Raw genomic sequence first — 55,629 nt, 5'->3', positions numbered from 1 at the left:
GTGGTATCGAATCGAGCACTGCAGGAAGGGATTCGGCTTCGTTCATGCAGGGGATGACGACCGTCACCGATATCTGCTCAGGCACGGGGCGGGCCCGTTCCCTCGGCGTCGCGCAAAGGTGCGTCGGCGAACGCGGTCAGACCCTCGCGGGGCATGATCTGCGCGCTGAATCCGAGGGTCTGTTCGGCCAGCCGTGCGCTGGCGACGATGTGCCGTACGTCGCCCGCTCGGTACTGTCCGGTGATCTCGGGGGCCGGCCCGCCGCGCGCCTCGGCGAGAACGGTGGCGACCTCGCCGATGGTGATCGGTTGGCCCGAGCACACGTTGAGTGCGGTGAAGCCGTCCAACTCGGCCGAGATGGAGGCGATGTTCGCTGCTGCGACGTCGTGCACGTGCACGAAATCGCGGGCCTGTTTGCCGTCCTCGTAGACCGTGGGGGCTCGCCCGAGTTCGAGAGACGACCGAAACATCGCTGCCACACCGGAATACGGGGTGTTGCGCGGCATGTTGGGGCCGTACACGTTGTGATAGCGCAGCGCGACCACCGAGCCGCCGGTGGCGATCGCCCAGGCAGAGGCGTAGTTTTCCTGCGCAAGTTTGCTTGCCGCGTAGGTGCTCCGAGGGTCGAGTCTCGAATCCTCCTCGACCAACTGCCAATCGAGCGGTTCTCCGGTATCGGGATCGACATTGTCGAACACCCCGGCGTCGAGGTCGGCGCGGGCGCGGGGGCCCGGAATCACGGTGTTGCCGGAGGAATCGACGTAACGCCCTTCGCCGTATACCACCATCGACGAGGCGAGCACCAGTCGCGAGCAGCCCGCCTCGTACATCGCTGCGAGCAGCACCGCGGTCCCGTAATCGTTGTGGCTGGCGTAGGCGGGTGCATCTGCCGCGTCGACGCCTGCTCCGACGACCGCTGCCTGATGGCAGACGACATCGACTCCGCGCATCGCCTCGACGAGTGCGGCTTTGTTTCGCACATCGAGATCGATGATGCCGTCCGCGTGGGCACCGGAGCCGTGGGCCGACTCGAGCATCGCGTCGACGGCGACCACGTCGAGGTCGGCACCGCGTGCGGCGTCGAGTACATGGCCCCCGATGAATCCGGCTGCGCCGGTGAGCAGCATCCGTGTCATGGCAGCTCGATCGGCAATGTCGTTCCGGCGTGCACGCGGCACGTGGGGCAGTCGCCGTCGGGTGCATCGCGGACGGCCGATCGGACGAGGCTCTTGAGCGGTTCGATGTTCTTCTGGAACTCCGCGAACACGTCGACGGCTTTGACGCCCTGACCGGATTCGATGCCTGCGTCGAGGTCGGTCACCAGCGCTATCGGTGTGTAACAGAGTTCGAGTTCGCGAGCGAGAACGGCTTCGGGGTGACCGGTCATGTTCACCAGTGTCCAGCCCTGGCGGGCGAACCACTGGCTTTCTGCGCGGGTGGAGAATCTCGGACCTTCGACGACCACCATGACGCCACCGTCCATCGCAGTGTCCTGGAGGGCGGCCGCGCGTAGGTGCGCGCAGTACGGGTCGGCGAATTCGACGTGTACTCCGCCCTTGTCGAAGTACGTCTGTGCCCGACCGGACGTGCGGTCGACGAGCTGATCGGGAATGACGACTGTGCCTGGGCCGTACTCAGGCACCAGTGACCCGACAGCGCACGGGGCGAACACTCGGCTCACACCGAGCATCCGTAGTGCCCACATGTTCGCCCGGTACGGCAACGTGTGCGGGGAGTACTCGTGGGCTCGGCCGTGTCTGGGAAGAAACGCGACCTGCCTGCCCTCCACCTCGCCCAACGTGATCGGGGCGCTCGGGGCACCGTAGGGGGTGTCGAGCTCGATCTCCTCGGCGTCGTCGGCGAAGAACGAGTAGAAGCCGCTACCGCCGATGACGGCAATTTCTGCCCGTCCGTGCACGTCCTTGTTCATCTGTTCATCCTCTATCACCGTCGGTCGATATGCTTGTTCTCAGTCGCGTCCGTCAGAATTGCGCAGGGAGAAAACACTATCCGTTACTGGAGAGAAGCCGTCGCCGGTACGCTGGCCGTCGCGCTCGTCGTCGTCGCGTTCATCGTGCCCTATGTGGGAAACGATCTGGTTACCCCCATCATCAACAGGACTCCGCAGCAGGTACGCGATTTCGCCGACGCGGCACCACTGTTCGGTTTCCGCGAGATCCACTTCGGGTGGGGAACCCCGTTCGCCGTCCTGCTTGCCGTCGCCACCGTGCTGTGGGGTCCCACGGTGGCTCGACGCCTGTCGTGGACGCGGTTGCTGTTCGTCGTCTGGGGTGCGTCCGCTGCCTGGGCGATGTCGTTGGCGATGGTCGACGGGTGGAAACGGGGTTTCGTCGATCGGTTGGCTTCGACCGACGAGTACCTGCACGAGGTGCCGGGCATCACCGACATTCCCGCGACATTGCGTGGATTCTCCGAGCGCATCTTGGATTTTCAGGCCGATTCGTGGACCACGCACGTCTCGGGGCATCCGCCGGGGGCGCTGCTGACATTCGTCTGGCTCGACCGGCTTGGTCTGAGCGGTGGAGCGTGGGCTGCGACCCTTTGTGTGCTGGTCGGTACCAGTGCTGCGGTTGCGGTCGTCCTGACGTTGCGCGTGTTGGGCGACGAGGACATGGCAAGGCGTGCAGCGCCGTTCGTCGCCATTGCCCCGGCGGCGATCTGGATTGCGGTGTCGGCCGATGCGTTCTACGCCGGTGTCTCGGCGTGGGGTATCGCGCTGCTGGCCATGTCCACCAAGCGATACCTGTGGCCGGCGTCGATCGCGGCAGGCGTGCTCCTCGGGTTCGGAATCTATCTCAACTACGGGTTGGTGTTGATGGGCCTGCCTGCAGTCGCGGTCCTGGTGGCCGGCCGCAGGATCATGCCGTTCGTGGGCGCGGTGATCGGTGCGGCGATCGTGACCGCGATCTTCACTGCGTACGGATTCTGGTGGTTCGACGGCTACGAGTTGGTGCAAGAGCGCTACTACCAGGGCATCGCGAAGGATCGCCCGTTCGAGTACTGGGGTTGGGCGAACTTCGCAGCCTTGTTCTGTGCCGTTGGTGTCGCGGTGCCTGCGGCGTTTCCTCGGATCTTCACCCGCATCGAGCCGATCAACCTGCTGGTGATCGGCGGCCTCGCGGCAGTGGTGATGGCGGATCTGAGTCAGTTGAGCAAAGCGGAGACCGAGCGAATCTGGTTGCCGTTCGCGATGTGGATGCTCATCGCGCCTGCGGTGCTTCCGTTGCGGACGCACCGTTTCTGGTTGGCGTTGCAGGTGATCGCCGCATTGGCGATCAATCATCTGCTCTTCACGAATTGGTGAGTGGCGCGGGCGTCATCTGGGCGAACCAGCGGCCGTCGATCGGTGCCACGTCGACCATTCGAAGGCCTGCGGCGCGGGCGAGATCGGCGGTGGCGTCGGCGCTGACGCTGGACCAGGCGAACCAGTCCCCGACCTTGGTGTCGGTCTCCCAACGCACGGTGCGGTTGCGAATTCCGTAGTGGCTCGGGGCATCCACCTCGGCGATGACGGCACCGTGTGGTGCCAGCAGGTCGGCCGCTCGGCGCAGGAGACGTACGGGGTCTCCGCCGATGCCGATGTTTCCGTCGGCGAGGAGCACGCAGGACCAGTTACCGGTGTCGGGCAGGGTATCGAAAAGGTCTCTCAGGACGGCGTTTCCACCGCGACCGATGGTCAGATCGACCGCAGCTTTGGAGGTGTCGACTCCGAGGGCCGATACACCGCGGCGAGCGAGCGCTTCGGTCAGCCGGCCAGGTCCGCAGCCGAGATCGATGGTGGGGCCGGTGCATCGATTGATCATCGCTTGGTCGGCTCGCCTGTCCTCCGGAGTCGAGGCGGTGCCGCCCATCCAACGCGCGGTCGGCAGTTGCTGCCTGCTGCCGTCGGAATCGCCGATCCAGCAGGGCAATCCAGCTGCTGCGCGGTGAAAGAGTGTATCGGCGGTTACGCTCATGCTCGGCTCCGTACGAGGATCAATCGAATGAAGTAAGCGGCTGCGCTCACCGTGAACAGCGCGGTAGTCAACATCAGCCATCGGCCGAGGAAGGGCTCTTGCGTCGAACCGGTTGCGGCCCGGTACGACTCCGCGCCCTGCGAGAGTATCCCGGGAAAGAACATCAGAAACGTCAGTGCGGTTCCGAGTGCGGGAACGCGAACGAAGTTCACCGGTGAGACGGCCCACTGACGGCGCGGGATACCGGATATCACGCGGTCGGCAAGTGAATACAGGGGATAGAGCACGGCGTCGTGCAGAAGTACCGATCCGAGGAACCACACGATGATCGATTGCCACCACACGTCGCTGTTCCACAGCGTGCGTGGGCCAGCGATCGCCACGACGTACCCGACCAACGCGAACGACAACAGCAGCCCGACCGCGTGTAGCGGGTGTCCGCCATAGATCTTGGTGAACGCTCTCATCCGAGGCTCCTGACCGTGCTCTGGAAACACCTGTGCGCGAGAGCCACCGCTTTCACGGTGACTCTCGCGCAGAGGGCTCAGGTAACTGTTACGCGGAGGTCTTGATCGTGATGGTCGCAACTCCGACGAGCAGTCCCGGTGTCACAGCATCGGTGTTGAACGTCTCGTTGAGCAGTCCGGCAGCGGTCTCCGAGATCTTGACCTCGGTGCCCTGCAGGATCGCGGTGTTGTCGGGTCCGGTACGCAACGGCTGGAGGGTGCGTCCGTCGAGATCGAACAGCACTGCGCCGGTCGCGGCGGATTCGCCGTTGACCGAGACGTCACCGGTCAGAACCGAAGTGCCGGGGTCGATATCGAAGTTGGTCAGTTCGACAACGGTGTCACCCGCGGTGAGCGAAAGTCCGCTTCCCTCGTGCATGATCTCGCCCTGTACGTAGGGGTCGACGGTGCCGGGCTCCCAGTACTTGACGTTGCCGCCGGTGATCGGGAAGCTGATGGATCCGTCTGCAAGAGTTGCGGTTCCGACTACACCGGGGGTGAGGCCGAGAGTGGTCAGAGCCTCGAGGAATCCGGGATCGAGGGCAACCGAGGTGTCGATGCCGTTGCTGAGGTCGGATACCTCTGCTGCGGGCTCGGGGGTGCTCTCGGTGGTCTCCATCGCCGACGCGGCCGAGGAGGTGGCGTTGTCGACTGCCGTGGAGGCGTCGTCGCTGGAGCATGCAGCGAGCGGGACGATCGTCATTGCACCAATTGCGGTGGCGGCCAAAGCTTTACGAACTGTGAACATGTCGGTCAACCTTCCGTGCTCGTCTCTCGAGCGTTGTGGGTCATTCGGCGCTGCTTGCCGAGCGGATTGGTTCCGTCTCGAACCGCTCAAGGGAGCGTGCAGACCTGTTACCCGGCAAATCGGACTGTCAAACCGAATGGCCCACGGCGGTCACCGAAGAATCAGATCGGCTGCCCTCTCTCCGATGAGTACCGAGGGTGCGTGAGTATGGCCGCGGATGATGCTCGGCATGACCGACGCGTCGGCGACACGCAGGCGTTCGACGCCTCGCACTCGCAGTTCGGGGTCGACGACGCTGTTGGCGTCGCTGCCCATGCGTGCGGTGCCCACCGGGTGGTAGAGCGTGTGGGCGTTCTGTTCCAGTGCCTCGGTGAGCAGGTCTGCCGGGGAGATGTTCGACGGCACCCTGGGTCGGACGATGTCACCGAGCATTCCCTTCAGCGAGGGTGTCTCGGAGATCGCGACGCACGCCCGTAGTCCTTCGAGCATGGCTCGGCGGTCGGCACCGTCGGGGTCGCTGAGGTAGCGCGGCTGCACGACGGGTTTGGCCATGGGGTCGGCGGAGCGGAGGGTGATCTCGCCGCGGCTCTCGGGCTTGAGCAGTACCGCACCGATGACGGCTGCGTGAGCGTCTGCGGCGATGAGTCCCTCGTCGAAGAATGGGGCCGGGCCGAAGATGAGTTCGACGTCGGGTAGGGCAAGGTCTTCGCGGCTCTTGATGAATCCGTAGGCCTCGGCGACGTTGGAGGTGAGCATGCCGCGTCGCCGGGCGAGGTAGTTCAGCAGCTCGGGAATCTTCTCGGCGTGGAAGAGGGAGTCCGATTCGGTCTTCCAGCCGATGAGTGCAGCGAGATGATCGAGGAGGTTCTGCCCGACGCCGGGCGCGTGGTGCTGGACGGTGATGCCGTGGGATCGGAGGTGTTCCTGGTCGCCTATGCCCGAGAGCATCATCAGTTGCGGGGTGTTGACCGCTCCTCCGGAGAGGATTACTTCCTTGTGTGCCCGCACGGTGTGGGTGGTTCCGCCGGAGGTGTATTCGACTCCCACGGCGGCCTTGCCCTCGAAGATCACCTTCGTCGCCTGTGCTTCGGTGAGGATGGTCAGGTTCTTCCGCTTCTTCGCCGGCCGCAGGTATGCGTCCGCGGTGCTCCATCGCGCTCCGCGCTTCTGATTGACCACGGTGCGGCTGAAGCCCTTCGGCTCGGGAAGGTTGGCCGTTTCCACCGGGTAGCCGGCCTCTTCGACTCCGGAGAGGAACGACGATGTCAGAGCTCGGGGGCTGCGCTGGTGGGAGACGACGAGCGGGCCGTCGGTTCCTGCATCGAGTTCGGTTGTGCCCTCGATGTTCTCGATCTTGCGGAAGTATCCGACCACGTTCTCGAACGCCCACGAGTCGTCGGTCTGTGCGGCCCACTCGTCGTAGTCGGCGGCGAAACCTCGCACCCACATCATGGCGTTCATCGATGAGGATCCGCCGAGCATCTTGCCGCGCGGCCAGTAGATGCTGCGATCGCGCAGTTCGGGTTGCGGCTCCGAGAGGTAGTCCCAATCCACCTCGCTACGAAAGAGTTTGGAGAATGCCGCCGGTATGTGGGCGAACTTGTTCTTGTCCTCAGGTCCCGCTTCGAGCAGGACCACCTCGTTTCGTGGATCGGCACTGAGGCGGTTGGCCACCACGGCTCCTGAGGAACCTGCACCGACCACGATGTAGTCGACGGTCTTGTTCGCTGTGCTCATCATGTCCCTTCGATCGCTCTCGAGTGGTGGTCAGCCGCGAATGGCAGAGGCGAAGATTGCGGGCAGTTTGGTCCAGGATGGTGCCCCTGCGAAGGCGGTGAGCAGCTTGCCGGTTGAAGCCGCGGTTTTGTTCGTCACGAACCACGGGGGCTTGGGGGAGATGGACATCTCGCCGTTGATCAGGGAGCGCGAGAGGGGTCGGAACGGTCCGCGCACCACCGTCCGTTCGGCTCCGTCGATGAGCAATGCGTTGTGCACGATGCCGATACCGCTCTGCACATCGTCGATCGTGTGGCCAGGGTAGGCACCCCAGGTGGCGGCCGCGGTGAGGAAACCGAGTGCGGTCCAGGCGTTGACGGCGATGGTGCCGTAACGCAGCTCGGCGAGCATGGTGTCGAACTTGCCTCCGAGCTCCTTGATGGTGCTCGGGGTGCCGATGATGTTGATGCCGAGCGTTCCCGCGAAGTCCTCGTTGGCGGTCTCAGTGGCCTTGGCGGCGAATTCGGCTCCGCTGTAGGGCAATTCGATAACTCCCATGACCGGCGCGAAGTACTCGGTTCGAAGCAGGGGTGCGTATTCGCCCGGGTTCAGATCAGTGATGAGCACGCGGCCACCACCGTCGCCGAGTCGTTCGGCGGCCGGATAGCAGGCGGTGGCGTCGGACACGCGTTGGTCGCTGCCGGGATAGTAGGGAGTGCGTCCGGGTGCGCGGTCGAGTGCGGCGCGCAACGCGGCGATGAACTCGTCGCGCTGTTTCCACTCGGAGGACAGGACCACCACCTGTGAAGCGACACAGTTGTATCCGCTGTTGTGCAAGCGCTGGGTGGCGACGTGTTCGGCCTGGAACAGAATATCGGCGCGGCTCCACTGCCCGGGCAGCACGATCGTAGGCGAGACGCCACCGAGTTCGCTCGAGATCTCTTTGGTGAGAATCGGGTCGTTGGCAGCCTTGCGGGCGAGGCCGTCGGCCCCCCGACCGAAGACGATGGCGTCGTGCGTGATGGAGCTACCGGTCATATGGACGTGGTCGACGCGATCGTGATTGACCAGGTACGTTCCCACGTCGGCTCCACCGCTCAGTAGCCGCAGTGCACCGATCTCGACGAGCGGTGCGAGCACTTTCTCGAAGACCGGCATCAGCGGGTCCATGATCGGATTGAGCTTGAGTGCGACGACGCGGTTGAAGGCGATCAGTTCGTACAACGCGTCCAGTGGTGCGATCGAGGTGATGTTTCCCGCTCCGAGCACTACCCCGATGCCCGCGGTTCGAGTGGGGTCGAGTTGGGCGAGGCCTGCGGTGCGCTGTGCAGTTGCACCGTCGATGCCGGGCTCGAGCCACACCTCGGCGCTGAAGCCGCTCAGGAGCAGCCGCTCGAAGTTGTTGAGCGGCAATACCGACACGGTGGTGCGTCCACCGGGGGCGGTGCCGAACTTCGCGTCGGCGAGTGGGCTCTTGCCGGCTTCGAGGGCAGCGAGCGAGTGCGCGACGGTGGCGAGTCCGCCCAGGAAGGAGTACGGACCGGACAACCACTCTTCACCGACGAGGCTGGAGGAGGGATCGAGTCCCTTGATCGAGATGGCCGCGTCGACCCATTCTTGCGCGTGCGTCGAGGTCAGTGCGTGCATGCGTTCGAGCAGGGCCCGGCGCTCGGCCAAGGAGAGCCGCCCCCAGGTCGTCTCGCCCTGAGCCAGGTCGGCCAGGGCGGCGTCTACCGACGCCGGGTCGAACTCGGTGTTCGTTGCGGGCTGTAGGCGTGGGGTGGCTTCGCTGGTCAACTTCTCGGCTCCACTCGTCGTTCGGGTACACGGCTAGAAGTGTGATTGTCGTCGCATTCGAGGGCCCGGGGCTATGGGCGGCTGCTCTCAATCGGGCGGGGTGATTTGTGCCGGTGCACAGTTTCGATGTGGCGTGGCTAACATCGGAGCGGTTAGAGTTCGGGCATGACTGCTACCGAGTTCGAGCTGCATCCCTCACCGACCGATCTGGCGGCGGCGATGCTCGACGAGGTCGACGACCTGGCAACCGAGCTGGTGCGACGGATACTCGGGGCCGAGCACGCGTATCTCGAATCCACTCTGCTCACCCCCGAGCAACTGCACGAGGCGTCGCGGAGCAATCTGGCGTCGATGTTGGGCAAGTTGTCCGGTCGCGCGCCCATCCGGCTCGAGTCTGCACAGGCAGCCGGCCGGCTCAAGGCCGAGCAGGGAGTGCCGCTGGCGGCCCTGCTTCATGCGTTTCGACTCGGTGGCAGGTTGGTGTGGGACGAGCTGATGGTGCGCTCGGACGGCCGTGCGAGCCACGCATTGCTCGATATGGCTGCCCAGGTGTGGGCTTTGGTCGACGTGTATTCGGACGAGGCCGCCGAGGCCTATCGCGAAAGTGCCGACGTGCGTGCCCGCGAAAGCGCCGAAGCCCGCGGACGGCTGATCCGCGTGCTCTTCGCCGATCACGCGGCGAACCCGACAGCGGCAGCGGACGCGCTACGGGCATTTCGTATTCCAGACCACGGATACTTCGCGGTGGTCTCGCAGGAGCCGCTGGCCACGGCAGCGTCGATCGACGGGCTGATTGCCCGGCTTCGCGCGGACGGCACCGAATCGGTGTGGGATGCAGAAGTGGACGGCAGTGTCGGGTTGATCTGCGCCGCAACCGAATCGGAGCTCGACTCCGCGCTGGATACTTTGAGTGAGTTGTGTCCGGGGCGAGTAGGGGTGAGCTCGATCTTTCGGTCGCCGTCGGGTATCGGCGATGCGGTGGGTCAGGCGCGGTTGGCGCGTCAGTGCAGTTCGCTCGATTCATCCCCCTCGATGCCGGTGCGATACGACTCTGTACCGGTGCCACTGTTGTTGGTGCGCGACCCACAGTCCGGCCGCATCGCCTCTCGCCAGATACTCGGCGATCTGTTGACCCTGCCGCGGCCTGAGCGCCAGAGCCTCCTGGCCACGCTGGACGCGTGGTTTTCCTGCGGCGGTTCTACCAAGGCGGCTGCCGAATCGTTGCACTACCACCGGAATACGGTGTTGTATCGGCTTCGCCGAATCGCGGAGTTGACCGGACGCGATTTTCGCGATCCCGCGCAGGTGGCAGAGCTGTACGTGGGGCTCCGGGCGCACCAACTGCTGACCTGAGGGTCAATTGCTGGCGAGGACGACGTCGAGGATCCCGGCCCCGAGCGGCACCGGCACACAGTTCGGAGGACGCGCATTCGCAGGGTCGAGGGCGTTGAGGGCCAGGCGCAGCGCAGTGGGATCGTAGGTGAAGGTGAAGTGCGCGACCTCTGTACGCGGACACACGTCCTGCACCACGATGTTGTGTGCGCCCGGGTCGCGAAGCAGCGCGTTGGTGTACGGCTGAATGACTTCGTCCACCTTGGTCGCGATGGATGTGTACTCGACGCCCGGCACGGTGTCGCCGCCCGCGTTGAGCCGCTCGAGAAAGTCGGATCCGGCCATCAGCTGTGCCAAACCGGTTCCGAATTCGCCTGCCACCAAGCCGGTTCCGCCGGGTACGGCCTGCACGAGCGGGGCCACTCCGTACATGGTGCCACCGTAGGTCGGCGACGCGATGCCCACCCAGCGATCCACCATGCGGTTTCCGCCGAGCCGGTTGACGAAGTATCGAGCGACGGCAGCGCCCTGTGAATATCCGACGACGTCGACGGCCGCGGCACCGGTCTCGTCGAGGATGGATCGGGTGATCGATTTCAGTTGTGCTGCACTGTCTTCGATTGCCCCGTAACCGTTGCTCGTCCCGTCCGGAGACGTTCCGTAGTTGATGGCGAACACGCAGAACCCGGCTGCTCGGAGTATCGGTGAGAATCCGGCCCAGTCGGAGTATGCGGTGGAGTCGGTGCCGTGCACCAGGACAACGGGGTTGGGGTGTGCGGCAGTGGGAGTGCAGCTCATGTCGTTGGATCCGGGAGGAGCGGCGTCACGGTTGGTTGCTGCGTAGCGGATGGCGTCCGCGTGATCGGGTTGTGTGGGGGCCGCGGCGATGGGCATCAGTGGTGAGGCGTGTGCCACCGGTGCGAACAGGGCAGGAGTAGCTGCGACAAGAAGGGCTATCAGACTCCACCGTGGTCTGCGCATGCGTCGACCATATTCCTGAAACTGTGAAATATCCCTGCATGACATCGGTTCTATTGATAAAAGTCACAATAGTGGTTTTCGGGCTCAAACCGTGCCGAACGTAATGGCGGCGGCCGCACATGCCGAGGGGCTCAGCCGGCGCGGCTGAGCCCCTCGTTCGAGTGCGGGCCGACGTGCAGGTCAGAGCCGGCTCACACGCAACCAGTCGACACTCATCGTCTGTGGATACGGCGTGCTGTTCAGGGTCTTGCCGACCCAGTTGTTGCCTACGGCGACATTGAGCAGGATGTAATGCGGCCAGGCGCCCGAGAATGCCTTCCAATTCCCGCCTTTTGCCTCGTACTGCGCCTGAGTCAGGGAGTAACGCGCAATTCCGTCGACGAACCAGGTGATGCTCGTGGGCAACCAGTCGATTCGGTAGGTGTGGAACCCATTGCCGACCGGGCCCATTCCACCGCCGGTCTTGACATCTTGATTCGGATTCCACTTCGACGGACCGTGCAAATTGAATGACGGACCGTTCGTGCCCGGAATTTCGACTGCGTCGATCTCGCCTTGGCTCGGCCACGAATATTCGCCGCCGGGTTGGAGGCCGAGGGTCCAGAATGCGGGTAACAGGCCCTGGGCGCTCGGCATTTTGATCGAGGCCTCGATGCGAACGGGTGGGCTCACCGACTGCTTGCCCATACTGACCACGCGGGCGCTGGTGAAGTTGTACGGTGCCCTTTTGCGATCCGGTGGAGTTTCGCGGCGTGCGGTGATGTTCAGAGTTCCGTTGAACTGATTGGCATTGTTCCAAGAATTCGTATAGTACTGCTGCTCACCAGAAGTCGCGCCCCAGCGTCCGGTCTGGAACCCCCACTTCGAGGGGTCTGGGCCTCCGTAGCCGTTGAACTGGTCTTCCCACAGGAGTGTCCCGGCTTGGGTTCTCGGGGGTGCTGCGAGTGCGGGCGCTGCGGTAGCTGACGAAACGGCAACGGCCATCGTTGTCAGCGTGACCGCAATAATTGTCATCAAAGATCGCATGAGGGGGTTCCTGTCAGGTCATATGTCGTGTGAACAAATGTCGACAAATGTTTTGTAGCACGACAAAGAAGGCGACAGAAGTTTCTTCTCAAATGCAGGAATTCTTGCGAATACAATGAATGAATTTGTCTGCACTACTGGTCGGTAGCAAGGGTATCGACCGAAATTCGTCGGTGGTCGGTTTGTTTCAGGAGTGACCACAGTGACGGCAGGGTGTTCGTGATCCGGGCGTGGCGGACGCGGCGGCGCCGCAGAAGGGTGCCGGCGGAAGGATGCCGGTAGGGGATGCCAGGAGGGGCGGCCCGCGTGGGCGGGGCGGTGGAGCCGGTGACGGGAATCGAACCCGCCTCTCAACCTTGGGAAGGTCGCGTTCTACCAATGAACTACACCGGCGTGTGAAGCGGTGTTCAGATTAGCAGGGCGCTCAGATGTCGATGCGCACGCCGTGCAGTATCGCCAGGGCGGCGTCGGTTGATACTGGTTTGGAGAACAGGAATCCCTGTGCGCGGGTGCAGCCCAGTTCGATGAGGGTCTGTCTGGCGCTCTGAGTTTCGACGCCTTCGGCGATGATGTTCAGTCCGAAGGCGTCGGCGAGGCCGATGATGGACTGGACGATGGCGAGGTCGCCGGTGGCTCCGTTGCCGAGTTCGGCGACGAAGGCGCGGTCGATCTTGAGTGCGTCGACGGGTAGTTCTTTCAGATGCGACAGTGAGCTGTATCCGGTGCCGAAGTCGTCGATGGCTACTTGCACGCCGAGTTCGCGAAGTTCGCGAAGCGTCACCCTGGTTCGCGAAAGATCTTGCACCACTGCTACTTCGGTGATCTCCAGGCACAGTCGTCGACCGGTTATCGAGAACTCTGTCAGTGCTCGAGCGACGGTGGCGACGAAGCCGTTGGTCACCAGTTGCACGGGCGAGATGTTGACGCGCATCGAGATGTCGAGTTCGGGTATTTCTCGTTGCCAGTCGGCGAGCGTGCGGCAGGCGCGGTCGAGGACCCAGCGGCCGAGCTCGCCTGCGAGGTTCGTCTCCTCGGCCACCGGGATGAATGCGGACGGGGGTAGGAGGCCGCGGGTGGGGTGCTGCCACCGAACCAGCGCTTCGACCGCGGTGACACGTCCGGAGACGAGGTCCACCTCGGGCTGGAAGTACAGCGTCAGCGAGTTGCCTGCGATGGCGTCGCGTAGGTGGATTTCGACGTCGTTGCGAAGTCTGGAATCGGCGTGCATCTCGTCGGTGAACAGGGCGATATCGTGGCCACCTGCGCGCTTGGCCACCAATGCCGCTTGATCGGCCTGCCGCAGAAGCAATTCCGCAGTGTGTCTGCCAGGTTCGCCGAAGGCGAGGCCGATGCTTGCGCTGCGGCTGATCCGTTCTACTCCGAGGGTGACGGGGGCGGTGATGGCGTCGGCGATCACTTCGGCGTGGTGTGTCGCGACGCGGGCCGAGCACGGCCCGGCGAGTACGACGACGAATTCGTCGCCGCTCAGTCGGGCGACGATGCCTGCCGTAGTGCCGACGAAGGTCCGTAACCGATCGGCGATGGTCTTCAGGAAACGGTCCCCGGCAGCGTGTCCGAGAAAGTCGTTGAGGGCTTTGAGGCGGTCGAGGTCGATATGCATCACGGCGACAGGGCCGGGCATGGACACGTCGAGTCGGTTGTGGATGTGTTGGGTGAGGGCAGTGCGGTTCGGTAGCTGGGTCAAATCGTCGTGCAGGGCAGCGAACCGCAGTTGTTCCTCGGCGATCACCCGTGACTGCAACTGTGAGAGCAGCGCCGCAATTGCTTTGAGGGCGTTGAGTTCTTCCTCGGACCAACTTCGGTCGCCCACTTTGATCAAACCCAGGATTCCGGTGGTTCGGCCCGAGTGCAGTAGCGGCACCACCGACATCGACGTCGCGGACAGTCCCGAGCCCTGCTCGACGCGAAGGCGGTAACCTTCCTGTTCCGGGTTCGGCCGAAACACTGCCGGTTCGGTCAGTGTTTCGGCCAGTTTGAACACCGAGTCGGCGTCTTCGAACTTGACCACGGCCAACGGGTCCGGATCCGGCACGCTCAATCGAGGTGGCCATTCTGCGGTCAGCAGAGTGGCCCTGGCTTCGAAGTCGTTGTGTCGGAGGAAGCTGAAGTCGATGCCGAGGTGGTCCACGAGTTGACGCAGCACGGATTCGTAGGCCTCGCGCACCGTCGCCGCATCGACTCCCATGAGTTCGGTTGCGACGCCGGTGACGAGGACCTCGAGCGTCCGTGTGTTCTGCAGTGCCTCACTCCCGCCTCTTCGCAGACACAAGGCAGGACTGTTCCCCCTGGTCTTTGCCGGACTCTACCCCGATCCGGGTGCCGAAACAGGCAGTCTGCGACTGTATATCCCGGTTTTCGGGGCGCAACTGAGCCGCAACACCAGCGCGACCGATTCCGATTCGCTCAGGTCGAAGAGCGTACGAAACCTCGATGTCAACTGCTGCAACGCTTCTGCGTGATGAACGGACAGTTGTCGGTGTTCCTCAGGAGTGCGGGCGTAGATGAACGCCGGCGAAACCGGCTGCACGGCCACACCGTGCAAATGTGCAGTTACCCATACGTTCTCCGTTGCATATCCGCCCCGAATGTAATGTTCTGCAGTCGATCCGGGAACGACGACCACGGCCAGTGCCGAACTCGACAGCACCCGATCACGCATGTCGCTGCCCAATGCCGCACCGACGTTCCAGGCATCGACCAGTGCCATGACCTCCGGCCGTTTGACGATCTCGAGCTTGGACAGATCCGCGTCGTCGATCCCCAAGCTGGACACCTCGATCCCCTGATCGGGATCGCGGTCGCCTGGCCAGCGCAACTCGGAGAACATTTCCCGGTGCAGTTGCGGGGTGAGATACCGGATGCGGTCGGCCTCGCCGAGGATCTCGGCCGCCTCTGCCAACGCCTCGCGCGCGCTCAGCAACACCAGCCGCCCGCCTTCGGCCGCAGCCGCAGCGACGAGGTCGGCGACGACGTCTGTACCGAGCGGCTCGCCGGTGCCCAGTTCCCGGTTGGTGCAGCGGCCGAGGACGCCGTCGAGCAGACCTCGGTCGGTGATCGGGCCTGGTTGCCCGTCACCCAGCGAGATGTCGACTCCGCGCTCGGTGATCTCGGCGCTGTCGAATCTGCCCTGAGCGGTCGCTGCCACCCGCGCATTGAAGGCTGCAGCGCCCACCGCGACGTAACTACCTCGGTAGGCGATGTCGAGCGTCGAGGTGCGGGATGTGTCGACGCCGATCCTGACGGTGCGTCCAACGATCTCGATCGTCCACGGTTGACTGTTCCCGCCGGACGGCGCGCGCTGGGCGGCGTGGAGAACGAGTGCGTCGGGATCGACGAAGCTCGGCCGAACAGCGGCCGAGGGCTCGGGCGGAGCCGGTTCCGTCCGCCGTGTCGGTGCAGGCGTCGCGAGCGCATCGAGGTGGGTGTCGAGATCGATGCGAATCCGCCCGGACGGCAGGTGCGCTCCCGTGCCGAGGCGTCGAACGGCAGCAGCGATGGTGGCACCACCGAGTTGAACGTCGCCGCCGAGCTGGGGCCACGTTTCGATCGTCTCGCCCACCTCCACCATCGAGGCGGCCATGCGGGCCGAGAGCAGTGCGGCGTCGAGCTGGTCGAGCACGATCGGGATCTTCTCGCGTGTGCCGAGTCCGCGCAGGCTCGAGAAGTCGATCTCTCCGAGTATGCCGTGGAACACCGGTCGGTCGGGCTCGAGGTCGAAGCGTTCGACGTCCAGTAGCCCGCGGTCGGAGGTCTCCATCAGCACCGGGATTCGACGCGACCTGGCTTCTTCGCGGGCAAGGACCTTGACGTCGAGTGAGTCGCACTCCTCCACCAGCAGGTCGAGGCCGTCGAAGAATTCGGCGACGGTGTTCTCGGTGAGCCCTTCCTCGACGACCTCCACCCGTAGATAGGGATCGATTTCGGCAATGCGTCTGGCGGCGACGATCGCTTTGTTGACGCCGAGATCGAGGATCGAGGCCGGAATTCTATTGAGGTTGGACAGTTCTATCTCGTCGAAATCTGCCAGTCGGAGCGTCCCGCAGATTCCTTCGAGTGCCAACGTGTGGGCAATGGCATGCCCGACGCTCAGGCCGATGATTCCTATCGTGAGATCTCCCAAATTATTCTGTTCGTCCAGCGTTATCTTGTTTCTGTTTCTGTCGAGTCTCAGGTGTCTGAACGAGCGAGGCCCGAGCACGGCGACGACTGTTTTTCGCCAGGGAAAATAGATCCAACGGTCCGTTTCGTCGAGGAGGCTCTGCTCTGGGCTGGGCAGGAGATCCCGGAGTCCATTTCTTTGTGTCTCACGCTCGTCGAGGAATGTCAGGCTCGTGTCGCGCCTGAGTTCCTCGAGTGCGCATCGCTGTGTGGTGTCCGTCTCGTCGAAGATCACAGGCTGCCACTGGTGATCGATCGTGGTTTTCTCGCTCATGAGGCCACCGCCTGCGGGAGCACGATTGCCGATCGATGGTGGGCGAGCAGTGAGGCGGTGTTGCGCCGCATCCGACGCCAGGTGGCGAGTTCGGCCTCGAAGGCGAGAGTTTTCCTGTCCCACCAGAACACCTCTGTTCGGTACCGCTCGTCGGGGTAGGGGATCGGTTCGATCTGTGTGGCGATGACTGCGCCGGTCTCCAGCCAGGCAGCGCGAACGTGGGAGGCCGCCGTGGCCAGTGCATACCGCGCGCCGAGCAGAGCCGTGCTGTATGCGGGAGATTCGGCGATCATCGCGGTGATCGCGCGACCGCGGGGTGCGTTGGGAGCGACCCACGCCGATTTGAGTTCGACGACTCCGTGGTCGATGCGCTCGTCGAGCATGGCGTGGACGTGGCGTCGACCGTGGGGATGTTCGTCGAATTCGACGAGCGCGTGTGCCTGATCGACTGAGGAATACGGGCCTTGCACGCGCACCCCGCCGAGTATCGTCCCGGAGTGATCGAGTGCCGCGAAGAACAGTCGGGTGGTGTGTCCGTCCCGGATTGCCGATATTTCCAGTGCCGCGGTGACACCGTGTCGCGTATAACTTTCTTGCGCGCCGTCGAGAAATTGGTTCCACAGCACCGGATTTTCTTCTGGTGTGGTCGCAACAATGCGGCACTGGGATCGATGATCCAGGTACGACGGAACGTCGAACGGAATTCTCATTTCACTCTTCCTTTTAGGAGTTGCCCGAATGTGAAAGGTGGTACCGCTCGATTGTCCGGCTTTTCTTTTGTCGAGCGCTCCCTCGACTCAGGGGCTCGGGTGTGTCGCGGGAGGCGGTGGCGGACCAGTAGCCTGCAGTGGTGCTGCTCTCCGACCGTGATATCCGTGCCGAAGTGACCCAGGGCAACCTGGGGATCGAACCTTTCGACCCGTCGATGGTTCAGCCGTCGAGTGTCGATGTGCGGCTCGACAAGCTCTTCCGTGTGTTCAACAACACTCGGTACACGCACATCGATCCGGCGTTGCAGCAGGACGAGTTGACGTCGCTGGTCGAGCCCGCGGCCGGTGAGCCGTTCGTTCTGCACCCGGGTGAGTTCGTGCTCGGCTCCACGCTGGAGTTGACGACATTGCCGGATTACCTGGCCGGTCGACTGGAAGGAAAGAGTTCGCTCGGACGGCTGGGCTTGCTCACTCACTCGACGGCGGGCTTCATCGATCCCGGCTTCAGTGGCCACATCACATTGGAGTTGTCCAACGTCGCCAATCTCCCGATCACGCTGTGGCCGGGAATGAAGATCGGCCAACTGTGTCTGTTCCGGCTTTCGTCACCAGCCGAGAATCCCTACGGCAGCTCTGCCGTCGGCTCGAAGTACCAGGGGCAGCGCGGCCCGACGCCGTCGAAGGCATACCTGAACTTCATACGGTCCAGCGTCGATTAACTGGTCTCATGGTTTGTTTTTGTCGAGAAAACATGATTGATAGACGGTTGTAGCGGTACTCTGGGACGTCCAGCGTGGGTTGGGGTCGACCAGAGCGAGGATTTCTCATGTCCGCGGTTACCGGTGCATCCGTACTCGGTGCGTCGTTGGGATCGAGCGGTGTTCGTAGCGTGATCAGCGACGACGCTCACTCCGGCGCGGTCCTGGAAGTGCACGAACCAGTGTCGTTGCAGCCTGCACCCAACGGTCTTGCGCCCGATCCCTGGGACTCCGTCATCACCTCGGTGCACAACCTGGCGAACGAGTATGCCTCTGCACACTTCTATCCGGTACTCGCGCTGCGCGAAAGCGAGCCGAGGACGGCATACGACCAGGATTTTTCGGACGGCGTCGTGCTCGTTTCGGAGCTCGGTGCCCAATTGGTCGCGCTCGAGCAGACGGGCGTGCTGGCCGGTGAGTTCTGCGTGGCACTGTTCGACGTGGGCGCGTCCGGTACCTCGGTATCCGTGGTGGAGGTGGGCAGCGGTCGGGTTCTCGCCTCGCGACGCACCGGTGAACTCAGCGGTGACGAATGCGATCGGCTGCTGCGAGATCACCTGATCGGCATGTTCGGTGCGGCCGAGGCGCTGACGGTGGACGCGCGCCGTCGGCTCGTGTCGGACGTTCGAGTCGGCAAACACGAACTTTCTCTGCTCCGCAGTGTCTCTGTGCGGGGGCCGTTCGTCGGCGGACGCGCCTCTTTGTGGCGTGGCAATCTCGACGAGCTCATCGGCGACGCCGTACACCGGGCCGTCTCGATGGCCGTCGATGTGCTCGACGAGGTCCGAGCACGCGGCGCACATGTCGACGCCATCGTTGCCGTGGGTGGTGGTGCCAACATGCAGATCGTCCGGAAAGTACTGTTCGACGCGGTCTCGATACCGGTCTACGTGCCCGAACAGCCGGAATTGTTGGCGGCGCGTGGTGCTGCTGGGATCGCTCGGATGCTGGGCGTCCGGCCTGCGCCGTCGACCGACGACGCGCGCACCGAGCAGATCGCGGCCGTCGGGCATGATGCCGATGTGTCCGCGGTTGTCACCGCGAGTGCGGTGGCCTCCAAGCGCCCGCGGCACAGCGGAACCTCGGCCACGCGCATGGCACGGGCACACAAGTCGCGGCATCTCGGTCGTGCTCTGGCCGCATTGGTTGTTCTCTGCGCAGCCGGAACTGTCGCTGCTGCCGCGGCGCGGAGCACCGGCGAGGACGCGTCACCCGTGGTGAGCAGCCCGACCCCGTCCACACAGGCCACTCGCTCCCAGTCGGTGGTGCCTGCTGCGGACGGTTCGCCAGCCGGTCCAGAGGAGTCCTCGTTGCCGGCCCCGACCGTGACGGCTGCCCCCACGTCGGACGATCGCCCCGCGCCCTCTCCGGTGGCCACCACGGTGACCGATATGGCCACCACTACCTCGCCGCTGCCTCTCACGCCGTCCGGCTCACCCTCGGGGAGAGACGATTCGACGGTTCGCGAGAGGTCCGCCCCAGGGCCGGCCACAACAGTGCCGACGACGGAGTCGTCGCCTACCACCACGCGCGCTCCGTCCACCACGACCTCGGTCCAGACCACGACGGCTCCGTCCACCACGCCCGAGCCGACAACGACAACGACGACACGATCGACGACCACCACACGACCCACTCGGACGTTCGACTTCCCGTTCCCGAAACTGGGTCTGCCTGGGGGCTGAGCGGTCTGCGGGTTTCCGACACCATCGGCACCGGTGCTCGAGGCAGGATAGTCGGTATGGAGTCGATTCAGACCGAGCGCGAAGACAAATTCGACGTCGACGAAGATTTCCAGTTGCCCTCGCTCACGTCGCTGGTGCCCGCCGACGGCGCAGTGGTGACGAGCGAAACCCACCTCGTCAGCGAGTACTTCGATACGACCGGGCAGGATCTGTTGCGCCGAGGAATCACCGTGCGACGACGCACCGGGGATGCCGACAACGGCTGGCACGCAAAGGTTCCGGCCGACAAGGCGCGAACGGAGATTCGACTTCCTCTCGGCAGCGGTCTGCACACTGCAGTGCCGGACGAGCTGATCGAGGTGCTTCGCGGCGCGGTGATCGGCGGTGCGTTGTCCGCGGTCGCGACCCTGACGACGCGTCGCATGGTGCATACCGTGTCGGATGCCGATGGCGGCGTGGTCGCGGAGATCGCCGATGACGAGGTGTCGGTGGTACTGATCGGTGGTGCGACGGGGCCGCGGTGGCGGGAGGTCGAAGTCGAACTCGGCCTGGCCGGCTCGGAGTCGTTTCTGAAGAAGGCGGGCAAAGTATTGCGTGCCGCCGGGGCTCGCCCATCGGCGCATCCCTCGAAATTGCACCGCGCGCTCTCGGTAGTGCGTGAGATTCCGGCCGCTGCCGGTGTGCGGTTGCTGACGGATTACCTCGACGAGCAGGTGCAGGCGATCGTCGCGGGCGATGTGTATCTGCGCCGAGGGCTGGATCCGATCCATTCGACGAGGGTGGCCATCCGGCGGTACCGCAGCACTCTTCGGGTCTTCGGAAGCCTGTTCGAGGACGAGTCAGCAGCTCATCTGGAGAGCGAACTATCTTGGTACGCAAATATTCTCGGCGAGGTTCGAGACCGCCAGGTGCAGCGCGCTCGGTTCGCGGCCGCGCTGCGCGAACTTCCACCCGAATGGGTGCTGGGGCCGGTGGCCGCACGTATCGAGAACGATCTGTTGGCCGAACAGATTCGCTATCGCGAATCGGCGATGGCCGAACTCGACGGAGACCGCTATCTCGCGTTGCTGACGATGTTGTCGGCATGGTCGCGTGGGCTACCGATCGACGGTGAGGTCAGTGAGAAGGTGTTGGTCAACCTCGCGCGGAAGGCAGGCAAGAAGGCGATCGATCGCACTCGACGCGCGGTGCGCGGCACCGACGACGAGGCGTTGCATCGTGCCAGGAAGGCATCCAAGCGGGCCAGATATGCCGCCGAATTGGTCGACCCGGCCGTGGACAAGAAGGTCTCGAAGGCGAACATCAAGCGTTACAGAACAATTCAGGAAGTTCTCGGCGAGCATCAGGATGCGGTGATCGCAGCGGACATCGTGCGCAGGCTCGGCGCGCGGGCCGGTTCGACGGCTGGTGAGAACGGATTCACCTTCGGTCTGCTCTTCGAGCGCGAGCGCCGCGCCGCCGAGTCTGCCCGAGAGCAGGCCGGCAACCTCGAGTTCTGACGCCGAAAACAGTTCGATCGCCCGATTCGGCGCTCGAAGTGTACTCTCGGTCCGAATCGGATTCGGGGGAGTCGACGCATATGTCCATTGCACTCGGCGTACACGTGGGTGTCGACGAGATTTCGGCTGTTCTCATCGAGGCCGACCTGCCCGAACTCGGACCGGTTGCAGCCCGCACCGCGGCTGTTGCGTCGGTGCCCGGCGGTGTCGGTGACGCCGCGACCACGATGCTCGGCATCATGCGTGTGCAGGCCGCGCAGCAGGACCTACTCATTGCTCGCTCGGCGATCGTCTGCGACAGCTTGCTGGTGTGCGGCATCGTGCGCGCTGCATTGACGGCCCATCAGATCAGCGACGTGCTCGTCGTGGATGCCGGAGATCCGCGGTTGGACGGCGAGCTTCCGCTGGGAACCGCCGCGGCTCTGATCGGTATCGCGGTAGCGCCGTCCGAGTGGACCGACGACGGGGACTCGACCGATTCCGTTCCGGCTGAACCTGCACGCGGAGCGCGGCTGGCGGTGATCGGATTGGGCGTCGCGGTTCTCGCTGCGCTCAGCGGTGCGACGGTCTGGGCGCTGACGTCGATCGGTCCGGCGGAGAACTCTGTGGTCGGCACCGCGGACACCAACGATGTCGGCGCGATTCCGCGGAGCGGTAGCACTGCGATAACGCCGTCGTCGACGCAGGCGGTAGCAGGTGTTGTGCATTCGCCTGGAGACCCGTCGACTATCCCGCCTGTCGAGACGGAGCTGTTCGAGTCACCTGTGTTCGGGCCGGTTCCGGTGGCCTCGTGGAGCGAGGCCCCACCTGCGGCTCCGGTCCCGACGCCGGCCGAGGAGGTTTCGGCCGGTGGCGGCGGATCGGACGGTGGTCAGTCCGGTGGTGGTCGGAAACCCGGTGGTGGTGTCGGCGGCGGCAACTCGAACAACGGCAACTCCGGTGAGGACAGTGGCGGTTCGGGCGGTGGGAACTCCGATGGTCACAACTCGGGCGGTGGCGATGCGGGTGGTGGCGATGCGGGTGGTGGCGATTCGGGTAGTGGTTCGGAGGAGACCGAAACGCCGACGGTCGATCCGGAACCCGAGACCGAGGAGCCGACCACCGATCCACCGTCGACGACCACCGATGTTCCGGCCACCACCGAGGCCACCTCTACGGTCTCGGAACCGTCGGAGGGCCCGGTCGAGTGACTCGGATTCGTCTATTTCATTGCGAGCAAGCGATTTTGATACTCGGACAAGTCGGCCATATGACAGGTGTGTGAATTCAGCTCCGGCATCTGAACTTCTGCTCGAGCGTCGCTACCATCGAGGCATCGACCAGTAGACGGTGAGTATTCGATGACCGACAATCCCGCAGCAGAATTGGCGACCCGCACGACCATCGACAGGGCGGTGGGTGTCCTCATCGCGCTGCGTGGCTGTAGCCCCGAGGATGCGTTCGCCGAGTTGGCGGCGCACAGCTTCCGTTTCGACGTTTCGCTGGTGCAGTCGGCCCGTTCCATCGTCGCTGCCGCTCGCGGTCTGGACTCGGCCAGTGGTGTGGCAGGTGCGGCCATGACATCGGCCCAGCAGGATTGGGGATCGTTACTGGCCGTCCGCCGTGATCCCTTCGATCACGTCGCGTGACTTCGACCGAATTTCGGCCTGCCGCTTGTGGGATCTCATAAAACAAACCGTTAGTTCATAAAAATCGACGGATTGCTGTCTTGTGGGTGGTTAGAAGGTTACTATCGGCTGGTCGGAGTAGCCAATCGAGTCGAGGAATCATGAAAACAGTCCTTGGTGTCTCGGTGGGTTCTGCCACTGCCCGAGGTGTCGCGGTCGATGCGATCGACGAATCCGTGCGGTCTGCCCACATCGTCCATTCGTTCGATCCGGGGGATCACCTCCAGGTGGCCCTCGATCTGGTGGATTCGATGTCACGCGATCAGTCGGTCGAGCGAGCCGACATCGTGTTGGCTGTACCCGACGATCCTGGTGCCCGCGGCCGAACGTCCGCATTTTCCATGTACGAGGCCGATCGTCTGCTGGTCGCGTCGGAACTCGGTGCCCAGCTGCGGTATCTCCGAGGCACGGGCCAGCTGGAGGGTGCTCGTACCGTCGCCATCTGTGACATCGGTGCGTCCGGCACGACGATGTCCATCGCAGATCCGGCCAACGGCAGGGTATTCAGCTCGGTGCGCACCACATTGTTCGGAGGCATCGGGTGCGATGAGCAGATCTCGCGCTACCTGCTCTCGACGTACGGAGCGGACGAGTTGGAATCCGAGCGTGCCCGAGCTGACTTGATGGTCGCCGTTCGGACGGCGCGTGAGCAGCTGTCCAGGCTGCGGGTGACCGAGGTGGCAGGGCCCTTCGTCGGCGGACCAGTCCGGTTGTGGCGCAATACATTCGACGATATTCTCGAGCGCAGCATCCGCTCGTTGGAGGATTGGGTAGCCAGCGTCATAGTCGACGCGCCCTGCGCTGTGAACGCGTTGGTGATGGTCGGTGGCTGTGCCAATCTCCCGTCGCTTCGTCGGTTCTTTCGTCGCGATCTGCTGTTGCCGGTCTTCGCACCTGCCAACCCGGAGTCGCTCACTGCGCACGGTGCTGCCCTGATGGCCGTCGATGCGGTCGCTGCGCGACAACATCACCCGCGGGGCGCAATGAGTCGGGCCGGTGGCCCGTCACAGCACGGCGCGATGGTGGGCATGGTGGGCTATCGTGACGCCCCGCGACACCGTTCAGCCTGACACCCAACCTACCCAACCAGCGCCGTTGTTGGGTAGGTTGCTCGGGTAATGATCAACATCAGGGGACGAGATGGTGGGACGACAGTGGCAGAGCAGGTAACGGAGTCCGGCGCGGCAGCAGCAGACGAAGAAGCATTCGACCCGGCAGAGCACGCGCGGAGCATGGTCGGTTATCACTACCGCACCGAGGACTACTACGAGGTGGGACGCGAGAAAATTCGCGAGTACGCCCGTGCCGTCCAGGACTTCCACCCCGCCCATTGGGACGGCGACGCTGCGGCTGCGCTGGGGCACAGCGCTCTCGTCGCACCTCTGACGTTCATGTCTCTGGTCGGCACCCTCGCGCAGAAGAAGCTGCTCGAGTCCATTGCCGAAGGTTACGACCTCAGCCAGATTCTGCAGACCGATCAGGTGCTGGTGTTTCAGAAGCCGATCCTGGCCGGCGACCAGCTCACGTGTGACGTCTCGCTCGATTCGTTCAAGACCGTCATGGGTCGCGACATGATGGTGACCAAGAACGTCGTGTCGAATCAGAAGAACGAACTGGTGCAGACCACCTACACCACCCTGCTCGTCGGGCGATCCGGTGAAGTCGATCCGGCCATCGCCGATGCAGCACGCAACCTGGTGATGTTCGGTGCGTCGATGGACGCCGCTGTCGCCAATGCCAGCGAGCACGACAAACTCTCCACTCCGCAGGAACACGAGCCGTTGATCGTGGAGGAATACCGTGGTCAGCCGACGCCCAAGTTCGACGAGGTGAATGTCGGGGACGAACTACCCACCCGTACGGTACGTCTGACCCGTGGCGATCTCGTCAACTACGCGGGCGTCGCCGGTGACGCGAACCCGATTCACTGGAACGAAGGTTTCGCCAAGCTGATCGACCTCGAGGATGTGCTGGCCCACGGCATGCTCACGATGGGCGTCGGCGGCGGCTTCATCAGCGAGTGGCTCGGCGACCCAGGTGCAGTGAAGGACTACACGGTTCGCTTCACCACCCCCATTCCGGTCGGCAGTCACAAGCCCGCCGAGATCGTCTTCAGCGGCAAGATCAAGTCGAAGGACGAGGAGTCCCGTACGGCCGTGGTCTCGATCGGCGCAACGTTCGAGGGCAAGCGAATCTTCGGTCACCGCGCAACGGCCACAGTTCAATTGGCCTGAGTTCAACTCCTCGGCCGATGCGCAGGTGAGTCGGGATTTCACGCCCCGGTCGGTCGGTGCGGATTGCGACGAGGGGCGTGGATGTGGCGCGTTCACGCCCCCACGAAGATGCAGAACGGGTGGCCCGCAGGATCAGCGTAGATTCGGATCGGTTCTTCGGGGTCGTCGTGTAGATCGCGCAACAGTCGCGCGCAACTCCACTGCGCGCGAGTGTTCTTCGTCCAGCAGTCGAGGCCCACCTGCCGTATCGAAATGTTCATGATCCGCGCTTCTCCTTCGCATGGTGTCGTGCGCGCACGCGCGCGATTCCCGGCACGCACTGCGACGCCATTGCTGATCAGGCCGATCCTGCAGAAACAGTTGACCGCATCGCGGAGCGTCGCACAACGCCAACCGTGCACGATCAGACCCGTTGAGTAGATCGATGACGGCAGACGCCGCACGCGCGCACAGTGATTCGATCGGATCTTCGGTTCCCACAACATCTCCGACACCACCGCCGTCGCCGAGATCGAGCCGTCGGGTCACCGGGTGGCGTCGGGCGATGCTGTCGATGTGTTCGACGCTTTCTCGCGGAACATCCATGTTCGACGCCACCGCCCGCAGTAGCGACGTACTCGTTGGCGAGGAGTCCGTACAGGTACCGTCAGGAGGTGGGTAATCGGTATTCGAGGCGGCGTTGCTATGTCCTGGCGGTTTTGGCCGTCGCCGTCGCCGTCGCGGGCGCCTTGGCCTTCTACAGAAGCGCTGGAGAGCCTGCGTTCCGTGGAGCGTCGTGGACTTACGGCCCAGACGGCAGCATCGCTGATGTCGTTTCCTCGGACGATGCTCAGCCGTTCATCCCCGAGCCGGTGGACACCTCGACGACACGGGCGGTGGTTCGCGAATTCAACGGTGACGAAGGCTGGGGTGTTCTCGATGCTCCCGAGCTTCCTGGTGGCTGTTGGGTGTTCTACTCCAGCATCGAGGGATCGGGGTTGCGCACGCTGTCCCCCGGTCAGTACGTGACGGTCGAGTACGTGGATTTGGTTGCAGAGTTCGGGCCCGGTGCCGACCAGGATGGGTACCGATACCAAGCGGAACGGGTGAGACCGCTCTCTTCATGATCGCTTGTGGCCGTCTGCGACGCGCAGGCCAACTGCGAAGACGGCACCGATCACGATCGAGACGGTCAGACATTCGATCAGGAAGACTGTGCTCGAATCGCGGAACACTGGAGACCGAGACAGCTGGGCAGCGATGGAGTCGGGATGAACCATGTCGATGCCGCCGCTCGCTGGCGGGTTGATGGTGGCAACGGTCCACACAGCGATCGCAAGCACCACCGAGGTCGGCAGGGGCCACCACGTGCATTGTTTGTTTGACGCGTCGGTGTTGTTGCAGTCGAACCGGTTTCGCGCCTCGGCAGCTACAAGTGCGGAGCACAGTGTGACGGCAGAGATGATCATCGAGGAATCACGCCAGTGTGGGCCTCTCTCGGCGAATGCATACGAATAGCCGAGGATGGACAGACTCGACGTTTCGCCGTCGGAGACCGACGTCGCTATCGGGCCGAGAGGTGCCGCGAAGTGCCACAACAACGAGAAGGCGACGGCCAGAGTCAGTCCGAGAGCTGCACCGATCCACCGCGTCGTTGCCACGGACTCAGCGTATCCGAACCCGGAGCTCGTTCATCGGCACTTCGGAACCGCTGTCGTCGGTGACAGCCACATGGATGGCGTCCCCCTGCGGATCGACTACCTCGAGTGGTCCGTGGTCGTCCTGTAGGTATTTGTCGCCCCACTGCATCAGGCCCAGTACGACGGGCAGTAGATCCTCGCCCATCGTGGTCAGAACGTATTCGTGGCGCGTTCTGCCTTTGTCGGGTCGGTAGGGCTGTTTGACGAAAATTCCCACATCCACCAGTTCTTTGAGTCTGGCTGCACTGCTGGCGTCGGTGATGCCGACGCGTCGGCTGAACTCGTCGAAGCGGGTTGTGCCGTAGAAGGCCTCGCGCAGGATGAGCATCGTCGACCGGTTTCCGACAACCGACAGCGCGCGGGCAATGGAGCATCGGTCGCCCGTTGTCCAGGTGGTCAGGTCCGACAGTGGGCCGTCCATGGTGAGTGGCATGCCACGATGATACTGGCTTTACAAAACTAAAGCCAGCTCCTACGCTGGAGTCAGCGATCCGACAGGAACGGATCGATCGGCCACAAGGAGCCGTCATGAGAGACGCAGTCATCGTCGAGGCAGTCAGAACCCCGGTCGGACGAGGGAAAGTGAACGGCACTCTGCATCCCGAGCATCCTGTGGACCTGATGGCGCACAGCTTGCGGGAAGTCGTGCAGCGCAGCGGAATAGATCCGATCCAGATCGACGACGTCATCGGCGGAGTCGTCACCGCGGTAGGGGATCAGGCGTCGAACATGACTCGGCGCGCAGCCCTCGCGGCGGGATATCCGGAATCGGTACCCGCAACCACGGTGGAGCGTCAGTGTGGAAGCAGTCAGCAGGCGATTCACTTTGCGGCGCAGGGTGTGATCTCCGGTGCCTACGATCTGGCGATCGCGGCCGGTTCGGAGTCGATGAGTCGAATCCCGATGGGTTCCAATATGATCGGAACCGAAGATCCTGCAGGTGCGGGATTTGCCGAAAGGTATCCCGAGGGACTGGTGCCGCAGGGAATCAGTGCCGAATTGATCGCCGCGAAGTGGGGCATCAGCCGCGCGGAAATGGACGAGTTCGCTCTGTCCAGTCACGCGAAGGCCGCGGCAGCCACCGAAGAGGGACGCTTCAAGCGCGAAATCAGCGCCATCCACGGACTCGACCGAGACGAGGGCATCCGTACCGGATCCACGCTGGACGCGTTGGCCGGTTTGCGCCCGGCTTACTACGACGACGCGATGGCGACGCGATTCCCGCAGATCGGCTGGAACATCACCGCGGGCAATGCAAGTCAGATCAACGACGGTAGCGCGGCAGTCATGATCACCACCAGCGACAAGGCGCGACAACTGGGCCTCACCCCGATGGCCAGGCTGCACAGCTTCGCCGTAGCAGGTGACGATCCGCTCATGATGCTCACCGCAGTCATCCCGGCTACGAAGAAGGTGCTCGCCAAAGCCGGATTGACCATGGCCGACATCGATCTGTTCGAGGTCAACGAGGCGTTCGCGTCGGTGGTGATCGCGTGGGCAATCGAGACCGGTGCAGACCTGACGAAGGTGAACGTCAACGGCGGTGCGATCGCCATCGGTCATCCCCTGGGTGCTAGCGGGGCACGCATCATGACGACGATGGTTCACGCCCTCGCGGAGCGCGAGCAGCGATTCGGATTGCAGGTGATGTGCGAGGCCGGCGGTCTCTCGAACGCCACCATCGTCGAGCGGCTGTAGTTCCTCAGCCACTCACCGTGTTGTGGAAGTCGTTCTCGGCGGCCAGCATCCCTGCGAACCACTCGTCCAGCGTTGCATCGTCCACACCGTCCATGAGGTCGACCTCGCGGGCGAGGGCGTCGACCTGCGCCACGAAGGCGGGGCGGGTGTGCATTTCGATCCACTCCTGCAGTGCCGGTTCGCGATCGACCGAGTTGTCCAGTGCTGTGCGGCACCAGGACAAGTACAGGGTCTCCGCGGCGAACATCGCCACCAGAGCGGCGGCTCTGCCTTCTCGCCGCGCGAGACCCAGCGCGTAGTTCGACAGCACCGATGAGTTCTGGATCAACGTCTGCGCGTCACCGTCGTACGGAAACTGTGCACGCAACCCGGCGAAGTATGTGCGTTGTTCGCCGACGAGGTTCGACAGCGACATCACGTGATCGGTTGCCTCGTCGAGCGATTCCGATTCCGCAACCACGAGGCCGAGGATGCGCACCGCGGTGAGCACGAACGCTTCCTCGATCACCAGGTATCTCCGAAAGTGGTCCTCGCTCAACGTGCCGTCGATCGAGTCGGTGACGAAGCGGACCGATCGCGCGGCATCGAGGTTGTGCTGTTGCCGCGCAATCAGTTCGGTGGATCGACTCATTTCTGGGACAACCACGAGATCAGGCCGTCGAACAGATCGGTGTATCCAGGCCACTGCTCGCAGAACTCCGGCGGTGCCCAGTGCGGCGAGCAGTCGGAGGTGAAGACGGCCGAGCGACCCTGGCCGTAGGAGGCCGCCGCGACGAGCGGATCACCGTTGATGGTGGCGGGTACGGCAACTCCCTCCTTGGCAATCACCCTGTTGTAGCCCAGCAGTGCAGGCCACTCGGTACCGCTTGCACTCACGATGGGGTGCGTGCCATCGACCACCACGGGCACCATGCCGCCGGGGGTCTCCACGCGATCGTCCTCGGCGAGCATCGTCACCGGCAGTACGTCCGCGAGTGCGGTCTGTCGAAACGCTGCTCGGGCCTGGAATCCCGAGAACGAGAGGTATCCGCCGATCATCATCAGCGCACCGCCGCCGTGCACCCAGTCTCGGAGCGCGACCAGTCGATCGTCACCGGCCTGAAAGCGATCGAAGACGCTGGGTGCGAGCTGAATCGAGTTGGCTCCGATGTCGGAGAGCACGATGACGTCGTAGGCAGCCAAAGCCTCTGCGCTGCCGGGGAACTGGGTCGGTACCAGGTGCGCAGGCATGTGCACAACCTCGTGGCCACGGGAGATCAGAGCATCTTTGAGCGGTCCGACGCCCTCGACGTAGGAATGCACGGTGAATTCGTCGACGCCTTTGACGTGGGTCGAGGTGGTCATCCAGCTTTCACCGGCGATCAGAACTTTCTTGCCCATGGTGGTTCTCTATCCTTTTCCGGCGCTCTCGAAGAGCGACCTGGGGTTGTCTCGCATGAGCGAGGAGACGTGCTGTGGATCAATTCCGCTGCGCACCAGTCGTGCCGCGAACGAGACCGGTACGTAGGCCAAACCGTTGCCGCCGAACGCGCGGAGCATCGATTTGAGGAACAGGTCGTGACTGAGGAGTAGCTGTTGCCGGTAACCTCCGCCGATGAGACCGGCGACCGCAAGAGCGGTGTCGGCGGGCGAGGGAGACTGCCCCTCGCCGGGGAACTCGAAGGGCATGCCGATCATGTCGAATTCCAGGTACACCCCGCGATCACCCAGTGCGCATTGGTAATCGGGATCATTGCCCGACGGGTCCATGTGGCAGAGCACCACGGCACTCGGCTCGACACCCATCTCGTCTATGACGATGTCGAGCACCTCGTGCCCACGCCGTTGCCAGCCGGGAAGGTGAACGAACAGGGGTACATCGACCTCTCGTTGGGCGACGCATGCGGCGCGCAGCGCCTTCGCCTCGGCGGTGGTGAACGAGGGCGAGACCCCGATCTCTCCGATCACGCCGGGTCTCGGTCCGTCATCGCAGGTGAACTCGGCGATCAGCCCCGACGCGAGATCGTCGACGCCGAGAGATGCGACCTCGGCGGGGTGTGTGGGCTCGAGATACCATCCCGAGCCCATGACGACTCGGACGCCCGATTCGCGGGAGTACCGTTCCAAGATCTCGGGTCGACGCCCGATGCCCGGCGGTGTCAGATCGACGATCGTCGAGCCACCGTTGTCGGCGAACGCTTTCAGGTCGGACAGTACGGCCACCGCGTCGTCCACTCGGCAGTTGTCTGCGCTGTGATACGGGTTGTCGTGCAGAAGCCAGGCGTGCTGGGCCGAGATCGGTCCGGAGAGTAGCTGCGCCACCGTAGGATCGGGCGATTCGGAGTAGGCCACCGAGGCATCGTTGTGCAGATGCTCGTGCGGCAGAACCAGCCCCAGTTCGCTGGAATCGACCGATCCGGTGACCGTCTGGACTATCACTGTCTACCCGGTGCGTTCTGTAGGTGCTTGAACAGCGACGCCAGCGACTGCCCACGCATGTTGATCCAGATGGCCACGAGCAGAACGATTCCGGTGATGATGGGGGTCAGGAAGGGGCTGACACCCAGCAGGGTCAGTCCGTTGGCGATGATGCCGGTGAGTACGGCACCGATCACAGTACCGATCACAGTGCCCCGCCCGCCGAACAGGTTGGTGCCGCCGAGTACAACCGCTGTGATGACGGTGAGTTCGAAACCGTTGGCGGAGTTGGCGGAGCCGGATCCGAGCCGCGCGGCGATGAGCAGGCCGGCGATACCGGCAGCCAGACCGGTGAACACCAGCGTCATCATCAGCACTCGGCGGGTGTTGACACCGGAGCGTCGAACGGACTCGACGTTGGAGCCGATGCCGGTGACGTAGCGGCCGAAACGGGTGCGGCCCAGAGTGACTGCGCCGATGATCACCACGGCGAGCGCAACCCAAGCACTCGCCGAGAATCCCAGCCAGGATGCGGTCCCGAGTTTCGCGAAGGCAGTGCTCGGGGGAATGGGAACAGAGAAGCCTTCGGTTCGATACAGCGCGATGCCGCGGATGATGGACAGCGTGGCGAGGGTGACGATGAACGGCGGAATACCTTGATACGCCGCGAGCCAACCGTTGACCAGTCCCCATGCCGCGCCCATCAGCGGTGCTGCGACGAAAACGACCGAGGAGTCGACGCCGGCAGAGATGAGTTCGGCGCTCATTGCGGCGACGAAGGCGACTGTTGCACCGACGGAGAGGTCGATCTGGCCGGTGGTGATCACGAACGTCATCGCGACGGCGATGATCAGGACCGGTGCGATCTGCGTCGCGAGGTTGGAAATGTTGGTGAACGTCAGGAACGACGACGTCGTGACCGAGAAGACGATGGCGACCGCCACCGTGACTGCCAGCATGGCCAGCGTCGGCTTGTTGGTTTGCTGCCACAGTGAGGGCCGCGCAGCGAGTTTCGTGACGCTCGGCTGGGCGGTCTTGTCGACAGTGATCATGGTCGGCCTTCCGTCGTGGACGGTGAACGCTGGGGAACCGGAGTGCGAGTGATCAAGCCGACGAGCGACTCGATGTTCAGATCCCCGATCGGTTCGTCGTCCACGCTCTGCCCCTCGTACATGACGGTGATGCGGTCGCAGACTCGGAACAGATCCTGCAGGCGGTGCGTCACCAGAATGACGCCGACGCCCTGGGCGGCAACGTCCGTGATCAGTTTGAGCACTGATTCCACTTCGGCGACGGCCAGTGCGGCGGTCGGTTCGTCGAGGATCAACACGTCGGGCCGGAACGACACGGCGCGGGCTATGGCGACCGTCTGCCGCTGTCCGCCCGAGAGTTGTCCGATCTCCTGGTACGTGGACTTCACCTTCACGTGCAGGTCCGCGAGGATCTTCGCGGCGCGTTCGTGCATGCCGTGACGGTCCAGGAACGGTCCTTTGCGAGGTTCCCGTCCGAGAAACAGGTTGCTCGCGACGTCGAGGGTGTCGCACAACGCCAGGTCCTGATAGACGATCCCGATCTTCTGCTGTTGTGCATCCAGTGGCGTCGAGAAGCGAACCGGTTGTCCGTTGACTCGCATCTCACCACCGTCGTGTTGAACGGCGCCGGCAAGGATTTTCATGAGCGTCGACTTGCCGGCGCCGTTGTCTCCGACGACTCCGAGTACTTCGCCGCGGGAGAGCCGAAGATCGACTCCCTGCAACGATTTCACCGGGCCGTACGATTTGGTGATTCCCGATAGTTCGATCAGTGGTGTGGTCGGATCATGTTGTGCCATAGAGCTACTTCTCCAGGTAGTACATGTAGTCGCCCACGTTGGCTGGGGTGACTATCTGCGTCGGGACCGGAATGTCTGCGGGCACGGTGCCTCCGCAGCTCAGGTCGATGGCGGAGTTCATTGCTTCGTATCCGAACTCGAAGGTGTTCTGCTGTACGACGCCTTCGAGCCAACCGGCCTGCAGTGCAGCGACGGCCTGATCCGACAGGTCCCAGCCGACGGCCTTGATTCGGTCCTGTGCGTTCTGGCTGTTCACTGCGGCGACCAGGCCGATCAGCGCGGGTTCGCCGGTGGCATAGACGTACTCCATGTCCGGGTTGCCGGTGAGTAGGTTCTCCGCTGCGGTCTGCGCGTTTTCCTGAATGTTGCGGCCGTCGACCACGGTTCCCACGGTCATGCCGGCGGCGGTGACGGTGTCGGTGAAGCCTTTCTGGCGTTCGAGCTGGATGGTGCTGTTGAGCGCACTGACGATGCCGACGGTCCCGGTGTCGTTCGCGAGCTCGGCCAGCTTGTCGCCGATCTGAGCACCTCCCTCGGCGTTCGCAGTGCCCACCTGGGTAGAGATACCAGGTGCATCGACGATGGCATCGACGGCCACCACCGGGATTCCGGCCGCGGCGGCCTTGGCGACGGAGGGCTTGATGCCGTCGGTGTCGATCGCGGCGACGATGATGGCGTCGACATCGGAGGCGATGAGGTTGTCGAAGGCATTGGCCTGCGTGACGGAATCGTCGTTGCCGCTGATGATCTGGAGGTCGACGCCGGCTTCGTCGGCCACCCTCTGTGCAGCGCTGTTGATCTGGTTGAAGAACAGTGCCTGCAGATTGATCGTCACCAGGCCGACCTTGAGGCTGCCGGTCTTGCCCTCGCACGTGTCAGCGACCCGAGAGGGCCCGGGAATGGAGGACGCGGCCGAGTCGGTGCCGCCCGTGGTGTCGCTGGTGGAGGCGGAGTCGCAGGACGTGAGGGTGAGGGCGAGTGCTGCACCGAGAACGAGGGGGAGTGCGCGTTTGATCATCGGATCTCCTGAAGGTCGACAGTGGCGGGGGTGGCGGTGAAATTGTTCAGTTCGGTGATGCTGGGGCATCCGCGTGGTCCGGCGGTCGCGCAGGCCAGAGCTGCCGAGACTCCGGCGAGTCGGGCTGCCCGAGCCGGGGGTTCGCCTGCGTCGATGAAGGCGATGTAGGTGCCGCAGAAGCAGTCTCCGGCGCCGACGGCGTCGACGACGTCGACCGGTACAGCGGGTTCGGTGATCGTCTCACCCGAGGGTGTCACCAGCGTCCACCCGTGTTCGCCGTCGGTGACGACGAGGTGGGTGTCGTACTGGGCGGTCAGCGTCGACCACCGTTCGGCGTCTATGCCGAAGCTGTTCTGCCACAGGCTGCGTCCGACGATGACGTGATCGGCGAGGGCGAAGGCATGCAATGCGGCATCGCGATCGTCGCATCCGTCGAGGTCGATGGCCAGGCTGACATTGTCGGGTAGCTCGGGTGGGAGCATCGCCGCTCGGTAGCCGTCGACGAACAGCCGTCCGCCGTCGGCGGAGAGCGTGGTCAGGACGGAGGCCAGGCGTCGAGTGTCGTTGGGATCGTCCTGGCTGATGATCGAACGGTCGCCACCGTCGGCGATGAGAACGACTGCGGTGGAGAGAAATGCATCGCGCGGTGACCAGCTGGTATCGACTCCGTCGCGTTCGAGGCCGGCGAGGAATTCGCTGGACCTGGCATCGGGGCCGACTGCGCCGGCGAAGGCGACGCGGGCACCCATGCGGGCTGCAGCGACCGCGGCGTTTGCGGTCATGCCGCCGTCGATGGCGTCGATGGCGGTTGCCTGCACCCGCTCTCCGAGTACCGGTACATGGGGAACGTGAACCGTCACATCGTTGTTGGCGTAGCCGAAGAAGACGATCATCTGCTACTTCCCTGCGGCGGTGGCGACGGCGCGGACCTTCTCGCCTGCGACGCGACCCCACCAGCGGGCGTTGTCCTTCACCGAGGAGGCGATGATGGCCCCGTCGCATTCCTTCATCAGCTCGCCCACGTTGGCGGCGGTGATGCCGGATCCGATGATGACGGGGAGCGTGGTGTTGTTCTTGATCACCGAGACCTCGTCCACGGAGGCGGCGTCGCCCGTGCGTGAACCGGTGGCGATGAGGACATCGGCGTCGAAGAACTCGGCGTCCTCGGTCTGTTCTGCGATGGTGCGGTCTGCCACGATCGCGTGCGCACCGTGTTTGACGTGCACATCCGCGAAGATCTTGACGGGGTCGGCACCGATACGGTGCCGGAAGCGCGTGGTTCTGGCGGCCTGGCCCTCGATGAATCCCTCGTTGGCGATGTAGGCGTTGGCCCACTGGTTGACCCGGACGAAGCTTGCGCCTGCCGCCCACGCTGCGGCCACGCCGCATTCACCGGCATTGGACAGGATGCTCACGCCGACGCGGCTGCCGAAATCGCCGACGACGGCGGCAGTCACGACACCCATGCTGGCCGCGGTTTCGTAACCGTGTTCGCCCGGCTTGAGAAAGGGTATGTCCCAATGGTTCTCGACGATCACGCCATCGAACCCGTTGTCGATGTAGGCGTGTGCCTCGGCCAGGGCGAACTCGGAGATCTCGTCGACCGGCCGGCCCTTGTAGTGCGGGCTGCCAGGCAGTGCGGGCAGGTGGATGGCACCGATGAGCGCCGGTGTCGAGGCGAACATCTCGGCCAGTGCCGACGGCTTGCTCGGAAAGACACCCAGCGAGGGGGCTGGGTTTCGGTCCGACGGGGACGTGCTCACGTAGGGGGCTCCTCGGGTGTAGACCTCGGCGACAGGCGATGTAATCGATTGCCTTGTATGTATGCACCGTAAGGGATCGACACCGGTCCGTGTCAAGGAATTCTCAATTCGTTTATGTAAACGATTACCTCTATTGTGTAAACAGCGCCGCAAGCGACCGAACGGTTCGATAGCCTCGGGTCCACAGTGAGAGTAGGAGTCGGATGCGTAAAGCAACCATTCGCGACGTTGCGGAGCGCGCGGGCGTTTCGACGGCCACAGTGTCCAGGGCGCTCTCGGGCTCACGTCCAGTCTCGGAGGACGTCGCCGCGACCATCCGGCAGGCAGCCGAGGAGCTCGGCTATTCGGGCAACATCATCGCTAGCTCTCTGCGCCGCAACAGGACCGACACCATCGGGATGGTGGTGCCGAGCATCGCCAACCCGTTCTTCACCTCGCTCGTCGTCAACGTCGAACACGTCCTCTCGCAGCGTGGACTGCAGTTGTTCCTCTGCGATTCTCGATCCGATCCGGACGTCGAAGCACAACGGCTGCGCAGTCTGGTATCGCGTCAGGTCGACGGCATCATCATCAGCCCGTGCCACGGCGAGCGGTCCGCCGAGGCCGTGCGCACGTCCGCGCGTGCCATTCCTGTCGTTCAGCTCGACCGCTTCGCGCTCGACACCCACACCGACTGGGTCGGCGTCGACGACGACGCCGCGCAGGCCCTGCTGATGGATCACCTCGTTGCGCTGGGAGTTCGGAGTGCTGCCTTCATCAGCTCCGAGTTGACGAACTCGTCGACAGAGTTGCGGCGAGCTGGGTTCTTTCGGCATGCACAGCGGGTCGGTATCGAGACCCGAGACGAGTGGACGCTGTTGGGTGACTACTCGATCGACTGGGGACGCGAGTCGTCCCGGTCGATACTCGAGGCCACGTCACGACCCGATGCGGTGGTGTGCGCAGACGACCTGATCGCGCTCGGTGTCCTGCAGAGTTGTCAGGCGCTCGGGCTGTCGGTTCCGGCCGATGTCATGGTGACCGGATTCGACGATATTCCGTTTTCGGCGTTGAGCAATCCGCCGTTGACCACCATCCGTCAGCCGCAGGAGCGTATCGCGGCGGAGGCCACTCGGCTGCTGGATCAGGCGATGAACAGTGACGAGACCGGCACCGCACACATCGCTTTGCAGCCGGAGTTGGTGATCCGTCAATCGACTGTCGGCCAGGCCCGAGTCACCGCACTGTAGGCGGCGATCGCTGCATCGAGCTCGTCGATAGCCACTGTCTCGTCTGCGGCGTGCATCAGGGCCGGTGTGCCCGGGCCCCATACGACGATCGGTGCGCCCGGAGCGGCTGCAGCGATGATCGAGGCGTCGGTGAAATAAGTGACCGGCTCGCGCGCAACGGAATGCGGCAATTCGGAGATCCAGATATTGCCGCCGTCGGTCCGGACTCCCGGCAGGTCGATTCGAGCGTCGACCCGATCGACCTCGGGTTGCTCGCGCCACCACGACAGCAGTTCCGAGCCGTCGCCGACAGTTCGATGATCGACGACGACGTGCGCGGTATCGGGAACGATGTTGGGGGCGGACCCGCCGTCGATCAAACCCACATTGAACGTCTCGGTGCCCAGGAATGCGTCGGTCGCCACAGGGAGCTCGTCACGCGCTCGTGCCAGGACGTCGACGAGCTTCATGATGGCACTTTCGCCGCGGTGGGGCGTACTGCCATGTGCAGCAACGCCTTTGGTGGTGATATCGAGCCACAGTGCACCGCGATGCCCCAGGTGTACTCGGTTGCCTGTTGCTTCGGGTACCACGACCGCGCCCACCGAGCACTCGGTGACGGCGTGCCGCGCGGCGAGAGCTCCGAGCGAGCCGATCTCCTCGTCGCTGGTGAGCAACAGTGCCGCGGGAACACCGCCTTCGAATGCGTCGAGCACAGCGGCCGTTGCCGCCACCAGGCCCGCCTTCATATCGGATGTACCCCGGCCACGCAACACGCCGTTCTCCACATCGGCGGCGAACGGATCGAACTGCCAATTCGAAAGATCGCCCGCTGGAACGGTATCGACGTGGCAGGCGAACATCAGCCGCTGCGCTTTCGGGTGGGCGTCATTGGTGATCAACAGCCACGGATGCGGGCCGTCTCGATCCCCGTCGACGGTGATTGCGGCCGTGCGCGCGTTCAGCACGGATACGACGGCGTCCATCGCCGAGCGCTGGGGCTTCGGGTCGCCGGAGACAGTGCGCTGAGTGACCAGTTCGGTGAGCATGCCGACGGCAGCGGCGGGATCAAGCGTCATGGGAGGCACTCGACCGCACGGCGGCGGCAGCCGCGTCCGGTCCATGTGTCGGGATCCAGTGCGAGACGCCGGGCAGCACCGTCATCGTGTATGTCGCGTCGACGTACCGTTGGGTCCGCTCGACGGCTGACCGGCCGATGAAAGTGTCACCGTCGCTCCAGACCATCGAGGTCGGCACGGTGATGCGCAGGCGTCCGATGCCGGGGCTCGAGAACGGTATTCCTCGATACCAGGTGACCGCGAAAGGCAGTGCCCCGTAGTCGATTATGTCCGCCTGCGTAGTTTCCAGCTCGGATTGGGTCATTCCGCTCTTCTCGTACCATCTTTCGGCGTTGTGTCCCGGTCGTGTCATCCATTTCTCGGGCAGTATCGGCAACTGGAAGAACGCGAAGTACCAGGAGTGCAGAATCTGCTTCGAGCCGAGCAGAGCCGTCATCATGGCACCAGGATGCGGAACCGAGAACGCAGTCAGTGAGGACACCAGCTCCGGGTGCCGGCCCGCGGTGACCCAGGCGACCATCGCTCCCCAGTCGTGCCCGGCCAGATGGACCGGGCGGCCGATGGTGTCGATCAGGGCGACGACGTCACCCACCAATGCGCCGACGCGGTAGTCCCACCGACGCCTGGGCCGGGCCCGCGGCGAGTAGCCGCGCTGGTCCGGTGCGACAGTGCGGTATCCGGCCTCGTTGAGTATGGACATCACCGCCGACCACGACGCCGCCCGTTCGGGAAAGCCGTGCAGCAGCACCACAACCGGGCCGTCGAGAGGTCCCTGGTCGATGACGTCGAACACCAGACCGTCATGGATGTATTCGGTGATCCGCGTCGAATCGGAGCCGCCCATCAGCATGTGCTCGGCACCGATTGGCCGGCGAACTCGGCCGCGAGAAATTCCATGGCGGCCTTGTCGCTGACATCGTGGCCCTGTTCGGGCTGCTCTTGAGCGACGATCGAATCTCCCAGAGCACAAGCCCTTTCGACGCCGGCGGCAGTCCACTGCGGTAGCACGATGTCGTCCTGCGCACCGTAGGCCACGAACATCGGGAACTGGGTCGGCACCTGCGGGAGTGTGTAGCGTCCGACGAGGTCGAGCAGCTTCTTCTCTGCTTCCTCGGAGGCGGCGGCGAACTCGTCAGGGGCCATCGCCTGTACTGCGCTCTCCTTGGCGTCGGTGTCTCCGCCTTGGCAGGTGAGCAGGAGTTCGCTGTTGGCCTCGGCGACGCTGCCGCTGTAGTCCTTCGGATCGACCGTCGGGTCCACCTGCTGTGCGCCGTAGAGCAGGTACGGCAACAGTTCTTTCTGCGGCCTGGTCAGTGTTCCGTCCATCCCGGACCGAACCAGGGGCGTGAGATCTGTCGGTGGAGACAGCGACACCGACGCCACCAGATCCAAGCCTTGGCCGTAGGATGCGGCGAGTTCGTTTGCAGCCCATGCTGCTTGGCCGCCCTGCGAGAGGCCGACGGCAGCCCAGCGCGTGGACGTGTCGGGTATCGCGTTGTGGGCGGCGCGGGCGGCGTCGATCATGTTGTGGCCGGAGGTGCGTGGCTCGAGATACGGGTGGGTGCCACCGCCGGTGCCCAGACCTTGGTAGTCGGGCAACACGGTCACGTAACCGAGTGCGGTGAAGTCCTCCACCGCGAATTGGTAGCCGAGCAGATCCGGATACAGGGTGGGGCCGCAATCGGCCTGCACTCCGGTGGTGCCGTGCCCGTAGACGACGATCGGCCAACCCCCTTCCGGCGGTGTGCCCGCCGGTACGGCGACCACACCCGATACCGCGGTGGGGGAATTGTCGACACCCGATGTCGATTCGTAGACCACTTGGTACAGCGTGGCATCGGTATCGGCGAGTTCGGTGGATCGCTCGCCGAAGTCCTCGGATTCGAGAACGGTGCCGGGCGTCCCCGTCAGGTCGTACCGAGGAGCCGGTGGGGTGGATGTCTGGGATGGCGTCGGCGCGGACTCCGGTGTGGAACTGCAGCCCACTCCGGCGGCCGCCACGACGCAGCAGAGGGCAGCAGCAGACAGTGAGCGAGCGGAGATGTGCACAACGTGTGTTTACCAGAATCGAGCTCTCGCCGGTTTGCGCCCGAATCATTCCGGGGATCTGTCCACCCATGAAGACAGTGGTAATGGTCAGTGCCGTGGCGGCCGTGGTCGTGTCGTTTCTGGGTTCGGGAGCGTGGATCGGGACACCCATTGCCGAGGCCGCAGGCGGGGCATTGAGCGCTACCTCGACGTTGGTGGCACCCGCGGGCCCGGCGTTTTCCATCTGGTCGGTGATCTACACGGGCCTGATCGTCTACGCCGTCTGGCAGTTCCTGCCGGGCCGAACTGCGCGGCATGACGCGTTGCGCGCGCCGATCGTCGCGTCGATGCTGCTCAATGCGGCGTGGATTCTCGCGATTCAGCTCGGGCAGGTGTGGCTCAGTGTGGTGGTCATCGTCGCGTTGCTCGCCGTTCTTGTCCGTGTGTTCGTGCTGTTGCAGCAGCGCACACCGGAGGGTCTCGCCGATGCGGTGATCACCGACGGCACCATGGGTCTCTATCTGGGGTGGGTGTGTGTGGCCACCATCGCGAATATCTCGGCGTGGTTGGTGAGCCTGGGAATCACCGACGGTGCGAGGGTCTGGGCGGTCGTCGTGCTGGTTGTGGCAGCGGCAGTCGGAGTGTTGTTGGTCCGGTATTCGAGCGGCGCGATCGCTCCGACGCTGTCGATCGTGTGGGGGCTGGGGTGGCTGGCACAGGGACGTTTGTCCGGCGAGCTGACCGACGCCCCTGTCGGGTGGACTGCCGTCCTCGCGGCCGCAATAGTCGCGGTATCGACTGTGGGAACGAGGTTGCGATCGAGCGGGTCTCAGGCCGTCGCGGTGTAGTAGCTACCCCATTGCGTGTGTAGGAAGCACGACAGCGAGTTGCGTTGCTGCGCATCGGAATCAGTGGCGCGCCAGGCGACATGGCCGTCGGGCCGGACGAGAGGTATCGCCGCCGCGATGTCGGCCCGCAGTTCGGTCGATCCGGGGACGTTCGGGTGCAGTCGTCTCGATCGGCTCATGTGCTGGGCAAGTTGGCCCAGGCTCAGGGGCCGCAGCCCGAGGAGCAGACCGTACGGACTCGGCTCGAGGGCTTCGTTCTACGGCATATCGAGTTTCTGCGAGACCACCGTGCGCTGTACCTGCGCGTGGTCCGCGAGGAGGAGTTCGGCGAGGCTGGGGTCGAGAGCGCGCTTCGGCAGGCCCGCGCTCGTCGGTGCTGCGATCTCCGGGTGGACGGGGTTTCTCGATCGCACCGCGGAGGCCTTCTTCGAGTCACCGGATGTCGAATTGGACGCCCTGGTGGCGTTGATCGTCGACGCGTTCGAGGCGGTGGTCGAGTCCGCTTCCCGCCGAAGCGATCGATCCGAATGATCAGGACGACAAGAAGCGATCACCGAATGGGTGTGCAATGTGTGCAGGGTGCACAATCCGATCGGTCACTGTTGCGCAGCAGGTGAGCCTCTGGTCGACTGGAACCGGCCGCGTTCCCAGCCGCGACCGACTCGGCGCTTCGCAATCCGAACGCTCGCCTGAGGGGGTGACGGGGCCACATCCGGTCCTGTCTCGTCCGCTCGATGTGCCCTTTCGTCGCCAACTTCAGGAGTCTTCGGCCATGACCAGTCTCAGTTCGACCGCAGACGATTCGGCCGCCGGTGGGCGCGAAACCCTGCACGAGATCTCCGAACGCGTGCTGTGGCTCTCGACGTCGATGATTCACCACGCCAATCGAATCCGCCCCAATCCGACGGGGTTGAAGGTCGGTGGGCACCAGGCGTCCTGCGCCTCGATGGTCACGATCATGACGTCGCTGTGGTTCGAGCAGTTGACCGCAGCAGACCGCGTGTCGGTCAAACCGCATGCGTCGCCGGTGCTGCACGCCATCAATTACCTGCTCGGTGAGCTGGACGAGAAGTATCTGACGACGCTGCGCTCGTACGGCGGTCTGCAGTCCTATCCCTCGCGTGCCAAAGATCCCGATGCAGTCGACTATTCGACGGGGTCGGTGGGCATCGGTGCGACGGCTCCTATCTGGGGTGCGATATCGCGTCGTTTCGTCGACTCGGCATTTTCCGAAGACACCCCGAGTGGGTTTCGCGGCCGGCAGTATTCGCTCGTCGGCGACGCCGAGTTGGACGAAGGAGCCGTCTGGGAGGCCGTCATCGATCCCGGCATCGGCGAACTGGGCGAAATCGTCTGGATCGTCGACCTCAATCGTCAGTCGCTCGACCGAGTGGTACCGAACATCGCGGCGCGGCGTCTGGAGAAGATGTTCGACGCGGCAGGCTGGCAGGTCATCACCGTCAGGTTCGGAAGGCTGCTGGAGAACCTGTTCGCACGTAGCGGTGGTGACGCCCTTCGTCGACGTATCCTCGACATGCCCAATCCCGAGTATCAGAGGCTGCTGCGTTGTTCGGCGACCGAGTTACGTGATCGATTGCCCGGCAAGGGTTCCGATGTTGAAGCGATCGCCGAACTCATCGGCGATCTCGACGACGTGATGCTCACCGAGGCGATTCGCAACCTCGGTGGTCACGATCTCGACGCATTGCGTGAGGCGTACGCGCAGATCGACGATACTCGTCCCACCGTCGTCATCGCCTACACGGTCAAGGGGTTCGGGCTCCCCACCCAGGGGCATCCTCAGAACCACTCGTCGCTGCTGACAGTCGATGAATATCGCTCTCTTGCAGAGACTCTCGGCATGGACGCTGCTTCACCGTGGGGTCGATTCGGCGAGGGCACCGCGGCCGGTCGGCTGTGCGCCGACACCGCCGAACGTCTCCGCCGTGAGCCGGTGCCCTCGGCGACGCCGCCCGCAGTCCCCACTGATATCGGCCGTACTCCGAAGGGCACGGCCACGACGCAGGCCGCGCTCGGTCGCACGCTGCTCGACCTCACCCGTGAGGCACCCGATGCTGCTCGACGCGTTGTCACGGTCAGCCCCGATGTCAGCTCCACCACCAACCTCGGTGGCTGGGTCAACAAGGTCGGAGTGTGGTCGTCCTCGGCGCGGCACGATTGGTTCGGTGACGATGCCGAAACCATCATGCATTGGCGTGAGGGCCCTTCCGGGCAGCACATGGAACTCGGTATCGCCGAGACCAATCTCGTCGGGCTGATGGGCGAGCTGGGTGCGACGTGGAGTCGGTGGGGTGAGCCGCTGTTCCCGATCGGGGTGATGTACGACCCGTTCCTCGAACGTGCCCTCGAGCCGTGGTCGTACGGCATCTATGCCGGTGGTCAGTCGATCCTCGTCGGTACGCCGTCGGGTGTCACCCTGGCCGCGGAAGGCGGTGCGCATCAGTCGATCAAGACTCCGTCGATCGGTCTGGAGCAGCCGGGATGCATCTCCTACGAGCCGGCGTTCGCCATCGACGTCGAATGGACCTTGCTGGCGAGTATCGCCAAGCTGGGCCGCCCCGACGGCACCTCGGCGTACCTGCGCCTGTCGACGCGTCCGGTCGATCAGACGCTCGCCGACGTGCCCAGCGATCCGGCGGCGCGTGAACGCAGGCGTCGGCAGGTGGTGGCAGGCGGTTACCCGCTCGTTCGGCGTGACGGTGCCACCGTGACGATCGCGGCGATGGGTGCGCTGATGCCCGAAGCTCTGGACGCGTCAGCACGTTTGGAGCAGATCGGCGTCGTGGCGGATGTTCTGTGCATCACCAGCCCCGGCCAACTCTATCGGGCCGTGCAGGCGCGCCGTGGTCACGGGGACGCCGAATCGTGGATTCTCGATCAGCTGTTGCCTGCAGATCGGGCGACACCGATGGTGACCGTGCTCGACGGTCATCCCCATACCTTGGCGTTCCTGGCGGGCGTCAACCGAGTGGCATCGACGTCGTTGGGCGTCAGTACATTCGGTCAGGTGGGATCGTTGGACGAGGTGTACAGGCATCATCACATCGACACGGATTCGATCGTTGGCGCTGCCTTGGATGTCACCGGTCGGTAGCGCCTACGTTCGCTCCTCGACCTTCTTCAGTGGGGTGCGCCGTCCGGGTTCGTGGTGAGATCGAGCGCGGCCTGCACCCCGCCGGTGTACGAGGTAGGAAGCTCTCGGCTGCAGAGGGTTTCGGCCTCGTCGGCGGATACTCCGAGGGCGCGTAGAACTCGCTGGGTGGTGCGGTCGACTGTCGATTCCTCGTCGCGGTCGGGTTGCTCCAGAAGCAGTCGGCCCATGGACAGCAGGGCGCCGGCCACCAAGGCGAGCGCGAGATCGGCGTCCTCGACATCGAATTTGCCCTGGGCTGTTGCCGATTCGATGTCGCGGCGCGAACGTGGTGCGAGGCCCCCATCTGCGGCGACTGCGGCGGCTTCGGAGTTGAGTAACACCCTGCTCAGTTCCGGCTCGAGCCGGAACAGGCGTCCGGAAAGTCGAAACGACTGGGTGAATTTCTCGACCGGGTCGTGCAGATCGACGGTCAGTGAGTCGAGGTAGTCGCCCACCGATTCCAGGGCGGAGTCGATGGCCGCCTGCCACAGCTCTTCCTTGCTGTCGAAGTAGTTGTAGAAGGACCCGTTGCTGACGTCGGCTGCCTGGGTGATGTCCAGGACGGGTGCGTTGGTGTTTCCCGTTGCCAGGAATCCCTGTGCAGCTCGCACCAGCGCGGCCCTTGTGCGTGCTTTCCGGCGCGCGACACGGCTGCCTTCGACCACGATCTGCTCCTACTCGATGAGGTTTGTTGAGGGAAAGCCTAGTCGCGAAATTATGACGATTTCGTCAATGTCCTTGACTGTCGACAGCGTCATGGGTGACGATATCGTCATTATTCGAAGACCGTCACCCCCAACGGGCTGCATCGAGGACTTGATGAAAACCACTGTTTCGATACCGCGGTATCCCACCGACATCTACTCCACCGACGCGATCCTCGATCCGTATCCGCACTACGCGCGACTGCGTGCGCTCGGCCCGGTGGTGTGGCTCCCGAAACAGCAGGTGTTCGCCATCTCGCGCTACGCAGAGTGCAAGCAGGTGCTGCTCGACGACGAGACCTTCATCTCCGGCGATGGAGTCGCGCTCAATCCCGTGGCCAACCGGCTGGGCCGTGGGACGACCCTCAACAGTGACGGCGAGGAGCACTCGAGCAAGCGTTCGGTGCTGGCCCACCGACTCACCCCGAAGGCCGTACGAAAGATGAGGCAGGCGGTCGAGGAGCAGGCGGAGAGCATCGTCGATGCCGCGCTGCACAAACGATCGGTCGACGGTGTGGACGATCTTGCGACGGCGTTGCCGATGTCGATCGTCCCGGATCTGGTCGGGTGGCCCGAGGACGGCCGCGAGGATCTGCTTCGATGGGCCGGAGCGACATTCGACTCCCTCGGACCCGTCAATCGGCACTCGATCACAGCCGCGAGGGGTGCCGCAGAAATGTTGTCGTTCTCGAGGCGGGTGGTCAGAGAACGATCGGTCATTCCGGGGAGCATGGGTGCCGACGTCCTCGAGGCCGCCGACGAGAACAAGATCGCCAAGTCCGCGTGCCCTGCGCTGATGGTCGACTACCTCGGTCCCTCGCTCGACACCACTATCGGAGCGATCTCCGGTGCCCTGGATCTTTTCGCTCGGCACCCGGACCAGTGGCAGGCAGTACGGCAGAACCCGGACCTGATTCCCAATGCCGTCAACGAGGTCGTGCGCTACGAGTCGCCGATCAGGGCGTTCTCGCGTCGAGCAATGCGTGATGTCGAGATCGCCGGATCGACAGTGCCGCGAGGTGCCCGCGTCGTGGTCGTCTACGCGTCGGCCAATCGTGATGAGCGCGAGTGGGATCGTCCCGACGAGTTCGATATCACCCGGGATGCTGCACGCCAACTGGGCTTCGGATCCGGCGTGCACGGCTGCGCGGGACAAGGTCTGGCACGACTGGAAGCGCAGACCATGCTGCAGGTGCTCGCGCGTCGAGTCGACCGAATAGTGCCTGCGGGAACGCCGAAACGGGCTGTCAACAACATCATTCATCGATACGAACGATTGCCACTGGAGTTGGTGGCGGCAGAAGGGACACAGTGATGAGAGTCGACGTCGACTGGGATCGGTGCGAGGGCCATGGTATCTGCGCGGAGCAGGCACCGAAGGTGTTCGAGCTCGATGACGAAGGCGAATTGCACTACGCGTTCGAGGGCAAGGAGATTCCCGAGGATCTGGCGTCCGCGGCTCGGTCTGCGGTCGGCGTGTGCCCCGTTGCGGCACTGCGAGAACAGGCGTGAGCTCTTCGGGCCGAGGGATCGTCATCGTCGGAGATTCGATCGCGGGGTGCACCGCCGCCCGTGAGCTGCGTGCCCGCGGGCACGGTGGCCCGCTCACCATGATCGGTGCGGACGCGGACGGTTGCTACGCCCGGCCCCCGTTGTCGAAGCATGTGCTCAAAGGTGAAGCAGCAGCGGCCGAAACGTGGGATCTCTCTGATCTCGACATCACCACGATCGGCGATCGCGCGGTGTCGGTGGATACCGAAACGCGCACGGTATCCACCGCCGGCGGCACCCACGTTCCCTACGACTCGTTGATCGTGGCCAGCGGAGCGGCCGCACGCCGCCTCGCCGGCCCGGATCAGGCGGGCGAGACGGTGTTGCGGACATTCGATGATGTGCGGGCACTACGCCCGAAACTGGAGGCGGCGCGGGCGGCCATCATCATCGGCGCAGGCTTCCTCGGCATGGAGGTCGCCAGTGCCTGCGTCTCTCGCGGTATCGAGGTCACCGTCGTCGACGTCGACCCGCCGCTGAAGCGCCTGCTGGGTTCTTTTCTGTCCGACGCGATCTCCGCGCGTGCCGAGGACGCGTCGGTCCGGTTCGTTCGGACGGAGAGCCCGGTTTCGCTGTCGGGCAGCCCGGTCACCGGCGTCGAGTTCGCGGGCCGCACACTCGAGGCCGATCTGGTGGTCACCTGCGCAGGCGATGTGCCGGAAACAGCATGGCTGGCCGGGGCCGGTATCGCGGACGATCGAGGTGTTGCTATCGACGAACGCTGTGCGACAGCATGTTCCGGAGTTTTTGCGGCCGGAGATGTTGCCTACTCTCGCACCGGCCCCGGTCGAGCCCCGTTCTGGTCCAATGCTGTCGCTCAGGGAAAGGTTGCTGCTGCCTCCGCGCTCGGTCTCGAGCCCGCGTGTGCACCCACCGACGACTACTTCTGGACCGAGATCCTCGGATTGTCGATCAAAGTCGTCGGACCACTTCCTCTCGACGGGAAGCCGACCGTGCTCGAAGGGTCGGTGGAGCAGGGATCGGCCCTGCTGCAATGGAATCACCGCGACGGGCGCACCACCGTCGTGGCCTTCGGTATCAAGAAACCTGTCGGCCTGCTCCGGCGGCTTGCTCGCGGCAGCGTTGCCGCCACCAACCAAGGAATTCACTCATGACTATCGGCAACACACTTGTTCGGCGACTTCCCGACATCGTCGGGCTGGGCCGCGCTGCGATCGGGATCGCCCACATGATCGCCCCCACCAGGGCCAACGAACTCCTCGCCGGTCCCGACGCCGCGGTGGCAACCACCCGAGCTGCCGCGCGCACCTTCGGAATTCGCGAGATCTACATCGGCGGCGGGCTCTTTGCCGCAAATCGATATGCCCCGGCGGCGGTGCGGCCGCTGCTGCGGGCGGGGGTGGCGGTCGATGTGTGGGACACCGCAGCATTCGCACTCACCGCGCACCTGCCGCAACGAACGAGGACGGCCGGTTGTGCGATCGCCGGGGGCTTCGCGATCGCCGGTGCCGTTGCCGACCTGCAACTGGATCGGCGGTAGGCAGTGCACTGGGCCGCGCGGGCGTTGCGAGCAGCGAGCGTCGATGCCGTGCGCTTCTATCACCGACTCGAAGTGTCGGTGGCGCAGCCGGTTCCGGACACCCCGGTGTTGTTCGTCGCCAACCATGGGTTCGGCGGCGTCATCGATCTCAACGTGTTCGCGTTCGCCGCCGCGTATGACGAATTGGGTGTCGATCGTGAGTTGATCACGCTGACACACCAGATCGCGTGGACGCTGCATGTCGAGAAATTGATCGAGCCCTTCGGCGCTCGGCTCGCGGGCAGGCAGACGGCGCTCGATGCGTTCGAGCAGGGCGCCAACGTACTGGTGTTTCCCGGGGGCGATGTCGATGCGCTCAAGGACTGGAGGCACCGCAACGAAATCCTCTTCGACGGGCGCACGGGCTTTGCCCGGTTGGCTGTGGAGGCGGGGGTGCCGATCGTGCCCGTGGTCACTGCAGGAGCGGGCGAGTCCCTGCTGGTACTCGACAGTGGGAGGCGCTTGGCGAAGGCGCTCGGGTTGGACCGAGCGTTCAGGCTCGAGACCTTGCCGTTGTCGTTGTCGATTCCCTGGGGTCTCAATCTCGGTATGGTCGGAATGCTGCCGTACCTGCCGTTGCCCACGAAACTCACGACCTCGGTATTGGAGCCTATGCGTCCGGGTGCCGACGAGACGGTCGAGGAGTTCGCCGCGCGGGTGCACGTGGTGATGCAGGCCGAACTCGACGAGATGACCGAGGATCGGCGACCCATCATCGGATGATGGCTACGCCTGTGCTCTGCGTAGTGCGTGAGCCCCGTTTCCCCGAGGGGTCATAATCGGACCATGCGGTCGAAGCGCAAGATTCTGGATGCGACGCTCGAGTTGATTGCCGAGTCCGGCTTCGAGAGTGTCACCATCGCGGCCGCTGCTCGCTCTGCCGGGGTGACGCGGCAGACGGTGTATTCGATCTTCACCACGCGCGAGGACATGGTCTCCGAGGCCATGGTGGGGCTCGTCGTCGACGTCATCGGCGGGATCAGGGACAAGGCCGATCAGACCGAGACTGCGTCGGAGTTCGTCGTCGAGACGATTGTCGCCGCTCGCAGCCTGATTCGCGGTGAGCCGGTTCTGAGTTCGTTGTTGCGCTCGGACAACGCGAACCCACTCTTCGATTCGGACATGATGGATCGGGCCGTGCCGGTGGTGCGTCAGTTTCTCGACGGCTACATCGAACGCAATCCGGGATTCGATTCGTCCCTGTTCGACGGTATCGAAGCGGTGCTGGTGCGGAACGGGCTGGCGGTGATCCTTTTCGACGATCCTGTCATTCAGGAGGACGACGGACTTCGTCGTTATCTTCGACGCTGGCTGGTTCCGGTCCTGCCGTTCGGCTGAAACTTGACACTTCTGCGCTGTGCTGTCTAGTTTTGCACCGCGCATGTATGTGACCCGGGTCTCGATGCGCGGTCCGAAATCATGGGGGGAAAGTTGTCGAATTTCAGTCGCCGTTCGTTTCTGGGTGCCACCGCAGCAGCCGGTCTGGCCGCCGCGGTATCGGGTACCGGCGTGGCCCGGGCCGCCACCGGTGCAAGGAAGCAGATTCCACTGACCCGCGAGGACCATCGCGTGGTCATCATCGGATCCGGCTTCGGCGGTGGCGTCGCGGCGTTGCGCCTGGCCAGTGCAGGCGTTCCCGTCCTGGTGCTCGAGCGAGGACGTCGCTGGCCCTCAGGGCCGAACTCCGACACCTTTCCCAATCCACTGGCACCGGACAAGCGCGTCCTGTGGTACGGCTCTAGCCCCAACCTGTTCGGAAAGCCGGTCCCGTTCGATCCGTACGTGGGCCTGCTCGAGGCGGTTCCCGGCGAGAACATGACTGCACTGTGCGCCGCGGGTGTCGGCGGTGGATCGCTGGTCTACCAGGGAATGACGTTGGAACCCGCGCAGCCGGTGTTCGAGGAGTTCTTCCCCGCCGGTCTGGACTGGCCGACGTTGCACAGCACCTACTACCCGCGAGTGGCACAGATGCTGCAGCTCGAGCTGGCCCCCGACGAGCTGATCGATTCACCCAACTACCGAGCGGCGCGAGTGTTCGCAGCCAACGCACGTAGAGCGGGTCTGCCCGTATCGAAGATCCCGATGCCGATCGACTGGAACTACGCCCTCGACGAGATCCACGGGCTGGTGAAACCGTCGTACACCGACGGTACCGGTGCATTCGGGGTGAACAACGGCGGCAAGCATTCGGTCGATGTCACCTACATCGCGGCAGCCGAGGCGACCGGACTCGCCACAGTCGCGACACAACACAATGTCACGAGCATCGAACGCGCCGACGACGGCCGATGGACCGTGCACGTCGACAGGATCGACTCCGACGGAACGGTGTTGGAGAACAAGATCCTGACCACCGGTGCACTGATCATGGCGGCCGGTAGCTTGAACACCACGAAGCTGCTCGTCCGAGCCGGAGCCAACGGTTCGATCCCCGATATGCCCGACGAACTGGGGCAAGGGTGGGGCACCAATGCCGATCGAATCTACGTGTGGTCGAGTCTCGAGCAGGAATTCGGTACACCCCAAGGTGGTCCGGTGGTGTTCGGCAGCCTCAACTGGGACGACCCACGCACTGCACACACCGTCATTCAGGCATCGATACCGTCGTTGGGATTCGATGCTCGCAGCACCATGATCGTGGGCTACGGCGTCAGCGACGGACGTGGGCATTTCTCTTACGACTCCGCGCGCGATTGCGCTCAGTTGCATTGGCCGGTCGAGGGAGACTCGGTCATCCAGAACGGTTCCATCGACCCGTCGGTTCGCCGCATCGCGGGCCCGGGCAGCATCCTGACCGACACCAACGCGATTTTCCCCTCCACCTGGCACCCACTGGGCGGGGCGAACATGGGACCGGTGTGCGATCTCGACGGGCGCGTACACGGCCAACCCGGTCTCTACGTTCTCGACGGGGCCCTGATGCCCGGCAACACCGCGGCCTGCAACCCGTCGATGACCATCGCTGCGCTGGCCGAGCGTGCGCTGGACAACATAGTCGCCCGCGACGTCGGTTCCGTTTTCTAATCCCCTCTGCAGAAGGATCCCAATGCAGCTGTATCGCACCTTGATCGGCGTCGCCGCCACCGCTGTCCTCGTATGCTCGTCGAGCGTGCTCGGAGCCTCGGCGGCGCAGGCGGATCCCGTCGACGATTTCTATATTCCTCCGGCCCAGCTCGTCGACGACCCCGGCGCGGTATTGCGGACACAGCCGATGTCGTTGTTCGCCGCGCTCCCCGGCCCGGACGGCGGCTATCCCGTCCAGGCGCAGCGAGTGCTGTACACCTCACGGACACAGGACGATACGCCGGTGGGAGTGTCGGGAACGTTCATCGAGACCGCGGTGCCGTGGCGCGGAGCCGGCCCACGGCCGACCATCGTCGTCGCACCGGGCACGGTAGGACAGGGCGATCAGTGCGCGCCTTCACGGGCCTTCCCCACCACGATCAACGCTGTGGCGCAACCACTGTCGATCTCGTTCAATCAGGAACTGCTGTCCTCGACGCTGTGGGGGTCGATGGGGGCCAATGTGTTCGTCACCGACTACATCGGGCTGGGAACACCGGGAATTCATACCTACGTCAACCGCGTCGAGCAGGCACATGCGGTTCTCGACGGTGCTCGCGCCGCGAACGAACTGGCCGGCGACGCCGACGCACCGGTCGGGATCTGGGGCTACTCGCAGGGCGGCGGAGCCGCAGCCGCTGCAGCCGAACTCGCGTCGGAGTATGCGCCCGGGCTGAATATCAAGGGCACCTGGGCCGGAGCGCCAACAGCGGATCTGCTCGAGGTGTTGAAGACCGTCGACGGAACGTTGATCGGAGGCGTGATCGGCTATGCGCTCAACGGTTTCGTGGAGCGAGACCCCAGCCTGTTGCCTCTTCTGGACGAGCGGTTGACCGACCACGGCAAGGCGGTACTCGCGGATCTGTCGACTCAGTGCATCGGCGACACCATCCTGAAGTATCCGTTTCTACGCACCGAGACACTGACATCGAACGGTCAGTCGATGCTCGCGAACCTGGCCACCATCCCACAGGCGGGACCCATTCTCGATGCGCAGCGGATCGGTCGCAGCACTCCGAATGCACCGGTGCTGATCACCAGCGGTCTCAACGACGACACCGTTCCGTACGATCAGGCCAGACAATTGGCCCAGGACTGGTGTGGACGAGGCGCTTCGGTCGAGTTCCGCACCAATCCGCTACCTCCGATACTGCAGGGTGCTGTGATACCCAACCACTTCGGCCCGCAGTTGATCGACGGGTACGGCGGTGAGGCTGCGACGTTCTTGATGGACAGGTTCGCCGACGTCCCCATGGCGACATGTTCGCTCGACTGACTGTCGAGCAGCGCGCCGAGGGCTCTGTCGCGGTGGCCGTGCCGGCACTGTGTCCGGTCATTGCACTACGGAACCGTGTTGTCGACTAAGGGTGCCTCGACACCGCTGCATTCGACGCTGTTGCGCTCGAGGCGGCGGGTGGAGGCCGTCATTGCCGGCGGTGGTCCGAGTATCGTCTTTCAACCGATCGTCCGTGGGCACGACGGTGCCGTGGAAGGATACGAGGCCCTGTCTCGCTTTCCTCCCGGTGGCGGCGACACCGAAGAATGGTTCGCCGATGCAGCCCACTGCGGCCTCGGCCCTGCTCTCGACAGATCGGCCGTCGTCAACGCATTGAAGGAATCCGCGCGTCTGCCGCAGGGCCGCTTCGTTGCGGTGAATCTCAGCGCAGCAACGCTGTTGGACGATTCGACATTCGTCGATCTGCTGATCGACTTCGGTGCGCGTCGACCACTGGTCATCGAGATCACCGAGCATGCTGCCCTCGACGACGAGGACGCCGTGGTCGATGTGCTGGCCGAACTCCGGCGCGGCGGGGTGTCCATAGCCGTCGACGATGTGGGCTCTGCGTACGCCGGTGCGCGGCAGCTCGTGGTGCTCGAGCCGGAGATGATCAAACTGGATGCGTTCGTCGTGCACGATATGAAAGGCAATCGAGCGAAGTCGGCCCTGGCCGAACTGGTGCTCGAGTTCGCACGAAGGACCGATGCGAGGTGTGTGTTCGAGGGCATCGAGACCGACGAGGATCTCGAGACGGCCAGGATGATCGGGGCCGATCTGCTGCAGGGTTACCGAACCGGCCGCCCAGAGCCGGCGGCTGGCAGCGGCGAAATCGGGTGCAGTCAGCCGCGGTGAGCGCGGTCAGCTACACCCGATTTTCACTTGATCGTCGAGCGACGCGACCAGTAGCTGGCCAGCAGTGACCCGGACACGTTGTGCCACACCGAGAAGATGGCTGCGGGTAGCGCGGCCGCGGGGCTGAAGTGCACCGACGCCAGCGCTGCGGCCAGTCCGGAGTTCTGCATTCCCACTTCGATGCTGATCGCACGTCGGCTGGCAACGTCGAGTCCGCATGCCTTGCCGATGCCGTAGCCGATGGCGAGTCCGAGCGAGTTGTGCAGCACGACGGCGAGGACGATCAGAGCGCCGATGGACAGCAGCGTCGATGCGCTCGCAGCCACGACGAACACGACGACGGCGGTGATGCCGGCGACCGAGATCAGCGGAAGGGCGTCGAGCATGCGATTGATGGTTCGGGGAAACAGCAGTCGGAGAACAACTCCCAGCACGATCGGCACCAGTACTATCTGCAGGATCGAGACGAACAGTCCTCCTGCGTCGACCGGTAGGTACTCACCGGCGAGCCAGAGCACCAGCAACGGCGTGAGTATCGGTGCGAGCAAGGTCGATACCGAGGTCATGGCCACCGACAGTGCGGTGTCGCCTTTGGCCAGGTAGACCATCACATTGGATGCGGTGCCGCCCGGTGCGGAGCCGACCAACACCATTCCGGCAGTGAGCGCGGCAGAGAGGCCGAGGAGATTGGCGATGCCCAGTCCTACGAGGGGCATTACGAGGAACTGGGCGGCCACACCGAGCAGAAGTGCCAAGGGGCGACGGGCGACCACGGCGAAGTCGGAGAGCCGCAACGTCATTCCCATACCCAGCATGATGATCGAGAGCAGCCACGGCACCGCCGGTGTGCCGCCGCTGAACGTGTCGGGGGTGATCAGGGCCAGGGCTCCGGCCGCAACGACGATCAGGGCAAACCACTTGCCGGTGAATTCGCTGACGCTCTTCAGCTTGGACATGTGGTGACTCCAAAGGTGGTCGGGCACGGCGTCGCGAATTCTAGCCCTACCCTTTTCGAGGCTGTCCCGGGTGTACATTCGCGCTCATGGCATGCCGAATCAGTGAGCTCGTACTCGATTGTCGTGATCCCGAGGCCCTGGCGACGTTCTGGTGTGAGGTGTTGGATTTCGTCGTATTGGACAGGGAGGGCGACGGTTCGGTGGAGATCGGTGCGCGCGACGGGTTCGGCGGCACCCAGCCGACCATCATCCTCAGTCCCAGCGAGAACCCCGAGAAGGCGAAGCCTCGGCTGCACATCGACGTGAGTGCGACCGATCGGGATCAGGCCGCGGAGCTCGAACGACTCCTCAGCCTCGGCGCGCGACGAGTGGAGATCGGTCAGACCGGCCAGGAGTCCTGGCATGTATTGGCAGATCCGGAGGGCAACGAATTCTGTTTGCTGCGAGCGCGACTCAGCCCCGTCTGAAGCGGGAGTGGGCGGACATCATGAGGATGTCGCTCGGCCCGCGGAGATACGTGAGCTCGTAGACGGTCACCTGGCTCCACCGCAGCCGTGACGCGTGGCTTCGGACATAGAACAAGACCGATCGGCCTTGTTCTGGCAGAATCGTGGTTACGCTGGGTTCGACCGCAACCGAAGGACGACGAACATGACGCCACCGTGAACAAGTTCTCGACGGTGGCACTGCTGATCCTGTTGGGTGCAGCCGGGACGTTCAACGGGGTGTCGCTGACCTCGGACCCCTCCGGGCGGTCGTTGGGCTTGGATGTCGGGATGCTTCCGTCCTGGCATACCTGGGACTACCGAATCTCCGGGTTGTTCGTGCTGTTCTTTCTCGGACTCGGACCGTTGATCTGCGTGGCTGCCGTCCTCGTCGACGCCTCCGAGGCCGCGGTGTATGTCGTGTGTGCGGGGCTGGTGACCATCGGCTGGGTGGTGTGGCAGATCGTCGTACTCGACATCGACGCTCCCCGCGCCCAAGTCCCCCTCACCGTGCTGGGGATCGCGTTGATCGCCCTCGCAGTCGGCCAGTTGCGTGCTCGGGCCCGCGATCGAAGCCGGCAATAGCGCCCAGTCCGAACTGCTACAACTCGAGCGAATCCCCACCCGAGCGGTGCACGTTGCTGGGCCTATGAACCCCGCACCGCCTATGAACCCCGCACCGCATCGAACGCGGGCCGGTTGCCGTGTCTCCACTGCGTCGCTGTGATCTCGTACAGGACCTCGCCTTGGTCCGCGCCGGGCAACGGGTCCTGCCACTCGCGGACGTGCGTGCTCACGTGGCGCATTCCGATCTTGCTCATCACGCCCCGTGACGGGTAGTTGACTGCCATTGTCTCGGCCCAGATCCGTTGCAGTCCAAGCGTGCCGAATCCGTGGTCCAGCAGCAACAATGCCCCTTCTGTGGCCAGGCCTTTCCGCCATTGTCGGCTCATCACCCGCCAGCCGATCTCGGCCTGATCGCTGCTCACGGGCGCGTCGACTGTCGAGTCACTGCGGCCGAGGTCCCACCAGCCCAGAAAGGTGCCGCCCTCGAAGCCGACCCACCACCCGAGCCCTAGTCGGTCGGCAACCGTGTCGGCGATTGATTCCGAGGCGAGGCGACACCGGACCCCAGGGTTCAGTATCGAGTCGAATGAGCGGGATGCCGCGTATGGACAGCGATCGTGAACCGTGAGGTGCGCTCGCCGGACCGCCCCGAGGCTGAGTAACCTCACACCCCTGCTGCACGGTGCGCGCCCTGTCTATCGTTCTTTGCCAGGATGATCGTGAGACACGTCCTGGCCTGGGCGTGGGGAATCGAGATGCTTGTGATCGACATCGAGATCGGACGAACCACTACTGGCGGCCGGACGTTTCCGGTTGCGTTTCGGATCGCGTTCGTCGAGC

At 64.1% G+C, this 55,629-nt stretch carries 57 protein-coding genes and 1 tRNA gene (1 of these 58 only partly in view); 25 read left to right on the top strand and 33 right to left on the bottom strand.

The genetic code is table 11. The annotated features are described in order from the left end of the window. The 3 genes in view from ACOQFP_RS05055 to ACOQFP_RS05045 are tightly spaced (each overlapping or abutting the next) and all read right to left on the bottom strand, a layout consistent with a single transcriptional unit that may run on beyond the window. Positions 1 to 85: the beginning of a glycosyltransferase family 2 protein gene (locus ACOQFP_RS05055; RefSeq protein WP_421583675.1), read on the bottom strand. The gene continues 569 nt to the left of window position 1, outside the view; the window shows 85 of its 654 coding nt (coding positions 1-85); its start codon is at positions 83 to 85; its stop codon lies beyond the left edge, outside the window. After that, on the bottom strand, positions 78 to 1,136 hold the full coding sequence (locus tag ACOQFP_RS05050) for an NAD-dependent epimerase/dehydratase family protein (protein WP_421583674.1): 1,059 nt from the start codon (positions 1,134 to 1,136) through the stop codon (positions 78 to 80). Before ACOQFP_RS05050 ends, ACOQFP_RS05055 begins: the two co-directional genes overlap by 8 nt. After that, a complete protein-coding gene (locus tag ACOQFP_RS05045; protein ID WP_341244354.1) occupies positions 1,133 to 1,930 on the bottom strand; it encodes an S-methyl-5'-thioadenosine phosphorylase in 798 nt (265 codons plus the stop codon). The genes ACOQFP_RS05050 and ACOQFP_RS05045 overlap by 4 nt, the downstream gene beginning before the upstream one ends. Before the next feature lie 33 nt (positions 1,931 to 1,963). Here ACOQFP_RS05045 and ACOQFP_RS05040 point away from each other — a divergent pair, with 33 nt between their 5' ends. Then, complete coding sequence (locus ACOQFP_RS05040; RefSeq protein WP_421583673.1) at positions 1,964 to 3,325, top strand: hypothetical protein; 1,362 nt, start codon at positions 1,964 to 1,966, stop codon at positions 3,323 to 3,325. Here ACOQFP_RS05040 and ACOQFP_RS05035 read toward each other — a convergent pair. The 5 genes from ACOQFP_RS05035 to ACOQFP_RS05015 all read right to left on the bottom strand — a co-directional run bounded on the left by ACOQFP_RS05035 (position 3,312) and on the right by ACOQFP_RS05015 (position 8,669). Further along, positions 3,312 to 3,977 carry a methyltransferase domain-containing protein gene (locus ACOQFP_RS05035; protein WP_206489542.1) on the bottom strand — a complete coding sequence of 222 codons (666 nt, stop codon included), beginning with the start codon at positions 3,975 to 3,977 and terminating at the stop codon, positions 3,312 to 3,314. The two genes, ACOQFP_RS05040 and ACOQFP_RS05035, sit on opposite strands and share 14 nt — an antisense overlap. Then, a complete protein-coding gene (locus ACOQFP_RS05030; RefSeq protein WP_206489543.1) occupies positions 3,974 to 4,444 on the bottom strand; it encodes a hypothetical protein in 471 nt (156 codons plus the stop codon). The genes ACOQFP_RS05035 and ACOQFP_RS05030 overlap by 4 nt, the downstream gene beginning before the upstream one ends. Before the next feature lie 88 nt (positions 4,445 to 4,532). Further along, the gene (locus ACOQFP_RS05025; RefSeq protein WP_206489544.1) at positions 4,533 to 5,231 is read right to left on the bottom strand and encodes a hypothetical protein; all 699 of its coding nucleotides are present in this window, start codon (positions 5,229 to 5,231) and stop codon (positions 4,533 to 4,535) included. Positions 5,232 to 5,381: 150 nt separating this feature from the next. Further along, complete coding sequence (locus ACOQFP_RS05020; protein WP_341244357.1) at positions 5,382 to 6,968, bottom strand: GMC family oxidoreductase N-terminal domain-containing protein; 1,587 nt, start codon at positions 6,966 to 6,968, stop codon at positions 5,382 to 5,384. 30 nt (positions 6,969 to 6,998) lie between these two features. Then, positions 6,999 to 8,669: an aldehyde dehydrogenase family protein gene (locus ACOQFP_RS05015; protein ID WP_421583697.1), complete on the bottom strand. Its 1,671-nt coding sequence runs from the start codon at positions 8,667 to 8,669 to the stop codon at positions 6,999 to 7,001. A 240-nt stretch (positions 8,670 to 8,909) separates the two neighbouring features. On the opposite strand from ACOQFP_RS05015, the gene ACOQFP_RS05010 reads away from it, so the two are divergent. After that, the gene (locus tag ACOQFP_RS05010) at positions 8,910 to 10,097 is read left to right on the top strand and encodes a PucR family transcriptional regulator (protein WP_421583672.1); all 1,188 of its coding nucleotides are present in this window, start codon (positions 8,910 to 8,912) and stop codon (positions 10,095 to 10,097) included. Positions 10,098 to 10,100: 3 nt separating this feature from the next. Here the strand turns inward: ACOQFP_RS05010 and ACOQFP_RS05005 are convergent, their stop codons facing one another. From ACOQFP_RS05005 to ACOQFP_RS04980, 6 genes are all read right to left on the bottom strand, one after another. Further along, positions 10,101 to 11,057 (bottom strand): esterase/lipase family protein, encoded by a 957-nt coding sequence (locus ACOQFP_RS05005; protein WP_421583671.1) that lies wholly within the window; start codon positions 11,055 to 11,057, stop codon positions 10,101 to 10,103. A gap of 180 nt (positions 11,058 to 11,237) precedes the next feature. Then, positions 11,238 to 12,083, bottom strand: coding sequence for a glycoside hydrolase family 16 protein (locus tag ACOQFP_RS05000; protein WP_421583670.1), 846 nt, complete (start codon positions 12,081 to 12,083; stop codon positions 11,238 to 11,240). A gap of 319 nt (positions 12,084 to 12,402) precedes the next feature. After that, positions 12,403 to 12,476, bottom strand: a tRNA-Gly gene (locus ACOQFP_RS04995). A 31-nt stretch (positions 12,477 to 12,507) separates the two neighbouring features. After that, positions 12,508 to 14,289, bottom strand: a complete 1,782-nt coding sequence (locus ACOQFP_RS04990; protein WP_421583696.1) for a putative bifunctional diguanylate cyclase/phosphodiesterase — start codon at positions 14,287 to 14,289, stop codon at positions 12,508 to 12,510. A 117-nt stretch (positions 14,290 to 14,406) separates the two neighbouring features. Beyond that, entirely contained in the window at positions 14,407 to 16,536 is a 2,130-nt protein-coding gene (locus ACOQFP_RS04985) for an Rv1355c family protein (RefSeq protein WP_421583669.1), read from the bottom strand. Beyond that, positions 16,533 to 17,246, bottom strand: coding sequence for a hypothetical protein (locus ACOQFP_RS04980; protein WP_421583668.1), 714 nt, complete (start codon positions 17,244 to 17,246; stop codon positions 16,533 to 16,535). Before ACOQFP_RS04980 ends, ACOQFP_RS04985 begins: the two co-directional genes overlap by 4 nt. A 140-nt stretch (positions 17,247 to 17,386) precedes the next feature. On the opposite strand from ACOQFP_RS04980, the gene dcd reads away from it, so the two are divergent. From dcd to ACOQFP_RS04945, 7 genes are all read left to right on the top strand, one after another. Further along, the gene (gene dcd / locus ACOQFP_RS04975) at positions 17,387 to 17,965 is read left to right on the top strand and encodes a dCTP deaminase (RefSeq protein ID WP_421583667.1); all 579 of its coding nucleotides are present in this window, start codon (positions 17,387 to 17,389) and stop codon (positions 17,963 to 17,965) included. A gap of 107 nt (positions 17,966 to 18,072) precedes the next feature. Next, a complete protein-coding gene (locus ACOQFP_RS04970; RefSeq protein ID WP_421583666.1) occupies positions 18,073 to 19,689 on the top strand; it encodes an Hsp70 family protein in 1,617 nt (538 codons plus the stop codon). Positions 19,690 to 19,745: 56 nt separating this feature from the next. After that, positions 19,746 to 21,188 (top strand): CHAD domain-containing protein, encoded by a 1,443-nt coding sequence (locus ACOQFP_RS04965; RefSeq protein ID WP_421583665.1) that lies wholly within the window; start codon positions 19,746 to 19,748, stop codon positions 21,186 to 21,188. An 80-nt stretch (positions 21,189 to 21,268) separates the two neighbouring features. Then, entirely contained in the window at positions 21,269 to 22,378 is a 1,110-nt protein-coding gene (locus ACOQFP_RS04960; RefSeq protein WP_421583664.1) for a hypothetical protein, read from the top strand. 150 nt (positions 22,379 to 22,528) lie between these two features. Continuing rightward, positions 22,529 to 22,816 (top strand): ANTAR domain-containing protein, encoded by a 288-nt coding sequence (locus tag ACOQFP_RS04955; RefSeq protein WP_206489553.1) that lies wholly within the window; start codon positions 22,529 to 22,531, stop codon positions 22,814 to 22,816. Between the two features lie 140 nt (positions 22,817 to 22,956). Then, positions 22,957 to 23,925 carry an Hsp70 family protein gene (locus ACOQFP_RS04950; RefSeq protein ID WP_421583663.1) on the top strand — a complete coding sequence of 323 codons (969 nt, stop codon included), beginning with the start codon at positions 22,957 to 22,959 and terminating at the stop codon, positions 23,923 to 23,925. A gap of 48 nt (positions 23,926 to 23,973) precedes the next feature. Next, complete coding sequence (locus ACOQFP_RS04945; protein ID WP_421583662.1) at positions 23,974 to 25,089, top strand: fused (3R)-hydroxyacyl-ACP dehydratase subunits HadA/HadB; 1,116 nt, start codon at positions 23,974 to 23,976, stop codon at positions 25,087 to 25,089. A 92-nt stretch (positions 25,090 to 25,181) separates the two neighbouring features. Here the strand turns inward: ACOQFP_RS04945 and ACOQFP_RS04940 are convergent, their stop codons facing one another. Further along, complete coding sequence (locus ACOQFP_RS04940) at positions 25,182 to 25,349, bottom strand: hypothetical protein (RefSeq protein WP_421583661.1); 168 nt, start codon at positions 25,347 to 25,349, stop codon at positions 25,182 to 25,184. 393 nt (positions 25,350 to 25,742) lie between these two features. Here ACOQFP_RS04940 and ACOQFP_RS04935 point away from each other — a divergent pair, with 393 nt between their 5' ends. After that, complete coding sequence (locus tag ACOQFP_RS04935) at positions 25,743 to 26,195, top strand: hypothetical protein (protein WP_421583660.1); 453 nt, start codon at positions 25,743 to 25,745, stop codon at positions 26,193 to 26,195. Here the strand turns inward: ACOQFP_RS04935 and ACOQFP_RS04930 are convergent. After that, positions 26,190 to 26,729, bottom strand: a complete 540-nt coding sequence (locus tag ACOQFP_RS04930) for a hypothetical protein (protein ID WP_421583659.1) — start codon at positions 26,727 to 26,729, stop codon at positions 26,190 to 26,192. The genes ACOQFP_RS04935 and ACOQFP_RS04930 overlap by 6 nt on opposite strands. A gap of 4 nt (positions 26,730 to 26,733) precedes the next feature. Beyond that, a complete protein-coding gene (locus ACOQFP_RS04925) occupies positions 26,734 to 27,201 on the bottom strand; it encodes a winged helix-turn-helix transcriptional regulator (protein ID WP_421583658.1) in 468 nt (155 codons plus the stop codon). 95 nt (positions 27,202 to 27,296) lie between these two features. Between ACOQFP_RS04925 and ACOQFP_RS04920 the strand changes: the two genes are divergently transcribed. Continuing rightward, entirely contained in the window at positions 27,297 to 28,466 is a 1,170-nt protein-coding gene (locus tag ACOQFP_RS04920) for a thiolase family protein (RefSeq protein WP_421583657.1), read from the top strand. Positions 28,467 to 28,470: 4 nt separating this feature from the next. Here ACOQFP_RS04920 and ACOQFP_RS04915 read toward each other — a convergent pair whose 3' ends face one another. The 8 genes from ACOQFP_RS04915 to ACOQFP_RS04880 are packed head-to-tail and all read right to left on the bottom strand — an operon-like array spanning position 28,471 to position 35,475. Next, a complete protein-coding gene (locus ACOQFP_RS04915) occupies positions 28,471 to 29,097 on the bottom strand; it encodes a TenA family protein (RefSeq protein WP_341243710.1) in 627 nt (208 codons plus the stop codon). Beyond that, entirely contained in the window at positions 29,094 to 29,846 is a 753-nt protein-coding gene (locus ACOQFP_RS04910) for a glutamine amidotransferase (RefSeq protein ID WP_206489557.1), read from the bottom strand. The genes ACOQFP_RS04915 and ACOQFP_RS04910 overlap by 4 nt, the downstream gene beginning before the upstream one ends. A 9-nt stretch (positions 29,847 to 29,855) precedes the next feature. Further along, a complete protein-coding gene (locus tag ACOQFP_RS04905) occupies positions 29,856 to 30,884 on the bottom strand; it encodes a phosphotriesterase family protein (RefSeq protein WP_421583656.1) in 1,029 nt (342 codons plus the stop codon). Continuing rightward, positions 30,881 to 31,915 (bottom strand): ABC transporter permease, encoded by a 1,035-nt coding sequence (locus tag ACOQFP_RS04900; RefSeq protein WP_206489559.1) that lies wholly within the window; start codon positions 31,913 to 31,915, stop codon positions 30,881 to 30,883. The genes ACOQFP_RS04905 and ACOQFP_RS04900 overlap by 4 nt, the downstream gene beginning before the upstream one ends. After that, positions 31,912 to 32,694, bottom strand: a complete 783-nt coding sequence (locus ACOQFP_RS04895) for an ATP-binding cassette domain-containing protein (protein ID WP_206489560.1) — start codon at positions 32,692 to 32,694, stop codon at positions 31,912 to 31,914. The genes ACOQFP_RS04900 and ACOQFP_RS04895 overlap by 4 nt, the downstream gene beginning before the upstream one ends. A gap of 4 nt (positions 32,695 to 32,698) precedes the next feature. Beyond that, positions 32,699 to 33,712: a substrate-binding domain-containing protein gene (locus ACOQFP_RS04890; RefSeq protein ID WP_206489561.1), complete on the bottom strand. Its 1,014-nt coding sequence runs from the start codon at positions 33,710 to 33,712 to the stop codon at positions 32,699 to 32,701. After that, a complete protein-coding gene (locus tag ACOQFP_RS04885; RefSeq protein WP_206489562.1) occupies positions 33,709 to 34,605 on the bottom strand; it encodes a carbohydrate kinase family protein in 897 nt (298 codons plus the stop codon). Before ACOQFP_RS04885 ends, ACOQFP_RS04890 begins: the two co-directional genes overlap by 4 nt. 3 nt (positions 34,606 to 34,608) lie before the next feature. Continuing rightward, positions 34,609 to 35,475: a BtpA/SgcQ family protein gene (locus ACOQFP_RS04880; RefSeq protein ID WP_307830778.1), complete on the bottom strand. Its 867-nt coding sequence runs from the start codon at positions 35,473 to 35,475 to the stop codon at positions 34,609 to 34,611. 203 nt (positions 35,476 to 35,678) lie between these two features. Between ACOQFP_RS04880 and ACOQFP_RS04875 the strand changes: the two genes are divergently transcribed. Further along, positions 35,679 to 36,704 (top strand): LacI family DNA-binding transcriptional regulator, encoded by a 1,026-nt coding sequence (locus ACOQFP_RS04875; protein ID WP_421583655.1) that lies wholly within the window; start codon positions 35,679 to 35,681, stop codon positions 36,702 to 36,704. Here the strand turns inward: ACOQFP_RS04875 and ACOQFP_RS04870 are convergent. Genes ACOQFP_RS04870 through ACOQFP_RS04860 form a run of 3 tightly spaced genes read right to left on the bottom strand, consistent with a single transcriptional unit; the run spans position 36,665 to position 39,811 of the window. After that, positions 36,665 to 37,762 carry a M20 family metallopeptidase gene (locus tag ACOQFP_RS04870; RefSeq protein ID WP_421583654.1) on the bottom strand — a complete coding sequence of 366 codons (1,098 nt, stop codon included), beginning with the start codon at positions 37,760 to 37,762 and terminating at the stop codon, positions 36,665 to 36,667. The genes ACOQFP_RS04875 and ACOQFP_RS04870 overlap by 40 nt on opposite strands. Continuing rightward, positions 37,752 to 38,606 carry an alpha/beta fold hydrolase gene (locus ACOQFP_RS04865; RefSeq protein WP_421583653.1) on the bottom strand — a complete coding sequence of 285 codons (855 nt, stop codon included), beginning with the start codon at positions 38,604 to 38,606 and terminating at the stop codon, positions 37,752 to 37,754. Before ACOQFP_RS04865 ends, ACOQFP_RS04870 begins: the two co-directional genes overlap by 11 nt. Beyond that, a complete protein-coding gene (locus ACOQFP_RS04860; protein ID WP_421583652.1) occupies positions 38,606 to 39,811 on the bottom strand; it encodes an alpha/beta hydrolase in 1,206 nt (401 codons plus the stop codon). The genes ACOQFP_RS04865 and ACOQFP_RS04860 overlap by 1 nt, the downstream gene beginning before the upstream one ends. Before the next feature lie 68 nt (positions 39,812 to 39,879). On the opposite strand from ACOQFP_RS04860, the gene ACOQFP_RS04855 reads away from it, so the two are divergent. Beyond that, positions 39,880 to 40,638 (top strand): tryptophan-rich sensory protein, encoded by a 759-nt coding sequence (locus ACOQFP_RS04855; protein ID WP_421583651.1) that lies wholly within the window; start codon positions 39,880 to 39,882, stop codon positions 40,636 to 40,638. On the opposite strand, the gene ACOQFP_RS04850 is transcribed toward ACOQFP_RS04855, so the two are convergent. Both ACOQFP_RS04850 and ACOQFP_RS04845 read right to left on the bottom strand, forming a co-directional pair. Continuing rightward, a complete protein-coding gene (locus ACOQFP_RS04850) occupies positions 40,620 to 40,817 on the bottom strand; it encodes a hypothetical protein (protein WP_421583650.1) in 198 nt (65 codons plus the stop codon). The two genes, ACOQFP_RS04855 and ACOQFP_RS04850, sit on opposite strands and share 19 nt — an antisense overlap. A gap of 78 nt (positions 40,818 to 40,895) precedes the next feature. Further along, positions 40,896 to 41,192, bottom strand: a complete 297-nt coding sequence (locus ACOQFP_RS04845) for a hypothetical protein (RefSeq protein WP_421583649.1) — start codon at positions 41,190 to 41,192, stop codon at positions 40,896 to 40,898. A 218-nt stretch (positions 41,193 to 41,410) separates the two neighbouring features. Between ACOQFP_RS04845 and ACOQFP_RS04840 the strand changes: the two genes are divergently transcribed. Further along, on the top strand, positions 41,411 to 43,753 hold the full coding sequence (locus ACOQFP_RS04840) for a transketolase-like TK C-terminal-containing protein (protein ID WP_421583648.1): 2,343 nt from the start codon (positions 41,411 to 41,413) through the stop codon (positions 43,751 to 43,753). 26 nt (positions 43,754 to 43,779) lie between these two features. Here ACOQFP_RS04840 and ACOQFP_RS04835 read toward each other — a convergent pair whose 3' ends face one another. Then, positions 43,780 to 44,457 (bottom strand): TetR/AcrR family transcriptional regulator, encoded by a 678-nt coding sequence (locus ACOQFP_RS04835; protein ID WP_421583647.1) that lies wholly within the window; start codon positions 44,455 to 44,457, stop codon positions 43,780 to 43,782. Positions 44,458 to 44,611: 154 nt separating this feature from the next. Here ACOQFP_RS04835 and ACOQFP_RS04830 point away from each other — a divergent pair, with 154 nt between their 5' ends. From ACOQFP_RS04830 to ACOQFP_RS04790, 9 genes are all read left to right on the top strand, one after another. Continuing rightward, a complete protein-coding gene (locus ACOQFP_RS04830) occupies positions 44,612 to 45,811 on the top strand; it encodes a cytochrome P450 (protein WP_421583646.1) in 1,200 nt (399 codons plus the stop codon). Beyond that, the gene (locus tag ACOQFP_RS04825) at positions 45,811 to 46,008 is read left to right on the top strand and encodes a ferredoxin (protein ID WP_421583645.1); all 198 of its coding nucleotides are present in this window, start codon (positions 45,811 to 45,813) and stop codon (positions 46,006 to 46,008) included. Before ACOQFP_RS04830 ends, ACOQFP_RS04825 begins: the two co-directional genes overlap by 1 nt. Further along, positions 46,005 to 47,162, top strand: coding sequence for an NAD(P)/FAD-dependent oxidoreductase (locus tag ACOQFP_RS04820; protein ID WP_421583644.1), 1,158 nt, complete (start codon positions 46,005 to 46,007; stop codon positions 47,160 to 47,162). The genes ACOQFP_RS04825 and ACOQFP_RS04820 overlap by 4 nt, the downstream gene beginning before the upstream one ends. Further along, positions 47,159 to 47,548 (top strand): hypothetical protein, encoded by a 390-nt coding sequence (locus ACOQFP_RS04815; protein ID WP_421583643.1) that lies wholly within the window; start codon positions 47,159 to 47,161, stop codon positions 47,546 to 47,548. Before ACOQFP_RS04820 ends, ACOQFP_RS04815 begins: the two co-directional genes overlap by 4 nt. Positions 47,549 to 47,551: 3 nt before the next feature. Beyond that, the gene (locus ACOQFP_RS04810) at positions 47,552 to 48,310 is read left to right on the top strand and encodes a 1-acyl-sn-glycerol-3-phosphate acyltransferase (protein ID WP_421583642.1); all 759 of its coding nucleotides are present in this window, start codon (positions 47,552 to 47,554) and stop codon (positions 48,308 to 48,310) included. A 63-nt stretch (positions 48,311 to 48,373) separates the two neighbouring features. Continuing rightward, positions 48,374 to 48,925, top strand: a complete 552-nt coding sequence (locus ACOQFP_RS04805; RefSeq protein WP_421583641.1) for a TetR/AcrR family transcriptional regulator — start codon at positions 48,374 to 48,376, stop codon at positions 48,923 to 48,925. A gap of 93 nt (positions 48,926 to 49,018) precedes the next feature. After that, complete coding sequence (locus ACOQFP_RS04800; RefSeq protein WP_421583640.1) at positions 49,019 to 50,611, top strand: GMC oxidoreductase; 1,593 nt, start codon at positions 49,019 to 49,021, stop codon at positions 50,609 to 50,611. Between the two features lie 22 nt (positions 50,612 to 50,633). Further along, positions 50,634 to 51,926, top strand: a complete 1,293-nt coding sequence (locus ACOQFP_RS04795; RefSeq protein WP_421583639.1) for a lipase family protein — start codon at positions 50,634 to 50,636, stop codon at positions 51,924 to 51,926. A gap of 75 nt (positions 51,927 to 52,001) precedes the next feature. Then, a complete protein-coding gene (locus ACOQFP_RS04790) occupies positions 52,002 to 52,781 on the top strand; it encodes an EAL domain-containing protein (protein WP_341243697.1) in 780 nt (259 codons plus the stop codon). Between the two features lie 23 nt (positions 52,782 to 52,804). Here ACOQFP_RS04790 and ACOQFP_RS04785 read toward each other — a convergent pair whose 3' ends face one another. Then, entirely contained in the window at positions 52,805 to 53,737 is a 933-nt protein-coding gene (locus tag ACOQFP_RS04785) for a bile acid:sodium symporter family protein (protein ID WP_341243696.1), read from the bottom strand. Between the two features lie 86 nt (positions 53,738 to 53,823). On the opposite strand from ACOQFP_RS04785, the gene ACOQFP_RS04780 reads away from it, so the two are divergent. Continuing rightward, positions 53,824 to 54,204, top strand: coding sequence for a VOC family protein (locus tag ACOQFP_RS04780; protein ID WP_206489580.1), 381 nt, complete (start codon positions 53,824 to 53,826; stop codon positions 54,202 to 54,204). 195 nt (positions 54,205 to 54,399) lie between these two features. Then, positions 54,400 to 54,807: a hypothetical protein gene (locus tag ACOQFP_RS04775; protein WP_421583638.1), complete on the top strand. Its 408-nt coding sequence runs from the start codon at positions 54,400 to 54,402 to the stop codon at positions 54,805 to 54,807. An 80-nt stretch (positions 54,808 to 54,887) separates the two neighbouring features. On the opposite strand, the gene ACOQFP_RS04770 is transcribed toward ACOQFP_RS04775, so the two are convergent. Continuing rightward, positions 54,888 to 55,457, bottom strand: coding sequence for a GNAT family N-acetyltransferase (locus ACOQFP_RS04770; protein ID WP_421583637.1), 570 nt, complete (start codon positions 55,455 to 55,457; stop codon positions 54,888 to 54,890). Positions 55,458 to 55,629: the final 172 nt, after the last annotated feature.

This window comes from Rhodococcus sp. MALMAid1271, assembly GCF_049195265.1.
Classification (GTDB): Bacteria; Actinomycetota; Actinomycetes; order Mycobacteriales; family Mycobacteriaceae; genus Rhodococcoides.
The sequence above is the reverse complement of the archived record's forward strand: the minus strand, read 5'-3'. Positions and strand labels throughout refer to the sequence as shown.

What these genes read in the sequence shown, in the direction of transcription:
- ACOQFP_RS05020 (WP_341244357.1), bottom strand. Translation starts at nt 6,968, where the DNA reads ATGAGCACAGCGAACAAGACCGTCGACTACATCGTGGTCGGTGCAGGT.
- ACOQFP_RS05025 (WP_206489544.1), bottom strand. Translation starts at nt 5,231, where the DNA reads ATGTTCACAGTTCGTAAAGCTTTGGCCGCCACCGCAATTGGTGCAATG.
- ACOQFP_RS05035 (WP_206489542.1), bottom strand. Translation starts at nt 3,977, where the DNA reads ATGAGCGTAACCGCCGATACACTCTTTCACCGCGCAGCAGCTGGATTG.
- ACOQFP_RS04970 (WP_421583666.1), top strand. Translation starts at nt 18,073, where the DNA reads ATGTCCGCGGTTACCGGTGCATCCGTACTCGGTGCGTCGTTGGGATCG.
- ACOQFP_RS04955 (WP_206489553.1), top strand. Translation starts at nt 22,529, where the DNA reads ATGACCGACAATCCCGCAGCAGAATTGGCGACCCGCACGACCATCGAC.
- ACOQFP_RS05050 (WP_421583674.1), bottom strand. Translation starts at nt 1,136, where the DNA reads ATGACACGGATGCTGCTCACCGGCGCAGCCGGATTCATCGGGGGCCAT.
- ACOQFP_RS04985 (WP_421583669.1), bottom strand. Translation starts at nt 16,536, where the DNA reads ATGAGCGAGAAAACCACGATCGATCACCAGTGGCAGCCTGTGATCTTC.
- ACOQFP_RS04795 (WP_421583639.1), top strand. Translation starts at nt 50,634, where the DNA reads ATGCAGCTGTATCGCACCTTGATCGGCGTCGCCGCCACCGCTGTCCTC.
- ACOQFP_RS04915 (WP_341243710.1), bottom strand. Translation starts at nt 29,097, where the DNA reads ATGAGTCGATCCACCGAACTGATTGCGCGGCAACAGCACAACCTCGAT.
- ACOQFP_RS04895 (WP_206489560.1), bottom strand. Translation starts at nt 32,694, where the DNA reads ATGGCACAACATGATCCGACCACACCACTGATCGAACTATCGGGAATC.
- ACOQFP_RS04890 (WP_206489561.1), bottom strand. Translation starts at nt 33,712, where the DNA reads ATGATCAAACGCGCACTCCCCCTCGTTCTCGGTGCAGCACTCGCCCTC.
- ACOQFP_RS04805 (WP_421583641.1), top strand. Translation starts at nt 48,374, where the DNA reads ATGCGGTCGAAGCGCAAGATTCTGGATGCGACGCTCGAGTTGATTGCC.
- ACOQFP_RS04815 (WP_421583643.1), top strand. Translation starts at nt 47,159, where the DNA reads ATGACTATCGGCAACACACTTGTTCGGCGACTTCCCGACATCGTCGGG.
- ACOQFP_RS05030 (WP_206489543.1), bottom strand. Translation starts at nt 4,444, where the DNA reads ATGAGAGCGTTCACCAAGATCTATGGCGGACACCCGCTACACGCGGTC.
- ACOQFP_RS04940 (WP_421583661.1), bottom strand. Translation starts at nt 25,349, where the DNA reads ATGAACATTTCGATACGGCAGGTGGGCCTCGACTGCTGGACGAAGAAC.
- ACOQFP_RS04885 (WP_206489562.1), bottom strand. Translation starts at nt 34,605, where the DNA reads ATGATCGTCTTCTTCGGCTACGCCAACAACGATGTGACGGTTCACGTT.
- ACOQFP_RS04865 (WP_421583653.1), bottom strand. Translation starts at nt 38,606, where the DNA reads ATGGGCGGCTCCGATTCGACGCGGATCACCGAATACATCCATGACGGT.
- ACOQFP_RS05000 (WP_421583670.1), bottom strand. Translation starts at nt 12,083, where the DNA reads ATGCGATCTTTGATGACAATTATTGCGGTCACGCTGACAACGATGGCC.
- ACOQFP_RS04945 (WP_421583662.1), top strand. Translation starts at nt 23,974, where the DNA reads ATGATCAACATCAGGGGACGAGATGGTGGGACGACAGTGGCAGAGCAG.
- ACOQFP_RS04850 (WP_421583650.1), bottom strand. Translation starts at nt 40,817, where the DNA reads ATGAGCCGATCGAGACGACTGCACCCGAACGTCCCCGGATCGACCGAA.
- ACOQFP_RS05045 (WP_341244354.1), bottom strand. Translation starts at nt 1,930, where the DNA reads ATGAACAAGGACGTGCACGGACGGGCAGAAATTGCCGTCATCGGCGGT.
- ACOQFP_RS04960 (WP_421583664.1), top strand. Translation starts at nt 21,269, where the DNA reads ATGTCCATTGCACTCGGCGTACACGTGGGTGTCGACGAGATTTCGGCT.
- ACOQFP_RS05005 (WP_421583671.1), bottom strand. Translation starts at nt 11,057, where the DNA reads ATGCGCAGACCACGGTGGAGTCTGATAGCCCTTCTTGTCGCAGCTACT.
- ACOQFP_RS04825 (WP_421583645.1), top strand. Translation starts at nt 45,811, where the DNA reads ATGAGAGTCGACGTCGACTGGGATCGGTGCGAGGGCCATGGTATCTGC.
- ACOQFP_RS04910 (WP_206489557.1), bottom strand. Translation starts at nt 29,846, where the DNA reads ATGGGCAAGAAAGTTCTGATCGCCGGTGAAAGCTGGATGACCACCTCG.
- ACOQFP_RS04980 (WP_421583668.1), bottom strand. Translation starts at nt 17,246, where the DNA reads ATGAGAATTCCGTTCGACGTTCCGTCGTACCTGGATCATCGATCCCAG.
- ACOQFP_RS04855 (WP_421583651.1), top strand. Translation starts at nt 39,880, where the DNA reads ATGAAGACAGTGGTAATGGTCAGTGCCGTGGCGGCCGTGGTCGTGTCG.
- ACOQFP_RS04900 (WP_206489559.1), bottom strand. Translation starts at nt 31,915, where the DNA reads ATGATCACTGTCGACAAGACCGCCCAGCCGAGCGTCACGAAACTCGCT.
- ACOQFP_RS04785 (WP_341243696.1), bottom strand. Translation starts at nt 53,737, where the DNA reads ATGTCCAAGCTGAAGAGCGTCAGCGAATTCACCGGCAAGTGGTTTGCC.
- ACOQFP_RS04875 (WP_421583655.1), top strand. Translation starts at nt 35,679, where the DNA reads ATGCGTAAAGCAACCATTCGCGACGTTGCGGAGCGCGCGGGCGTTTCG.
- ACOQFP_RS04870 (WP_421583654.1), bottom strand. Translation starts at nt 37,762, where the DNA reads ATGACGCTTGATCCCGCCGCTGCCGTCGGCATGCTCACCGAACTGGTC.
- ACOQFP_RS04925 (WP_421583658.1), bottom strand. Translation starts at nt 27,201, where the DNA reads ATGCCACTCACCATGGACGGCCCACTGTCGGACCTGACCACCTGGACA.
- ACOQFP_RS04920 (WP_421583657.1), top strand. Translation starts at nt 27,297, where the DNA reads ATGAGAGACGCAGTCATCGTCGAGGCAGTCAGAACCCCGGTCGGACGA.
- ACOQFP_RS04840 (WP_421583648.1), top strand. Translation starts at nt 41,411, where the DNA reads ATGACCAGTCTCAGTTCGACCGCAGACGATTCGGCCGCCGGTGGGCGC.
- ACOQFP_RS04990 (WP_421583696.1), bottom strand. Translation starts at nt 14,289, where the DNA reads ATGGGAGTCGATGCGGCGACGGTGCGCGAGGCCTACGAATCCGTGCTG.
- ACOQFP_RS04965 (WP_421583665.1), top strand. Translation starts at nt 19,746, where the DNA reads ATGGAGTCGATTCAGACCGAGCGCGAAGACAAATTCGACGTCGACGAA.
- ACOQFP_RS05010 (WP_421583672.1), top strand. Translation starts at nt 8,910, where the DNA reads ATGACTGCTACCGAGTTCGAGCTGCATCCCTCACCGACCGATCTGGCG.
- ACOQFP_RS04950 (WP_421583663.1), top strand. Translation starts at nt 22,957, where the DNA reads ATGAAAACAGTCCTTGGTGTCTCGGTGGGTTCTGCCACTGCCCGAGGT.
- ACOQFP_RS04830 (WP_421583646.1), top strand. Translation starts at nt 44,612, where the DNA reads ATGAAAACCACTGTTTCGATACCGCGGTATCCCACCGACATCTACTCC.
- ACOQFP_RS04780 (WP_206489580.1), top strand. Translation starts at nt 53,824, where the DNA reads ATGGCATGCCGAATCAGTGAGCTCGTACTCGATTGTCGTGATCCCGAG.